This window comes from Paenibacillus sp. FSL R7-0313 (assembly GCF_037969885.1).
In the GTDB taxonomy this organism is placed as follows: domain Bacteria; phylum Bacillota; class Bacilli; order Paenibacillales; family Paenibacillaceae; genus Paenibacillus.
Genome location: NZ_CP150219.1, coordinates 1266807 through 1324477, shown reverse-complemented (window position 1 = coordinate 1324477; position 57671 = coordinate 1266807). Strand labels below are relative to the sequence as shown.

47 protein-coding genes and 2 pseudogenes (2 of these 49 cut by a window edge) are annotated in these 57671 nt (G+C 45.9%); 10 read left to right on the top strand and 39 right to left on the bottom strand.

Annotated elements, in window-relative coordinates:
* From NSQ38_RS05870 to NSQ38_RS05850, 5 genes are all read right to left on the bottom strand, one after another.
* Positions 1-3616: the 5' portion of an InlB B-repeat-containing protein gene (locus NSQ38_RS05870; protein ID WP_339787703.1), read on the bottom strand. Its footprint begins 3452 nt before the window's first position; 3616 of the gene's 7068 nt are visible here — the first part of the coding sequence; the start codon lies at positions 3614-3616; its stop codon lies beyond the left edge, outside the window.
* 369 nt (positions 3617-3985) lie between these two features.
* A complete protein-coding gene (gene minD / locus NSQ38_RS05865) occupies positions 3986-4816 on the bottom strand; it encodes a septum site-determining protein MinD (RefSeq protein WP_339787700.1) in 831 nt (276 codons plus the stop codon).
* Positions 4817-5200: 384 nt separating this feature from the next.
* Positions 5201-5899 (bottom strand): response regulator transcription factor, encoded by a 699-nt coding sequence (locus NSQ38_RS05860; protein WP_076332148.1) that lies wholly within the window; start codon positions 5897-5899, stop codon positions 5201-5203.
* A gap of 4 nt (positions 5900-5903) precedes the next feature.
* On the bottom strand, positions 5904-8045 hold the full coding sequence (locus tag NSQ38_RS05855) for an ATP-binding protein (protein WP_339787697.1): 2142 nt from the start codon (positions 8043-8045) through the stop codon (positions 5904-5906).
* A 269-nt stretch (positions 8046-8314) separates the two neighbouring features.
* Complete coding sequence (locus NSQ38_RS05850) at positions 8315-8908, bottom strand: hypothetical protein (RefSeq protein WP_339787695.1); 594 nt, start codon at positions 8906-8908, stop codon at positions 8315-8317.
* 268 nt (positions 8909-9176) lie between these two features.
* Between NSQ38_RS05850 and NSQ38_RS05845 the strand changes: the two genes are divergently transcribed.
* Positions 9177-10037, top strand: coding sequence for a GNAT family N-acetyltransferase (locus tag NSQ38_RS05845; RefSeq protein WP_339787693.1), 861 nt, complete (start codon positions 9177-9179; stop codon positions 10035-10037).
* 47 nt (positions 10038-10084) lie between these two features.
* Here the strand turns inward: NSQ38_RS05845 and NSQ38_RS05840 are convergent, their stop codons facing one another.
* The 4 genes from NSQ38_RS05840 to NSQ38_RS05825 all read right to left on the bottom strand — a co-directional run bounded on the left by NSQ38_RS05840 (position 10085) and on the right by NSQ38_RS05825 (position 13260).
* A complete protein-coding gene (locus NSQ38_RS05840) occupies positions 10085-10630 on the bottom strand; it encodes a hypothetical protein (RefSeq protein ID WP_339787690.1) in 546 nt (181 codons plus the stop codon).
* A gap of 194 nt (positions 10631-10824) precedes the next feature.
* Positions 10825-11094, bottom strand: coding sequence for a CD3324 family protein (locus NSQ38_RS05835; RefSeq protein WP_339787687.1), 270 nt, complete (start codon positions 11092-11094; stop codon positions 10825-10827).
* A 270-nt stretch (positions 11095-11364) separates the two neighbouring features.
* The gene (locus tag NSQ38_RS05830) at positions 11365-12291 is read right to left on the bottom strand and encodes an oxidoreductase (protein ID WP_339787686.1); all 927 of its coding nucleotides are present in this window, start codon (positions 12289-12291) and stop codon (positions 11365-11367) included.
* A 60-nt stretch (positions 12292-12351) separates the two neighbouring features.
* Positions 12352-13260, bottom strand: coding sequence for a YafY family protein (locus NSQ38_RS05825; RefSeq protein ID WP_339787685.1), 909 nt, complete (start codon positions 13258-13260; stop codon positions 12352-12354).
* A 69-nt stretch (positions 13261-13329) separates the two neighbouring features.
* On the opposite strand from NSQ38_RS05825, the pseudogene NSQ38_RS05820 reads away from it, so the two are divergent.
* Positions 13330-13440, top strand: a pseudogene (locus tag NSQ38_RS05820) (dihydrofolate reductase); the annotation flags it as partial.
* A 311-nt stretch (positions 13441-13751) separates the two neighbouring features.
* Here the strand turns inward: NSQ38_RS05820 and NSQ38_RS05815 are convergent.
* Positions 13752-14396: a hypothetical protein gene (locus NSQ38_RS05815; protein ID WP_339787682.1), complete on the bottom strand. Its 645-nt coding sequence runs from the start codon at positions 14394-14396 to the stop codon at positions 13752-13754.
* 117 nt (positions 14397-14513) lie between these two features.
* Here NSQ38_RS05815 and NSQ38_RS05810 point away from each other — a divergent pair, with 117 nt between their 5' ends.
* Positions 14514-14717 carry a hypothetical protein gene (locus NSQ38_RS05810; protein ID WP_339190557.1) on the top strand — a complete coding sequence of 68 codons (204 nt, stop codon included), beginning with the start codon at positions 14514-14516 and terminating at the stop codon, positions 14715-14717.
* 525 nt (positions 14718-15242) lie between these two features.
* On the opposite strand, the pseudogene NSQ38_RS05805 reads toward NSQ38_RS05810, so the two are convergent.
* Positions 15243-15413, bottom strand: a pseudogene (locus NSQ38_RS05805) (HTH domain-containing protein); the annotation flags it as partial.
* 69 nt (positions 15414-15482) lie between these two features.
* On the opposite strand from NSQ38_RS05805, the gene NSQ38_RS05800 reads away from it, so the two are divergent.
* Complete coding sequence (locus NSQ38_RS05800; RefSeq protein ID WP_339787679.1) at positions 15483-16049, top strand: dihydrofolate reductase family protein; 567 nt, start codon at positions 15483-15485, stop codon at positions 16047-16049.
* A 119-nt stretch (positions 16050-16168) separates the two neighbouring features.
* Here the strand turns inward: NSQ38_RS05800 and NSQ38_RS05795 are convergent, their stop codons facing one another.
* The 8 genes from NSQ38_RS05795 to NSQ38_RS05760 all read right to left on the bottom strand — a co-directional run bounded on the left by NSQ38_RS05795 (position 16169) and on the right by NSQ38_RS05760 (position 26694).
* Positions 16169-17299 carry an SGNH/GDSL hydrolase family protein gene (locus NSQ38_RS05795; protein WP_339787676.1) on the bottom strand — a complete coding sequence of 377 codons (1131 nt, stop codon included), beginning with the start codon at positions 17297-17299 and terminating at the stop codon, positions 16169-16171.
* A 215-nt stretch (positions 17300-17514) separates the two neighbouring features.
* Positions 17515-18237: an amino acid ABC transporter ATP-binding protein gene (locus NSQ38_RS05790; protein ID WP_339787673.1), complete on the bottom strand. Its 723-nt coding sequence runs from the start codon at positions 18235-18237 to the stop codon at positions 17515-17517.
* Entirely contained in the window at positions 18234-18890 is a 657-nt protein-coding gene (locus tag NSQ38_RS05785; protein ID WP_074092820.1) for an amino acid ABC transporter permease, read from the bottom strand. Before NSQ38_RS05785 ends, NSQ38_RS05790 begins: the two co-directional genes overlap by 4 nt.
* Before the next feature lie 17 nt (positions 18891-18907).
* Positions 18908-19705 carry a transporter substrate-binding domain-containing protein gene (locus NSQ38_RS05780; protein ID WP_338589475.1) on the bottom strand — a complete coding sequence of 266 codons (798 nt, stop codon included), beginning with the start codon at positions 19703-19705 and terminating at the stop codon, positions 18908-18910.
* 336 nt (positions 19706-20041) lie between these two features.
* Positions 20042-20935: a response regulator gene (locus NSQ38_RS05775; RefSeq protein ID WP_339787670.1), complete on the bottom strand. Its 894-nt coding sequence runs from the start codon at positions 20933-20935 to the stop codon at positions 20042-20044.
* Positions 20907-22226 (bottom strand): ATP-binding protein, encoded by a 1320-nt coding sequence (locus NSQ38_RS05770; protein ID WP_339787667.1) that lies wholly within the window; start codon positions 22224-22226, stop codon positions 20907-20909. Before NSQ38_RS05770 ends, NSQ38_RS05775 begins: the two co-directional genes overlap by 29 nt.
* Before the next feature lie 167 nt (positions 22227-22393).
* Positions 22394-25534: an ATP-binding protein gene (locus NSQ38_RS05765; protein ID WP_339787664.1), complete on the bottom strand. Its 3141-nt coding sequence runs from the start codon at positions 25532-25534 to the stop codon at positions 22394-22396.
* Positions 25531-26694, bottom strand: a complete 1164-nt coding sequence (locus NSQ38_RS05760; RefSeq protein ID WP_339787661.1) for a response regulator — start codon at positions 26692-26694, stop codon at positions 25531-25533. Before NSQ38_RS05760 ends, NSQ38_RS05765 begins: the two co-directional genes overlap by 4 nt.
* 175 nt (positions 26695-26869) lie before the next feature.
* On the opposite strand from NSQ38_RS05760, the gene NSQ38_RS05755 reads away from it, so the two are divergent.
* Together NSQ38_RS05755 and NSQ38_RS05750 are read left to right on the top strand one after the other, a co-directional pair.
* Positions 26870-27367 (top strand): DinB family protein, encoded by a 498-nt coding sequence (locus tag NSQ38_RS05755; RefSeq protein ID WP_339787658.1) that lies wholly within the window; start codon positions 26870-26872, stop codon positions 27365-27367.
* Positions 27368-27614: 247 nt separating this feature from the next.
* Positions 27615-28685, top strand: coding sequence for an SDR family oxidoreductase (locus NSQ38_RS05750; RefSeq protein WP_339787655.1), 1071 nt, complete (start codon positions 27615-27617; stop codon positions 28683-28685).
* Positions 28686-28741: 56 nt separating this feature from the next.
* Here NSQ38_RS05750 and NSQ38_RS05745 read toward each other — a convergent pair whose 3' ends face one another.
* The 3 genes from NSQ38_RS05745 to NSQ38_RS05735 all read right to left on the bottom strand — a co-directional run bounded on the left by NSQ38_RS05745 (position 28742) and on the right by NSQ38_RS05735 (position 31959).
* Positions 28742-29119: a helix-turn-helix domain-containing protein gene (locus NSQ38_RS05745; RefSeq protein ID WP_339787652.1), complete on the bottom strand. Its 378-nt coding sequence runs from the start codon at positions 29117-29119 to the stop codon at positions 28742-28744.
* Between the two features lie 55 nt (positions 29120-29174).
* Positions 29175-30119, bottom strand: coding sequence for an SMI1/KNR4 family protein (locus tag NSQ38_RS05740; protein WP_338589491.1), 945 nt, complete (start codon positions 30117-30119; stop codon positions 29175-29177).
* Positions 30120-30333: 214 nt separating this feature from the next.
* Positions 30334-31959, bottom strand: coding sequence for a rhamnogalacturonan lyase B N-terminal domain-containing protein (locus NSQ38_RS05735; protein ID WP_339787649.1), 1626 nt, complete (start codon positions 31957-31959; stop codon positions 30334-30336).
* Between the two features lie 513 nt (positions 31960-32472).
* Between NSQ38_RS05735 and NSQ38_RS05730 the strand changes: the two genes are divergently transcribed.
* A complete protein-coding gene (locus NSQ38_RS05730) occupies positions 32473-33204 on the top strand; it encodes a glycosyltransferase (protein WP_339787647.1) in 732 nt (243 codons plus the stop codon).
* Between the two features lie 87 nt (positions 33205-33291).
* On the opposite strand, the gene NSQ38_RS05725 is transcribed toward NSQ38_RS05730, so the two are convergent.
* Together NSQ38_RS05725 and NSQ38_RS05720 are read right to left on the bottom strand one after the other, a co-directional pair.
* Positions 33292-35400, bottom strand: coding sequence for a TerD family protein (locus NSQ38_RS05725; protein ID WP_339787645.1), 2109 nt, complete (start codon positions 35398-35400; stop codon positions 33292-33294).
* Between the two features lie 269 nt (positions 35401-35669).
* Complete coding sequence (locus NSQ38_RS05720) at positions 35670-36263, bottom strand: isochorismatase family cysteine hydrolase (protein WP_339787643.1); 594 nt, start codon at positions 36261-36263, stop codon at positions 35670-35672.
* A 166-nt stretch (positions 36264-36429) separates the two neighbouring features.
* On the opposite strand from NSQ38_RS05720, the gene NSQ38_RS05715 reads away from it, so the two are divergent.
* Entirely contained in the window at positions 36430-37044 is a 615-nt protein-coding gene (locus tag NSQ38_RS05715) for a TetR/AcrR family transcriptional regulator (RefSeq protein ID WP_339787640.1), read from the top strand.
* 107 nt (positions 37045-37151) lie between these two features.
* Here NSQ38_RS05715 and NSQ38_RS05710 read toward each other — a convergent pair whose 3' ends face one another.
* Both NSQ38_RS05710 and NSQ38_RS05705 read right to left on the bottom strand, forming a co-directional pair.
* Positions 37152-41135, bottom strand: coding sequence for an S-layer homology domain-containing protein (locus tag NSQ38_RS05710; RefSeq protein ID WP_339787637.1), 3984 nt, complete (start codon positions 41133-41135; stop codon positions 37152-37154).
* Between the two features lie 154 nt (positions 41136-41289).
* Entirely contained in the window at positions 41290-42426 is a 1137-nt protein-coding gene (locus NSQ38_RS05705) for a response regulator (RefSeq protein ID WP_339787635.1), read from the bottom strand.
* A gap of 178 nt (positions 42427-42604) precedes the next feature.
* On the opposite strand from NSQ38_RS05705, the gene NSQ38_RS05700 reads away from it, so the two are divergent.
* Positions 42605-45694 (top strand): ATP-binding protein, encoded by a 3090-nt coding sequence (locus NSQ38_RS05700; protein ID WP_339787632.1) that lies wholly within the window; start codon positions 42605-42607, stop codon positions 45692-45694.
* A 254-nt stretch (positions 45695-45948) separates the two neighbouring features.
* Here the strand turns inward: NSQ38_RS05700 and NSQ38_RS05695 are convergent, their stop codons facing one another.
* The 6 genes from NSQ38_RS05695 to nikA all read right to left on the bottom strand — a co-directional run bounded on the left by NSQ38_RS05695 (position 45949) and on the right by nikA (position 52952).
* Positions 45949-47454 carry a malate:quinone oxidoreductase gene (locus NSQ38_RS05695; RefSeq protein WP_339787630.1) on the bottom strand — a complete coding sequence of 502 codons (1506 nt, stop codon included), beginning with the start codon at positions 47452-47454 and terminating at the stop codon, positions 45949-45951.
* 378 nt (positions 47455-47832) lie between these two features.
* Positions 47833-48810: a dipeptide/oligopeptide/nickel ABC transporter ATP-binding protein gene (locus NSQ38_RS05690; protein ID WP_339787629.1), complete on the bottom strand. Its 978-nt coding sequence runs from the start codon at positions 48808-48810 to the stop codon at positions 47833-47835.
* Positions 48807-49607: an ABC transporter ATP-binding protein gene (locus NSQ38_RS05685; RefSeq protein WP_036671813.1), complete on the bottom strand. Its 801-nt coding sequence runs from the start codon at positions 49605-49607 to the stop codon at positions 48807-48809. The genes NSQ38_RS05690 and NSQ38_RS05685 overlap by 4 nt, the downstream gene beginning before the upstream one ends.
* Entirely contained in the window at positions 49604-50458 is an 855-nt protein-coding gene (gene nikC, locus NSQ38_RS05680; RefSeq protein ID WP_339787628.1) for a nickel transporter permease, read from the bottom strand. Before nikC ends, NSQ38_RS05685 begins: the two co-directional genes overlap by 4 nt.
* Positions 50455-51402: a nickel ABC transporter permease gene (nikB, locus tag NSQ38_RS05675; RefSeq protein ID WP_091035368.1), complete on the bottom strand. Its 948-nt coding sequence runs from the start codon at positions 51400-51402 to the stop codon at positions 50455-50457. The genes nikC and nikB overlap by 4 nt, the downstream gene beginning before the upstream one ends.
* Positions 51402-52952, bottom strand: coding sequence for a nickel ABC transporter substrate-binding protein (nikA, locus tag NSQ38_RS05670; RefSeq protein WP_339787625.1), 1551 nt, complete (start codon positions 52950-52952; stop codon positions 51402-51404). Before nikA ends, nikB begins: the two co-directional genes overlap by 1 nt.
* A 370-nt stretch (positions 52953-53322) precedes the next feature.
* Between nikA and NSQ38_RS05665 the strand changes: the two genes are divergently transcribed.
* Entirely contained in the window at positions 53323-53748 is a 426-nt protein-coding gene (locus NSQ38_RS05665) for a hypothetical protein (RefSeq protein ID WP_339787622.1), read from the top strand.
* 95 nt (positions 53749-53843) lie between these two features.
* Here NSQ38_RS05665 and NSQ38_RS05660 read toward each other — a convergent pair whose 3' ends face one another.
* The 7 genes from NSQ38_RS05660 to NSQ38_RS05630 form a co-directional block, all read right to left on the bottom strand.
* Complete coding sequence (locus tag NSQ38_RS05660; protein ID WP_339787619.1) at positions 53844-54389, bottom strand: hypothetical protein; 546 nt, start codon at positions 54387-54389, stop codon at positions 53844-53846.
* A 38-nt stretch (positions 54390-54427) separates the two neighbouring features.
* Positions 54428-54757 (bottom strand): hypothetical protein, encoded by a 330-nt coding sequence (locus NSQ38_RS05655; protein WP_339787616.1) that lies wholly within the window; start codon positions 54755-54757, stop codon positions 54428-54430.
* Between the two features lie 33 nt (positions 54758-54790).
* Complete coding sequence (locus NSQ38_RS05650) at positions 54791-55270, bottom strand: hypothetical protein (protein ID WP_339787613.1); 480 nt, start codon at positions 55268-55270, stop codon at positions 54791-54793.
* Between the two features lie 118 nt (positions 55271-55388).
* The gene (locus NSQ38_RS05645) at positions 55389-55793 is read right to left on the bottom strand and encodes a hypothetical protein (RefSeq protein ID WP_339787610.1); all 405 of its coding nucleotides are present in this window, start codon (positions 55791-55793) and stop codon (positions 55389-55391) included.
* A 476-nt stretch (positions 55794-56269) separates the two neighbouring features.
* On the bottom strand, positions 56270-56737 hold the full coding sequence (locus NSQ38_RS05640; RefSeq protein ID WP_339787607.1) for a hypothetical protein: 468 nt from the start codon (positions 56735-56737) through the stop codon (positions 56270-56272).
* A gap of 66 nt (positions 56738-56803) precedes the next feature.
* Positions 56804-57214: a hypothetical protein gene (locus NSQ38_RS05635; protein WP_339787604.1), complete on the bottom strand. Its 411-nt coding sequence runs from the start codon at positions 57212-57214 to the stop codon at positions 56804-56806.
* A 29-nt stretch (positions 57215-57243) separates the two neighbouring features.
* Positions 57244-57671 carry the 3' end of a WXG100 family type VII secretion target gene (locus NSQ38_RS05630; RefSeq protein ID WP_339787601.1) on the bottom strand. Its footprint extends 793 nt past the window's final position, so the window shows 428 of its 1221 coding nt (coding positions 794-1221); its start codon lies beyond the right edge, outside the window — the gene reads right to left on this strand; the stop codon is at positions 57244-57246.

Genomic DNA, 57671 nt, shown 5'->3' with positions numbered 1-57671 from the left:
GCGGAGCACCCTTCCAAGTAATGACCAAGCTCCCCTTACTCACTGGACGACTGGTGTCTACCACCTCGATCTTCCCGTCAGCCTCGTTAACCTTGAAATTCGGATTGTCCACCTGGATATCGAACCTCGAAAGATCATACGCCTCAGTATCCGTGTCGCCTGTCGTCAAATCAAACGTACTCATCGTGAGCCACAACTCCGGAACAGCGATGGATGACGCAGAACCCGCTAAGGTAAATTCAAGTGATTCATCCTGCGGATAGGCGAAGTCATAGACGTTATCCGGTTCCCCAATGGTATAGAGCGGCCACTCTTTATCGACCAGCTCTTTGCCAGCCGAGAGGGCTCCATCACCCAACTGGGCACCGACTGCGACCTCTAGATAAATGCCAATCTCAACGAACAGGGCACCTAGAGACTTCGTGGTCTTCACCCCGCTCACATTTTTCAACTGATAGTAGAAGTAGCCCCACAGATTCACATACACACCAGGTTCTACAGCAAGCCCGATACTATTCAATTTGACACTGCCAAGTCCTGCTTTAACCTCCATATGAATACCGGCTCGCAATCCAAGCGTGCCCATCACATAGAAAGTGAATTGGTAATCGCCGTCTCCCGGCAGACTGACCGTATTGCTTGAGCCGCTAAAACTCAACACGCGCAAGGTCACAGAGTAACGCTTCGCCATCTTGTAGTAGAAATCTGCACCTATTGTCAAGTTAACCTGAGCACTAACTACAAACTCTGCTTCAAATTTGACTTCTACAATCCCGTAAGCCACGCGCACACTTTTTTCAAAGAGCTCTTTCTTGATTAAAGGAATCCATTCCGTGTCTTTCTCCAACATCTCTTGGTACTGTTCCTTCAATTCATCCGTATCTATGGAGGTATCTTGTACACCGTCCATAGACGCTTTGATTTGCGTGGCGATGTCCTGTACCTGACCTAACCTGCCGGCTTTTTTCTCTCCGGCCCAGTTATTCAGTGCAGCCTGCAACTTATCGTGTTCAATGAGAGCCATCTCTGCTGTAATATTAAGTCCGGTATAGCTGTAGGCATCCAGATTCGCAGTGATCACATAATCGTCGATGCTATACCAGTAAGGGATTCCCCACTTTTTCAGCCAATGCCCCTGTATATCACCATTAATGCCGAGATCCAGACTCATTTCTTGAACGAATGTACTGGTCATATGGATAACCATGTCGCTGTCTTCATTAATATTCACAACAATATCGGCGCCGACTTGCAGTGTGGCGCTGACGCCGGAACTTCGGCCGTTAATATTCTTCAGAATCGTCCCGAGTGAAGCAACGACAGTCAAATTCTCCACGCTGACCCGGCTACTTTTACCCGAGGCCAGGGAAGACTGAGCCTTGATCTGCTGGATTTCTTTCAAATCCCTGATATCCTTCGTTTCCAGGGCTAGATCAGATAGATAATCTGCGGCCTGATTGACAAATCCACTAGCAATCGCTTGCTGCTCGATCTGCTCTTCAAGCTCCGCGATCTGCTCTTCCGATAACAGATCCTCGCCGTCAATTGCTTGCTTCTGATAGATGTTGAAGACATTCTCAATATCTTCAATAGAAGCATCGGTATATGTGATAACATCCATCTCTGCTGCAGGCGTAATCGAAGTGATACGTCCATAACTGACAACTCGAGAACCTTCTTCAGCGAAGTTGCCTTCATAAAAACCGATAAAGTCGCCCACATCGACTGTGGTTAACTCATCCAAGCCGAACGGCTCATACAGGCTGTCGCTGTAGTTCATCTGGGTATGCTCAACTGTGATGGAGTTGTTATTCGGGTCTCCATCTGTGTCCGCTTGTACACTCACCGGCAGAACATCCGGCTTGAGCAACACTTGCTTGGTATCTGCATGGTCATAGGTATAAGTACTTCCGTCTACCTCTGTGATCTGGACGTAGGCCACATCGCCGTCGTCAGCGCCGGTGGTTTCTAACGTGCGCAGATCGGGACGAACCCCTTGATAAATGGCGACGGTATCGCCGACTTGAATCACGGTGTTGCCGGAATACACGAACGTTCCGCTGCTCGCATTCGCTTCAGCGAGCACATTTTCGCTACCGCCCACTGTCGTGCTAACTACCGGAATTGATGGTGAACCAACAGCTTCGCCATTCAATATCATATCCGTGACATCTGTGAATGGAAGATAGATCATATCCGGATTAAGCGGAATATCAATAACCTCTTGCTTGGCAACACTAAACACGTAAATGCTTGTCGTCTCATCTTGTCCTTGGAACGACAGCTTGTCATTCGTCAACTCCAGTTGGTATGTGTTGCCTTCGACGAACTTACCGTCTTCCGCTGCAGATGCTACGGTGAAGACTCCGTTCCCGCCAGAGACGGTAACCCCTTCGAATTCGGGATTTGCCGTATCCACGAAGGTCATCCCCTCTTTGACCTGGGATTCCGTTAGACTGCCCGATGAATCCTGCACCTTAATGGTGAAGTTCGGCGCGACATCCAATACCGAATAGCTTGGTACGCTCTGTACGGCACGATCTATGCTATCGGTATACTTCGCATACAACTTTGTATCCGCGTTCAGGGTGCTGCCGCTTGCGAAGATGAGTGAAAGATCACTATCCGCAAACCACCCTTGGAATATATATCCTTCTTTTGTTGGAGCCGGCAGGTTATTTAGCGCTTGGCCTTTCCGCACTTTCTGCGCGTCAACTGGCGTACCTCCGTTGCTCTCGAAGGTAAGTGTGTATGTAGCCTCACCGGTGTTACCGCCTCCGCTGCCTCCAGACGTTCCGCCGCCACTATTACCACCTGCTGATGGCGTTGGCGTCGGTGTCACCGTTGGTGTTGGTGTTGGTGTTGGAGTAGGCGTAACCGGCGTTTGATTCTGATTTTTCCACGCCTCTACAACCGCGTTGTTACGCATGAAGAGAACCGCTGCTTCCGCGCGAGTCGCTTGTGCACGCGGATTGAAGTTCCCCTTTTCATCCCCGGTGAACACACCGGCTTGCCACAGCTTGATGACCGCGTCAGCCGCCCAAGGCGATACATCCCCGAGATCGCCCGGCTCTGTCGTGACCGGATTCTCGGTCTGATAAGGGATCTGTTCGCTTTCGAAATACCGCAACGTCATCGTCGCCATTTGCTCCCGAGATACAGTGGCATTCGGCGAGTATTTTCCTCCGCCCGTACCGTCGGTAATTCCTTCCTTAACTGCCCATTCGACATATGGGGCATACCAACTGCCCGCTTGTACATCGGCAAAGCTAGAAGTAGAATAAGCTCCTGTATCTACCCCAGCCATCCGTCCGAGTGCCGTCACGTACATGGCACGTGTCATTGTCCCCTTAGGAGAGAAGCTATTCGCGTTCGTTCCGCTGAATATGCCCTTCTCCTGCACATGGACGACTGCATCGTGGAACCAGTCCGTTGGACTCACATCCTGGAAACCACTAGATTTGGTTACTGCTGTCTGCTGGATCGGCAGTTCAGCCGCTACTGCCGATTGCGCTGGTAATAGGGGCACGGCAGAAACTATTAAGCTGATCACCAGCATCCACATCAGGATCTGCCGGCTCACCTTCCATCCCTGTCTTACTTTCTTCACTTTCATTCATCCCTTCTATGTATAGATCAAACTAAAAAAGACCATCCAAAATTCGACTTCTTTAAGGTACGATAATGCCAACTTTACAGATTGAATTCGTCACCGACCTTCCTGCAGTCGCAGTCGAATTGTGACACCAATACATGCAAATTATGTCGTTTTTTCTTCCGTATTTTATCATGCGAGATAGGGGCGCTTGTGAATTATAAAGAAAACTTTAAGTAAGCAACTACTTGCAAGTGAGAACATCAATGACATCAAAAATAGCGGCGTAGGGAAGGTAACTCCCACACCACAATTTTTCATGAATTCCTAAGCCAGTCTGCATTCCATTCCAGATGATTCGCGTGTGAACGATTCACCTAGCAGAATCGACTATAACGAACTGCTCTTCCCCCAACGCAGTCTTTGAGGAAGTGAAAAAATACTAATATGCCTCTTGGGTTTCACTGAGATAAAAGGCTCCTGCTGATTCTTCGCCACATTGTGGGCGATATGCCTGAAGCGCAGCCCGCTTTCAAACTCGGGATTAAGCGCAATCGGGATGCCCTTATGTACGGAACGTATAATTTCTACATCGGCATGGATCACGCCAATCACACCGATATTGAGAATATCGATAATATCCTGCATCTTTACCGTTGCCGAACGGGCTTCCTGTCCGTCGGCCATATTAATGATGAGCTGTGGCGGAGCCGGAATCATATCTTCTAATAATCCGATTACGCGATCCGCATCCTGAAGCGATGTACGATGAGGCGTAGTAACGACAATAGCCTCATCTGCTGCCAAAGCTGCATTCCAGAATCCATTTTCAATGCCTGCCGGCGAATCGATCAGCACATAATCATAGTTCTGGGCTATTTGCTGCACAACCTCGCCAAAAACTTGCGGATCATCGTGATGCACCGCATCGTTACTACAGGAGATAAAGGACAAGGTACTGATTCGCTTATCTTTGACGATCACTTGATGTAAAGCACATCGACCCGTCAGAAAATCGGAAATATGATACCTTACCCTATTGCTCAAACCAAGCGGAATATCCAGATTTCTCAATCCAAAATCAGCGTCGATCAGGCAAACGCTGCTCCCCGATAAGGCAAGGGCAGTCCCGAGATTAGCTGTGACCGTTGTCTTGCCAACTCCACCTTTCCCTGATGTAATACATATAACTCGTGCCATCGAAGCCACTTCCTTCTTCAAGTACTAATGCGGGACAGCAAGACAACCATTTCTTCACGTATTATCGTTTGATCCGGCTCGAATGAACGTCCTCTTAGCTAATAATCAGTTACAATTTGATGAAATATGTCGTTATATCGACCAATGTGATTTTATCATGATGGATTATCCTACTTGAGAAACCTAAAGAAAACTTTAAATCCGTACGTATTGGATCGTTTAATTCTTCGGAGAGATGGCACATCATTTTGACGAGGATGGAAAAGCGCAGACCGGTGTTGAGGAATTCAATATTATGAGTCGATTACGAAGCTAGTGGAAAAAACAAAAATGGGCCAATAGCGTCGGGTACTGCTCCAACGCCATTTTCCCATTTATAATAGACTACCACCCTTACTGCTATATTCATGCTTGTGACGTACTGTTAGAAACCAGCATATATCCGCTCCCCCGAACCGTAATGATTCGCTCGGGGTCGGCAGGGTCAGACTCAATTTTTTTGCGTAAATTACTGATATGTACAGCGACCGTTCTCGTATCCTCCAGACTTTCCATTCCCCAGATGATTTGAAACAACGTATCGACACTAACGACACGATTCACGTTTTGTGCCATATAGGACAGCAGACTGAACTCTTTTTTCGATAAATAGATAGGTTTACTCCCCGTGTTGACGGACTGCGTGTAGAAATCCAGTGTCAAACCCGGTAACTCCAGCAGTTGTTCCCTTCTACCCGTCGACACTCTGCGAAGGTGAGCCTTGATCTTGGCCATGAGCACTCCCGGACTGAACGGCTTGGTCACATAATCGTCCCCGCCATAGGACAATGCGCTAATTTTTATTTCGTCTTCCTCTTGACTGCTCAGAAACACAATCGGCGCACTGGTGAGATTACGCGCATTCCTGCACCAGTCAATACCGTTTTCATTAGCCAGCAATATATCCAGTATAATTAAATCCGGCTCAAACGATGCAAGCAGCTCCATCGCTTCTGACCCGCTATGACTGCAGGTGGAGACAAATCCCTCCCTATCACAATACACCTGCACAATCTCGCATATATGAGGATCATCATCAACGATCATGATTTTGTGCGTGTCCATCTCATCACCCCTTTCCTTCAATCACCGTACAAGGAAACGTTACATAGAATGTCGCCCCCATCTTGCCGTCGCTCTCCGCTCGAACCATGCCTCCGTGCGCTTGTACGATTTCCCTGCAAATTGCCAGCCCCAGTCCACTGCCCTCTATGCCCATTCCCGGCCGATCATATCTGTAATTACGTTCGAAGATTTGCTCAAGCTGCTCCGGAGGAATACCCATTCCAGAATCCTGTATGCTAATGACTGCATGGGGAGCATGATTCAATTTGTCTACAGCTAGCGCAATACGTAACAGCCCTCCGCTGGAGGTGAACTTCATAGCGTTCGACACTAGATTAAACAAGGCTTGCTCTACTCTTTTGGCATCCATTTCAACAATAGGCAAGTTAAATTGTTGATCCTCTGCATCTCCGATATCCAGTATGAAATCTAATCCTGCGTCACGCACAACCAGCTCATATTGTTCAAAAAAATCACGCAAGAAGGGAATGATCTGAATCGGCTCCATTCGGTACGAGACCTGTCCGGTCTCCAAATGCGACAAGAAAGACAACTCCTCGATCATACGGTTAATCCTTATTGTGTTCTCCCGGATGTACTTCAGATATTGTTCATTGCGTTCCGGCTTGACCCTGTCCTGTATAGCTTCTACATATCCAAGCATACTGGACAACGGCATACGCAGATCATGCGTAATATAAGCAAGTAGCTTCTTCCTCCCTTGCTCGGAGTGAAGCAGTCGGTCATACGAGATTTGGAGATCATCATGCACTGTAGATAAGGCCTGTGTTCGCTCCTGAACGGTCTGTTCCAGATTCATATTCATTTCAATCAGCTTATCATTAACGTACTGTAATTCACGTGTAATTCTCTCTTCGTTCGATGCCGTCCTCGTAGATCGCGAAGACAACAGAATCAGCTGCGCGATCGTAAATATCAATAAGCCAAGCGGAGATGTATTTCCAACTAGCGACCATCCGTTAAAATACAAAAAATCGTTGACAACCGTGACCAAAGTAACCACCGACACCAGCAGGAAGATCAGCGCTCCCTCCATACGTCGCACAGCCGCCTGAACCAGCCCGATCATCAGATAAATCATATGTAGAACTACCATCACACCGATTACCAGCAAAAATTTTGTATATATAATTGCAGGGGTTACCACTACAAGGATACAGAATGCACCAGTTACGATCCGGGTGCCAAGACGAAACCATCGCGACACATAATTCGGAAAAATACAATCAAAATACATGGTGATGATATAACCGCTGAGGCAAAGAATCAGATATTCGATTTTGAACTGCAATTCCCAAGGAAAATGAGGCAACCATTGTGTAAAGATAAGCTCGCCGTTGAACAAGGATCGAATACCAAGCAGTACAGTAAACAGGCCAAAATATAACGGAGCTTTATCCTTACGTCGCAGCATGAACAACAGCAGATTATACAAACCGATCACTAGCAAACTTGCCGTGATGAACATATCCCTGGCAAGATTCAGATTGGTCTTGGTCGTTATTACGTCACTGCCACCCAGCTCGATATTCTTGGTAATACCGCCCCGATGATGTTGGAAGTTGGAGACTTGCATGACCAGCTCTAACGTGTCGCTTTCAGGCTGAAAATACACCAGCTTTGTTTCCAGTTGCGGGGTCATGCTGTGCTTGTCCTGACCAACCTCACCAACTTCTGCCAGCAGCTCGCCATTGACCCATAATTTGTACGCATTAAAAATGCTAGGCAGCCGCAGAGCAAGCATCTCATCTCGATCCTGCTCGCTTAGATGAACGACCAGGCCAAAGGTTGCATAGCCTGTACCGCTCAGCCGCTGACCTTCTAACGGGTAGCCCCGCCAGGAGCTTGGAATGTTAATCCAGTGGTCCTGATTTCCTTCCCTTGCCGAACGAACCCGCATATCCTCAGGCGACAGCAGTTCTTGCCAATAGAACGCCCACTTTCCTGTTAATTTTTGCGGATTCGTACTAAGTTGAGCCTGCGTTAAATCCAGAATACCTTCTTCACTTTGGAGCCCAGGAGAGTCTGACGAAGAGAGGACGACGTAGCCTGTAACCAAACCAATAACAGCAGCAATGATATACAACCAAACCTTACGAGAACCGACTCGGAGAATCTCCCTCATGATGAACCCAACCCCATTCTACAAGAGCGCAATAAGTAAGTTGATCATCCAAATAATATCATCAATACAGGAGAATGTACCCTGCAAATTTCTAGCAGGTGTTGATAGCTAACATCGCGATGATACCCTTTTGACGACGCGCGCTTAGCTGGGTGCGCCGCCACAAAAAAAGTACACACTTTGAAGTGCATACTGATATGAAGGATCTTATTCGCAATGAATAATCCGAGCACAATCTGTATGTGCCAGATTCACAGATGACTCATGCATTATAGTGAATCATTGATGATTTCTGTGAAGGGCTTGATGTTATAGGTATCATCCTGAATGCGCCATTCTCCCTGATCCTGCAAAAAGGTGATATCGCCCGATAGCGGAATAGACTTGAACTCCTTGCCGTTCACGTCTGTAAACTTCAGATCGAGCGTGTATTCCACAAGAATCCAGTCGCTCTTGTTATCTTTGATCTTGGTTTGTATATTTTCAGGATGCAGTTTCGCTTGTTCGATGTGTGCAACCTGAAGAGGCAAGACAATATATCGATTAGCCATGTAAGCCTCATAATTCCTGGAGGTCAGGAACGGCTTCATCGTCTCTCCTTTGGCCAATAACCCATCCATCTCTAATGTATCATCATAGTCCTTGCCATCCACAGTGAGTTCTGTTGTCTTATAATCCAGCGACATTTCGAGCGCTTGTTGCTGCTCCTCCGAAGTCGCCTTCTGGTCCCCCGTATGACTTGGCTGTTCCGTTGCTGGTGGAGTGACGGGTTCCGTGCTTTCCGCTGGTTCAGATGGTGTACATCCCATTAACATGGCGGTGGAAAGAAATAATGTCCCCATCACATATGCCAACTTGCGCATGGTTAATCCCTCCCTTTCTCGTCAGTATTACTCTCAATTATCCCTTCAATAGGATATAATGTCCAGTTATTGGGCGCATCTGAACAGACACCCACTGAATTACATCCAATGGTTGTCATCTTCATAATAGATTGTGTTATAGTCATCGGGAAGTGATTTGGAGGAGATAATAATGATGATCAAAATTACAACTGGACCAACTCTCGAAGGATAGCGCCTGCGGGTCCAATAACTGCGTGTTTCCTTCAACAATGAAGGTGTGAAAGCTATGTCAACTTATCAAGTCGTTCCTATGATTTATGATTCCAAGGAACAGATTGAAGCAATTATTTTACTCGAACAACAATGTAAACAGCTCGATTCCATTCATCTGAAAGCAGACCTTGACCATATCAGTAAAAAAGACGGAGACCATGCACTCCTCTGTTATCGCGACGGTGAATTGGCAGGACTCCTCAGTTGGTATGCTTCTGACGTCGTAACCGGAAATATTAACGCCATCGTACATCCGCATTATCGTCGCCAAGGTGTGTTCAGCAGCCTACTGAAAAGGGCCACCCTGGACATGAAACCACAGGGAATCAACCAACTCAGTTATCGCGTTCCTCAGGGTTTATCTCCGGGTGTTCTTACTGCCCAATCCCTTGGAGCCATTTATGATCGTGCCGAGTACTCGATGCAACTTGTGAATGAGGTCCTTTCGGTTGTGGAGCCACCTGAACTAACGTTGGCCGTGGCAGAAACCGAGGATATGGAGTTTATGGTCACTTGCTCCTCCCAAGCCTTTGGAGATTCGGAGGACTGGACACGCGAGTATTTTATGCAAACAAATGGACCCAGCCGAGTCACCTATATTGCGTGGCAGAATCAACTGCCTGTTGGGCTGGTACGGGTCAACTCCATTAATGCAACAACCGCATTTATTCATAACTTCTGTATCTTGCCTGCTTATCAGGGACAGAAACTGGGGCGCACTGCGCTTAGCATCCTGGTTGATCTCCTAAGGAAACAAAGTTACACAGATATCCGCCTGTCTGTGGTTACCGAGAACAAACGCGCTTTGAATCTGTACCGCAGTGTTGGTTTTGAAGTAAATTCTGAGTATCACTATTTCAACGGCAATCTATAAAAGGCAGTGGAGAGAGATCGTTTTCCTCAAAGGGAGACGGTCTCTCTTTATATATTGGAGAATTGAAAAATCAATTTATAGCCATCGGATGTATGCCCGTACATTTCCTGATAGTTACCTTCGGTATAATTAGCCACTGTTTTCCGCCAGAAAGATTGGCCAATCTTATTGTTCTCCGATGGATTGGTGAACAACTCCCAGTTTCCTCTAAACATGCCAAAGATCGTCGATCCCGCGTGTTCAGCAACGCCTACACCTCGAAATGGCTGCATCAGAAAGAAATCATGTACAAAGAAATCCGTGCCTTGTGAGCAATATGGCGGAGTAGCCACAAACGCAAAACCTGCCGGTGTACCCTCCACAGTAATCAGGAACGGATAAAGACACTCCGGTTTTTCCCACCAGATGTTCTGAACATCATACTGATCCTGTAACGTTTTATAATCAGGACTTGGTTCGAAAATGCCATGTTCGTTCGGGGTATGCTCTCCACCCAGACCATAATGTCCGGATAGATCATGAAGGTATAGCGGGTATATATTTTTAATCACATACGCCTCGTCTTTATTCGTTAATTTCACTTCTATATTCATATTATTCATATTCACCAGCCTTACCAGATGATTTAAGGAGTTAATTCATGAACTCTCACCGCATAACCTTTTACCGTCAAATGAATTGTACGCGTAATTAACAACCTCGAATATGTAAAAAAGCTTTAATAACCATTCTTTATTCTTACAGTAAAAAAGCCACATTCGATTGCTCGAACATGGCTTCTATAGTTTCATCCCTTTTTGCAATACACAATTTTCTTGATGCTATCGATGGATAAACAGTATTGGTCCACAAGCTGATCGATAGTTGTTCCCGCAGCGAAAAGCCGGCGGATCTCGTCATTCCGCTCCTGGACAACCCTTCTGCCACCCGAATTCTCTCCCCACTTCTTATGGGCATCCTTGGGCCTCGGAATATAGACCAGGCCTCCGGGGATATGACGCTGTATTTCTTTGAGTAATTCTTCCGGAAAGATTGTATCCGCATTAATATATTTCACGTTGCTCCACTCCTTAAAAGTTAAAATCTTTAAGGCAGCAGAGTCTTACGATGAACACATTGAATATGCACTACAATGGATGGCGGAAATGAATTTCAGGCTCTATGCAAACAACCGCCGTTGTTCATCACATGGACTCTGCATAGAGCGGGTCGTTAAATTTATTATGAATCGAATCATGGTAGCCCCCCATTCAGTTAATCTTATTCGTGCTGAAGAACTTTTAACTGTCCATACCATAATAAGGCTTACTTTTCTTAATGGCAAAATCTACACGTCGAATCTGTAATATACCCCTGTTAATTCTTCTGATACGCTCCATAGCTTGTTTGAAATGTTAGCGTCATATAATTTTTCGATGATCTTAGCGCTCTTGGGATAGCCCTTAGTGCCGCCCATACCACCAGGAGCAATATACTCCCCTCCCGTGATCGTCGGATCTGCTGCAGCATATAAGGTAGGTAATGCCCCCATATGTGCCGGTTGACTAATGATTTTCAAAAGACTGCGCATGAATATATTGGTCTGTTTCCCCGAACCAAAGGAAAATAGATTGGTATGCGAAATCCCTGGATGAGCGGCGATACTCATGGAATCAATATGGGCGGAATTAAATTTATTCTGCAGCTCTCTCGCAAACATCAGATTGGCTAGCTTGCTTTGACTGTAGAACTTCATGGGATTATATCCTTTGGAGCCATCTAAATTATTAAAATCAATCGCACCATTATGAGCTGCCATACTACTTACAGTGACAACTCTCGATTTCGGAGTAGAGATCAATCGAGGCAATAGTAGACCCGTAAGCGCAAAATGGCCTAGATGATTACTACCAAACTGCAATTCAAAGCCATCTTTCGTCAACTGGAATGGAGGGTTCATAATTCCTGCATTATTAACGAGAATGGACAAAGAATCGTATTGCTCAAGAAAAGCGGCTGCGAACTTACGGATACTAGCTAAATCGCTAAGGTCGAGCTGCATAACGAGTACCTCTCCAGCTACATGCACAGACGATTTTATTTTATTAGCTGCCTCTTTACCTTTTTCCAGATTACGAACTGCAAGAATAACTTTTGCGCCTTTTTCAGCTAACGCTAATGCCGTTTCATACCCTAACCCGCCGTTCGAACCTGTCACAATCACTACTTTATCGGATACAGTCGGGATGATGTCTTTAGTCCAAACTTCGCTCATTTATCTACACACCTTTCTTATCTCTTCCTTGATACCCTAATATCCAGCGTTTGAAAGCTTTTATCCCCCACCATACTGACTTAAACTCCGTTCCAGCATCCCTCTAACCTGCTGTTGCAGTTCGAGCGGAGACACCACCTTCACTTCCGGCCCATAGGAGAGTAACTTTCGCGCTGTAAAAGAGAACTCCTCGGGTGGAACAAGTCCGTGCCACTCATGGCCTTCAACCGACTTGAACAACACATCTGACGCAGCAATCCTTGCTCCAAATTCCGTGAAATGCAGCACCACTTCTACGCTTGCTCTATCTTCTTTGGTATCTAGCCATGCCTTCAGACTGGGAACAGATTCATCCACCGATTCCATAACAGCCAACTGCTGCATGCGATCCACCCGATACAACAATACGCGATCCTTATTCCGGGCTGGCATGTACCAATGTCCCTGCTCATAGTAAATACCATATGGGAAGACCTGGACTTTTTTATGCCCATTGCGGGCATGATACATAAATTCAATTTCTCTCTTTTCTACCGCTGCACCCAATATCTCGGTTGTTAAAGGCTCGGCATGCTCACCGGGATGCTGGACAAAGGTGATATGCTCCCTCATTCGCATAATCAGATCCTGTACATCTTCGGGCAAAGTAGAGAAATACTGCTCAGCCAGATGTTCACGCATTGATCCATATGGAAAATCCGGGACTTGCTGTAGATATTCCAGCATCATAAATAGCCCTAATGCCTCCTGCTGTGTCAGTTGAAGAGGTGGCAAAATCCGATTGGGCAATACCCGGTATCCACCGTTCACGCCAACTTCGGTGTACAAGGGAAAACCCAGCGCCTGCAATGCATCCAGATCTCGCTGAATGGTACGAACCGAGACGTCGAACCGTTCTGCCAGTTCCCTAGCAGTGAACTTCTGTCTGGAATCCATCAGGCGCATGATCGCCAGTTTCCGATGATTCATGAATTCAACATCCTAACTACGTCAACTTTTGTCATAGTTAAAGTGTATCATACATTGTAGAAGGGAGCGATGAACATGAAGAATAATAAAACCATTTTGTACATTGCCATGAGTTTGGATGGATATATCGCAAGACTGGATGGTTCGGTCGATTGGTTATTTGATGTGGAGGGTGATGGTAATCGGAGCAGATCGTTGATATACTGAAATGCTATCTTTAGATCTTTTGTCATTTGATAGAACTTACAACAATGCAATATTCGAAGTTGATTTCACATTCAAGTTATATTTACGGTATATCAGCCACATTATTAATCACTAATTACGATTATTAGCAAATTACAGATTTGATAATTAAATTAATTTAAAACTAATTTTATCTGCACATAAGAATGCAAAAGCCGTTACAAAAAGATCTGACTGGCCACTTTTCACATACCAAAGACTCGCCTAATATTAGGCGAGTCTTTGGTATGTGAAGTGGTAATCAGTTAGCCATTCCACTTATTTGCTGTTGATGAATAACTCCCATCACCTTTAATGTTGATAATTATCTCTCCACTAGTAGTTTGAGGTTTTATTTCCCAAATTCCAAAGCTCGTCTTAATAGATGATTTTGCACGAATACCATTGGAATCGCCAGGGGCAGGTCCTACTCCTGGTGTTTCGCCATCCAGATTCCAAAGACTCCATACTGGGCTGTAGAAGCTTGTAGTTGGGACAGAATCATGCCAAGTGATTTTTTTTCCATTGGTAATATAGGATTGCTTTAATGTATAAGTCCATAGAAGTAAATTATCTCCTGTTACGGCGCTATGTGCACTTAAAGAAACAGATGCATTCCAAATATCATTGGAGGCAGCAACGGCAGCTAGAGTTGAAACAGAGTTATTAGTCGATGTTAGCTGAATATAACTACCGTCATCAAAGGTATATGTAGCAACTGGATTGGATCCATCAACAGCCAAACCTGATTCTAGAGCTTCATCGATCTTGGCAGGATCATTAGCTTCAAGGGCAAATTGAGCTTGAACTACATTAGGTGAAACTGAACCTTCGATATCTGCGGCAAAGGCCGCTGTAGAAGAAGATAATACGAGTGTTGCGGCAAATAAGCTGATTAAATATTTTTTCATTTTCTTGCTCCCTTCGTAATACAATATGGTATAATTGGTTGCAACAATGTAATAGTACCATATTAAACCAGTTAATGTAACCCATTTTTATTAATATTTAGGAAGGAGATGAATATTATGTTAATTTCAAAGGAGCTAAGGAAGAAGGATTATATTATTTTCTTTTTCATCGCTTTTTTAGGTTTAATTGTAAATCTAACGGGAGATACAGGCAGTTCACTCATTTGGGCAATTGTCAAAATATTTATTGCCTCTCTGCTGGTATGTGTTGTGTTTGGTACATTGACAAATTTAATATTCAGAAAGAAGAGATCAAACTAAAAAAATCTTACTATATATTTATTCTGCAGCATTAAAATATATAGTGTGAGTACAAACAAAGACATAGATTTCAAAGAGTCCGTGAACAATAGTTTACGGACCTTTTCTATACGATGTGATTACAGAACTTTAACTTAATATAAAAAAATCATTGAAAACTATCTGACAAATCACTCTTACTACAATAATACTGAGGTGTAATAAAATTAATCACTTTGAGCGACAGCGTATGTATACATAATAATCAAAATTATTATATTTTATATATAGGAACAGAATATCCTTCATTCCTGACTCTACTGGGTCCAAATAAGTCCCCCGGAAACTCTCTAAGCTGCTGCTTCAAATTAGGTGTCAAGATCATCATCACTTCTGGGCCATAGTATATTATCTCTCGTACTGTGAAAGAAATTTCTTTGGTGCGGCAATCCTCGCTCCAAATCCTATGAGTTGCAGGCGCCACATCAACAATTTTTCTCGATTCTTTGGCATCTAGCCATACTTCTCAGACTCGGAATAGATTAATCCGCCGTTCACACCGACTTCTGTATACAAAGGAAAACCTAGTGCCTGCAATGCATCCAGATCGCGCTGGATCGTACGAACCGAGACGTCGAACCGTTCTGCCAGTTCCCGGGCAGTGAACTTCTGTCTGGAATCCATCAGGCGCATGATCGCCAGTTTCCGATGATTCATGAATTCAACATCCTAACTACGTCAACTTTTGTCATAGTTAAAGTGTATCATACATTGTAGAAGGGAGCGATGAACATGAAGAATAACAAAACCATTTTGTACATTGCCATGAGTTTGGATGGATATATCGCAAGACTGGATGGTTCGGTAGATTGGTTATTTGATGTGGAGGGTGACGGAGGAGATAACGGATATGCTGCCTTTTATCAAACGATCGGTAGCGTTGTTATGGGACGTTATACGTATGAAGAGGTGCTCACACTTTCCGAAGATTTCCCCTATGCGGATCGGCCAACATATGTGCTTTCTCGCTCGGAACAGCCGCCCGCTCCGAATGTACAGTTTACAACCGAGGAGGTAGATACACTCATTCCCCAGTTAAAACAAACTTCTGAAGGAGACGTGTGGATTGTGGGTGGCGGCATATTGGTTCAAGCTGTGTTAGCCAAAAAATTACTAGATGAGATTGAGGTCGCCATCATTCCCAAAATTCTTGGTGAAGGCATCCCCTTGTTCCCGGCAGGCACTGTGCCCAGTCACTTCAAAATGATCCGGACCCAGACGCTGGGACAGATCATCTCAATTCGTTATGAGGTACAGAACAGCGGCACAGCGGACACACCACCGAATGTCTAGATGAGTAGAAAAGGGAAAGACCATTCTTGTGATAAAGGGACACCATAAAGTTAGACACCATCTAACCACTGGGGGTACCCGTTCATGAAAGAGTGGTCTTTCCATTACCATATTTCAAGTTATCCTAGTATTCCTCGTACATATTCCGCTAAAACCTCTGCCGTCCTACGGTGAGATAACTCGCCTGGATGGGTGCGCGCCCCTACCGTCTCTTCGGTTGTATCGGGAAGCTGGATAATCGTAACCTTACGATCTCCTGTCCCCTTTGTATACGAATCAACCGCACGGTAGATGGCAGGCATCATGGGAAAACCAAGCATGCCATAAGCCCATACGAGATGTGCCGCCGGATTGTTTTTTCGAAGTTTGAACAGGAACTGCTCCACCGCTTTCTCAAAAGCAGCCAGATCTTCTTCATGATACGTTCCGTCCTCGTTCATACGCTGCTTGTACACCTTGCCAGTGTCGGGGTCTTTCCACTCAGGTGACTGAAAGGCACCCCCATCATTGCTGCCCAGGTTCACGACCACCACGTCTGGCTGCCACGAACCAAAATCATGCTCATCACCTGCACCTAACGCTTCGTTACGCTCACCAGTAAGCAAGCCACAGACCTGTTCGTAATACTCGGGGATGTTCCCCTTTGGATTGTTATCCCAACTTGTCAGCACACCCCAGCCACTTTGCGAGATGACCCGATATTCTGCATTCAATGCCTCTGCTGTCATAAACGTATAATTATGTATGGCGCTGAACCACATCGGAATCCAATCTTCCTCCGCTTTTGCCCCAATCGCACCTTCGCCAGATGTAATGCTGTCACCGATAAACTCGATCTTGTACGGTTTTTCCTGCACAGGCAGGAATGCTCCATCCGATTTCACCGCATGAATCTGCAAGGCACAACCCGGGTCACCACTCATCGCTTGAACATCCTTAACGATCCGAACATTCTTCATCACATCCGCGTTCATACCCCGGAATACACAGACCCAGTACCTTCCCGCCGTTAACATCTGTCTAATCACCGGAACACCGTTGATCAAAATGCTGATCCATGACTCATACATATCATACTGCGACTCTACTTCAACCCATAGTTCGGAGCCCCGTACATTGAGTTCAACTGCACTCCCCGTCCAAAATAACGTCAACGGAGCCAACTCTCCAGTTGTTCTGCCATGCACTTTGAGATAAGGCAGTTCCGTTAACTCATAGATCTTTAACCCGGTATTCGCTTGTACACTCATCCTTTATTCCCCCTCAACGATTCATAAAAGTAGTTATTAAGCGCTTTCCTATGTATCGATAACATGTTCGTCGTGATCAATCCATCTTATTATGTATTACGCACAGCACCAAAAATCCCCTGCAAGCAAGCCATGTTCAAGTCCATCATATCAGATGTTCTGGAACGATCGTTCGCCCATAGGGGATTTTTTCAGTTCTTTTTGTTCAAGTATCGTTATAAAACCTTACCCAGAAACGCCTTGGTCCGCTCATGCTGAGTATTCTGAAAGAGCTCTTCAGGCGTGCCTTCTTCTACAATATATCCGCCATCCATAAAGATCACCCGATCTGCCACCTCACGGGCAAAGCCCATCTCGTGTGTAACAACAATCATCGTAATTCCCTCATGAGCGAGGTCTTTCATGACTTGCAGCACTTCTCCAACCATCTCCGGGTCCAGTGCAGATGTAGGTTCATCGAACAACATCACACTTGGGTTCATGGCAAGTGCACGCGCAATGGCTACGCGCTGTTGTTGTCCACCTGACAACTGCTCGGGATAAGCATCCCTCTTCTGAGACAGCCCCACCTTGCCGAGCAGTTCCATTGATTTCTTCTCATTCTCGGCCTTATTTAGTTTCTTGATATGCTTCGGCGCGAGCATGATATTCTCCAGCACGGTCAGATGCGGGAAAAGGTTGAACTGTTGAAACACCATGCCCACATTGGTTCGTAACTGATCGATATCCGTCTTGGGTGAAGTGACCTCAATACCACCAATCGTCACCTTGCCAGACGTCACACCCTCTAGCAGATTGAGACAACGCAAGAAGGTACTTTTACCAGACCCGGAAGGCCCGATGACGCATACAACTTCTTTCTCCTGAATCGTTGTGGAGATGTCCTTCAATACCTCATTGGCACCAAACTGCTTTTTCAGGTTCTGTACTGTGATCATCGGATCGCATACCTCCTCTCAATGAACCGGGAAGCCCGGGACAATAGAACAATAATGATCAGATAGAATATGCCCACCACACCCCAGATTTCGAATGCCCGGAAGTTGGAGGAAATAATAATCTCCCCGCTCTGTGTTAATTCGGCGATACCGATCGCGGACAGCAGCGAGGTATCCTTAATTGTAATAATGAACTGGTTCACAAAGGTAGGAATCATGCGCCGGGTTGCTTGGGGTAACACAACCAGCCTCATCGTCTGGAAACGCGTTAAGCCCAGGGATCGCGCCGCCTCATGCTGCCCGTTGCTAATTGAATTAATCCCCGCCCGGAAAATCTCCGAGATGTACGCTCCGGCATTCAGACTAATTGCAATAATCCCTGCGGTCATCGCCGGAATACGCATATCCAGGAACACAGGCAACCCGAAGTAGATGAAATATACCTGCACCAGAAGGGGGGTACCACGGATGATATCCACGTAAAGTGTAGCTACCAGCCGCAACAATCGATTCAAAGAAGTGCTCATCAGACCTGAGATCAATCCGATCACCATCGCAATGATGAGCGAGATCACGACTAGTTTTAACGTAACGACTGTACCCTCTAACAGAAGAGGCAGTGCGTCTATTATGACTTGTAAGGAGGAGTCCATCCGTACCACATTCCCTTCTATTTAGCCGTTGTTCCCAGATACTTGCCAACAATCTCGTCGTACTTTCCACTTTCCTGCAATTTTTTCAGTCCATCATTAATCTTCTTCTGCAACTCCGCATCGCCTTTGGCAACAGCAATACCATAGAAGTCACCATTCAATCGGTCTCCAACGATTTTGAGTTTGGCGTTTGGATCGATGGCAATCTTATAGGAGATGACCGGGAAATCCTCCAGCGTAGCATCTGCGTTTTTGTTCGCGACTTCCTGATACATCGATGGGCTGTCATCAAAATATTTCACGGTTGCCCCATAGGTTTTCGCATATTCATCTGCGAGATTGGCACCTGAGGTTCCTTTTTTAATCGCAATAATCTTTCCTTTTAAATCTTCAGGACTTTGGATGTCCGCGTTATCTTCATGTACGATTAGGGACAGACCGGCCTGATAATACGGGTCCGAGAAATCCACGACTTTTTTACGTTCGTCCGTAATGCTAATGCCTGCAATGGCTCCGTCCAACTGATTCGCCGTAATGGCTGGAATGATGCCTTTGAAGTCCATCGGTTTGATCTCTACTTCAAAGCCCTCTTCTTCCGCAATTGCGTTCATGAGGTCAATATCGATCCCTACATATTTGCCGTCCTTCTGGAACTCAAAAGGGGGATACGTTGCATCGGTACCAAATGTGTATTTCTCAACAGCTGAACCATTTGCCGATTGTGCATTGCTCTCTTCACCGGACTTTGCTGCACCGCAGGCACTAAGTGTTAGAGCAAGAACGGACGCCATTACAATGGATGCTACCTTTTTCATAGAAAAACCCCTTTTCCGAATTAGATTGGGATCGACCGAATCGACCGTTTGTATTTATACACGTATTGTAGTTCGCTCCCTACGCCAACTTACATGATCCTACATAAAAAAAATCACAATTTATGATAATTAAATTAACATGTAATGTTTTTTAATAGATAAACGCGCACAAATCGCTAATAAAAGATCCGATTTTAATTATTTATGTAAGTTTATATGACAATCAAGAAAGTAATAAACAAAAAAAGCCGAGAATCCGTGAAGGTGTTACCTTCGGGAATCCGGCTTTTGGATAAGAGAAAGAATATCTCAGTTACTATTTAGTTATTCAGTTGTTTAATTATTCATCTTTTCAATCGTCTCCATATAGAACACATGCAGGAACTTTTTGATATTAACCTTGCCTTTGTCGCCTGCCTGATCTTCTTCCATCGCTCTCATCTTCATTCGAACATCCTGGAAGTCGAAGTAGAGGGGGGCATAATGTTCGAACTTGTGGTTGCTATAATCGGTGAGTCCAATCGAGGCCATGTTGGTCAGTGCGGCAATTACCGTTCTGCGAATACGTTGTTCCATCGCCTTGCACTCTTTCTCCACGTCCTTGGGCGTAGACTTGTACGTCTGGGCCACCGCTTCATACGACTCCTTCAGTGGCGGCCACTCCCCGGCACGCTTCTGATCAATCGCATACTCCATAAGGGCCACAATATCCTTGCTACCACTTTCCCCGATGATCCCGAGATCCATCAGAATGCTTCGTGCCGCCTCTCGCACCGTACGACCTTGGGCAGGGGCCGTCGCTTCCACCAGATTCAATCGGGCCATCGACTGTTTAATCTCCAGCACGTAACGTTCGTACTTCCACTGTTCATTCACTTTGCTGAGCACATGCTCCACTTCCACCCGATTAATCGGTTTATGAATGAAAAATTCAATGCCGTTCTGGTAGGCCGCCCCTACCATCTCCTTGTTCTCCACCTGAGAGATCATGATGAATTTCCCGGTATAACCGCCGTGCTTCAGCTTCGCTACCGTCTCAATCCCGTCCTGATCCGGCATCAGCAGATCAATCAGCACCACATCGGGACGCAGATCCATAATCATGCGCGCCCCTTCTATACCGCCCTCTGCCATGCCTGCAAGCTCGCCGATTCCACAGGATTCAATGATATCATGCAGCATACTCCGGCTCACCACATCATCATCCACGATCATGATAGAAAGTGTCATCGACATCGGCCCCCTTGATTAGATTCATTTTGGGAATAGTTATAGCGAATGTTGTCCCTGTCTCTCCTTGAGGCGCCGACTCTACCTTAATTTGTCCCGCCAACGACTGAACGATATCACGTACATGGGACAGGCCAATGCCCGTCGCGGCAATGCCGACTTCATTGAACTTTGTTGTATAGCCCGGTTCGAAGATAACATCCCGTTTGGCTTCAGGTACGCCTTTTCCAGTATCCATCACGACGAAATGCACGTCATCTTCCTGCTCATACACACGAATTCGGACCGTCCCTTCATGCTCAATCGCCTCTACCGCATTGGCAATCAGGTTGTTCATTACCGTTAGAAGAGGAATGTAGTACGGAGACTCACAATCATACTGTTGCTCGATGTCGATCTCGACCTGCTTATGCAGCATTTCACTATATTTTCGGTTTGCCTTACTGGCAAAGTTCAGCACTTCGGATAAGCTCATGTTAACCGCTTTTTCGTTATCATACAGCTTCAGCAGACCCGCGAGAATGCGTTGTGAATCCTTCTTCACTTCATGAATCTGCTGAGCGATGCCCAGCGTGCGCTGACTGTATTGATTCATGTCGTGCTCTCGGAGATCGCGATATAGATCATAGCTGTCTGCCGTAATGCCTTCGATCGTATTCATCGCTTTCTTGAGGTAAAAAACCTCGCCATACAGACCCGAGTTCACACTCAGCATCTGCTCCATCCGCTTCTCCTGCTCTGCATGTAAAAGCCGCATCTGCCTCACCGCAAAGCTGTTATAGAGCCCAATCACAAAGTAACTTCGCAGACCGCCTACCACAAGCAGATACAACCATTCCTTCATATAAAAGATATTGGTCCCGCTTAACATTCCGCGAAGAAGAAGCTCAACAAGATTAGAGGAGAAATCGATACATGTGATTAACCCGCCGAGCAGAAGAGGCTGCATCTCATGGAATCGATGCTTGAACTTGCTAAGCCCATAGGCAAAGACCACATAATACACGCCTGCCCCCAGGTTGTCCCGCATGCTTTCCAGAATGGACACGGTCTGTACATGATTGATGAGATCTGCCGACTGAAACAGGAAACTTGCGATGCCTGTCAGGATTCCTGTCTTCACATAAGACAAGTGTGGCATGATCATCAGCAGAAATAAAAGGATGCTAACCCCCAGCCCGATTCGGAAGTAATCTTCCCGGAACGGATTTATCTTGAATTGCGCCCCTACCGCAGTGGCAAAGGCAATGGCCGTCATCTGTACATTCTCATTTTTGACCCAATTGCGCATCGATCTTTTCACCCACTATAACAACGTTTAGCGCGCAATGCGGAACCCGCGCTTCTAATGTTAAATATACTAACATATGAAAGATGCATTAGAAATAATTAAAATTAGGGAATGAACACGCAAGCAACACAAAAAGGCCGGAAGTCTTCACTTCTGCGGCCTTTTCCTTATATCTCGTCCGGAATATCAAATGATACCATCGTACCCTCACCCGGCTCACTTACGATTGATAATCCCTGCCCATACCGTTGCAACAATCTGCGGTTTGTATTCACAATGCCTATTCCGCCTTTTCCACCTGGCGTAGCATGTAACAGCTCTGCAACCTTCTCCGGTTCCATGCCTTTGCCATTATCCTTCACTTCAATACGGGTATAACCCTCATGGCGAGTGATGGACAAACATACTGTCCCGCCCACATTTCGGCTTAATAACCCGTGTCTAACGGCATTTTCGATCAAGGGTTGAATCGATAGCGGCGGGAGCAGTAACGGAAGGTCCGGCTCTACGTTTAATACCACCGACAATCGATCTTCAAATCGTGTTTTTTCAATAAAAAGATAAGCTTCCACGAGTTCCAGCTCGTATGATAATTTCACCAGTTCTCCTGTATTGAGATAATTGAAGCTGATCCGTAAATAGGATGAAAAAGCTTCCCCAAGCTTCCGCATATGCTCTGTATCAATATCACTTAAAACCATAAGTGAATTCAGCGTATTGAACAGGAAGTGGGGCTGGATCTGAGCCTGCAAATAAGCAGCTTCCATGCGTAAGCGCTCCTGGATGGACTGATTTAACATGGTCAATGCACGTATTCGATATTTCAGCTCCAACGCATCTACAGGCTTCGTGACATAATCATTCGCCCCCGATGCAAAACCGGTATATATATCCGGTGGCTGGCTTCGCGCAGTCAACAATAACACCGGAAGCTCAGACATCGAGAATTGTTCCCTCACCTTCTGGGTTAACTCATATCCGGACATATTGGGCATCATCACATCCGTAATGAGCAGATCCCACTGGCGTGTGCCGAGCAGTTCCATCGCTTCCTGACCCGAACCTGCTGTAGTTATATCATATGGTTCCGTCGAAAGAATGCTGACCAGCACATCCAGATTCACCGGATCATCATCGACAGCCAGAATGGTGGCTTTCCCCTCTTTTAACAACGGAGCCATCTCTGCTGTCGCCAAGGCTTCCGCGTCCCCCATATCTGGGCGGGGTAACAGGAATCCGTTAGGTGCATCTTCCATCATCTCCGCGGCCTGTTCCCATATCAGGGGAAGTTGTGACTGAGCCTGATGGGTGGATTCATTCGCGAGCGGCAGATTGAAACTGAATACCGAACCCTTTCCGAGTTCCGAGTGAACCGTTAGTGCCCCGCCGTGCAATTCTACGAGCTCTTTGCAGATGTTCAATCCAAGTCCAATGCCTTGTCCATCGCTGATGCCATACGACCCTTGTTCATACGGAAGGAAAATGCGCATCCGCGTGTCCTCATCCATGCCAATACCCGTATCCGTCACATGAATCAGAGCATGTCCTTCACGAATGTCGGCACTTACGGAGATCGTTCCTTCCTCTGTATGTTTAAGCGCGTTATGCAGCAGGTTATACAAAATCTGAACGAGCCTTTCTTCATCAGCCATGACCAGTGGGAACGATTCCGGAATCTCCATATGAAGGCGGACTGGTTTTCGTTCTGCCATGAATTGCAGCATGGCGATAATGCCAGGCACAACCGACTGTATGGAAAGAGGCCCCTGACGTAACACAATGCGGTGCTCCTTCAGCCGGACTACATCCAGTAGATCACCAAGGAGATGCGACATCCGGCGACCGATCGTAATCAGCAACTCCATATCCTCCAGGCTCCGTTCATCCAGCCTGTTCTTCTCTCGGGTGACCACGTTGTGAGCGATGTTAATGATCCCGTGCAGTGGAGTCCGCAGTTCATGTGATGTATTCGCCAAGAACTGATCTTTAATTTTGTCGCCCTTCTGCAGCTCTGTATTCAGCTTCATATTCTCCTTGGCATTCCTGAAGTATTTCTTGAACCAATAGGCGGAGAAGCCGGTAATGGCAAAGATGATATCAATGGGATAATAGACGGTTGTCACATCTTTCGATGTCTCACTTGTACTCCACAACATGTTGGATATAATGCCTCCAGCGGTCAGGAGTAGGAAAACCATATCTCGATCAGCCTGTTTCCTAAAGAGCATGACACCTACAATGTACAGGAACCAGAGAGAAGAAACGAGAAAGAACACGTCGATAAAAGAATAATAAACCATGGCATAGACAACGTGAATTGGCGCCGCCAGAATAACAGCAATATAAGCTATTGTCGTGACAATGCCTAATTGAAGGATCTTTGTTCGTGTATGTATCAAGGTCAATCTCTGGAACAACAGCAGAATACAAGCATTTTGCAGCAGCAGACAGATCAGACGAAGCTTGATCCCCCATGTATAGTTAATAGGGAGCCATAACATCAGAATGTTATCATGACCTACCATAACCACAATGCCCACAGATAGGGTTAATATAGCTGCGACGAGCAAGGCCCGCTCCTGGGGGTTGAACACAAACAGAATACAGGCATACATGCCATGAAGTAATAAAACGAGAAAAATGGCCATTTGAAAACCGATGGAATACCAACGTGCGTAATCAACCGCCGCCTGGGAACCGAAGCGAACGGGTTTGCCAATCCCGCCGATATACGGGCTATCATAATTGGCTACACGAATGAGTAATTCAATCTCTGTTGCGCCTTCATCTTCATAGGATGCCGTATAAGAGGTACTTCTTGGTTCATAGGTATCCGCATCCTCCGACACCTTCCCCATTCCGCCCACGACATTGCCATTGATTTCAATTTCAGATGAACTTCGGATGTTTCTGAACCAAAAGGTGACAGGGACCTGGAGCGGATCAGTCAGCACACGCAATCGATATGTGGCATATCCAAGTGAACTCTCCTGATCTGGGTTCTCAGCCTTCCAATCTCCCGGAACCTGGACCACATCCGCCGCATGTGCTCGTCCCTCATCCACAATATCCTTCCTGGTCAGTAATTCATTCGAATATAGTTCCCATTCTCCGTTCAGATACATTACTGGCACTTGTTCCAGATCAACACCTCGCAAATCAACTACACCATTCACAGCTTGATGATTGTCCAAGGCAGGGAAGAACTGCGACCAGACCCAGCGCATGCCGACCAATGCCACTAAAATGATCGACAGGATCAGAACGTACTTGAAACGTCTTACGGGATTTGTATGTCGTACATTCATTGGTTACGTTGCCCTGACTTGATCAAACCGAGCTTCCAGTCCCTGTACCATTCGCGAACCTCTTCACTGATCGGTATCTCCAAATCTTGCTCCATTCTGGTGGTTAAGAGACGATACTGCTCCTCCACACCGAGATCGTTGTGCATTTCATCATATAACTTCATTAGAATAAAATAACTTTCTTCCTCATCCGGAAGCATATGCTGGATACGTTGTGTACTCTCGACCACTTTTTCCGCCAGCCCATGCTGCTGGTAATACAGACTTAGTTGTCTCATATGATACAGCCACAGATAGCGTAATCTTTCCCGCTCAGGTTCAGCCCACATGTATTCATAATTGCCAAGATAGGTACCCTTATATAGATGAAGCGCTTGCTCATAGGCATGAACCGTACTTGCGTCTACGACTTTCCATTGCCTGATTTCCCGTTCCCACTGCTCACTATCCAACTGAGCCTCACCCAGTTCGAGTCGATAGCCTGCCTCCAGGTGTCCACTCTGAATCGTGATCATATCCATGTTGCAAGTTTTCAGGGTTTGGCGGACATGATACATCGCAGTGTAAAGTTGGTGTGCCGTCTTCTCCTCTTCCATTCCCGGCCACAGAAGCTCCAGCAGAACACTGCGATGGATAACCTGGTTCCGGTGGTGAAGCAAGTATGCAAACAGCTCCTGCGCCTTGCTTGTACGCCATTTGGCAACCTGAATATCCTTTCCTGGAAGCTTAAACTGAATCTGATTAAAACATAAAATTAAAGGTACATTTGTATCCTTTGACCGCTGCTCCCGTTTTACGCTCAGTTTCTCCCGGACTCGGCTCACTGTCTGCTTCAATCGATCCTTTTGGATGGGCTTCATCACATAGTCCAAAGCCTGTAGTTCGAAAGCATGCACCGCATATTGATCGTAACTGGTCACAAATATAATTTCGATACCCGGTGTTGCCGCCTGAATCTGTCTTCCCAGATCCATACCATCCATCTCCGGCATATGAATATCCAGAAATACAACATCAGGACGGTGTTCCACAATACCTGCCACAGCCTCTGTTGGATTCATATATGTAGCGATAATTTCAATGCCGCTTACTTCTTTTTCTAGTGATTTTTGAAGGCCTATCAACGCTAGACGTTCGTCGTCAACCAATATCACTTTCACAGGAGCTTCCTCCTCGACCCTGAGGTCTTGAGATTTATTTTCACTATTATATCATAGGCATTTTAAGTATTTAGGGTTCTTGGTTATCCATTTTTAATTTTTAGCAATTTAATTGTATAATACTTAATAGAAGACAGGTTATCAGATCCAGTCTTGGAAGAGAGGAAGGTACCATATGTCAGATGTTAATCAAAGCTTTGGGCAAGCCCTTGTCAAATCATTAGTGGGGGAACGCGGTCATATCCGTATCGCTCGTGCTCTGCCCGATATCGATGTCACACTTGCTGCTCGTACGCACGATGCCATGCCATATACAATTTATCAGTTGGTGAAGCACATGCATTATTGGCAGAAATTCATGCTCGATCACTTGGAAGGACGCAAACCACAGCTCCCTGCTAACGTGAGTGAGAGCTGGCCTGAGGAGAAGGGTCCACAGGACGAAGCCACGTGGAAGGCAGATATTCAGGCATTCTTGGATGGAGTTGATCAAGCCGTAGCCATTGCCGAAAATGTACAATTAGATGATCCACTGCTCTATTTCCCGGGTGAAACTAAAGCAGGACTTCTGCGCAATATCGCATCCCATAACTCGTACCATCTGGGTGAGATTGTTCTGCTGCGTCGCTTCTACGGCGCATGGCCGCCTCCAGGTGGCGGATATCCGGCGTAAACCATATTTACGACAGATCTATTGAACGAATATACAGACACATCTAAGCTGTGAAAGGACGGTTGTTCCTTTTACAGCTTCTTGTGGTTATAGGCAAGTAACATCCATTGAAGTGCAATTATAACGCTCATATCCTGTACCAGGCTCATATATTACTTCAAAGTACGTATATGACTTTGAAGTGCGTACTTCTCATCCTTCTTTTTCTGACCCACAATATGAACAGAAGAAGAGAGGAGCATGTCCATTGAAACCCGAACAATCCGTTACCCGTTACACCGCACTTGTCATTGGTGCTGGAGGTGTCATTGGAAGAAACCTTATTGATTACCTGATGACACTTCCCGAGTGGAATGTGATTGGTGTATCTCGCCGCGGAGGGGAAGATGCCCCTGGATTACGTTATATATCAGCTGATTTACTGAACGAAGCAGACACACAAGACAAACTAAGTCATTTAACGACCGTTACGCATATTTTCTACGCCGCGTATCAGGATCGCCCAACCTGGGCCGAATTGGTACAGCCCAACTTGGCCATGCTCGTCAATCTGGTGAATACCATCGAACCGATCGCTCCAAATCTCCAACATATTAGCCTAATGCAAGGGTATAAAGTGTACGGCGCACATCTGGGGCCATTCAAAACACCTGCCAAAGAAACGGACGCATATCATATGCCCCCTGAATTCAATGTCGATCAGCAACAGTTTCTCGAGGATCGGCAAACCGGAAGCAGCTGGACCTGGTCAGCCCTTCGCCCTTCGGTTGTATGTGGATTCGCTCTGGGTAATCCAATGAACCTTGCCATGGTTATTGGCGTGTATGCGTCTATCTCCAAGGAGCTTAACTTGCCATTACGATTTCCTGGGAAACCAGGAGCGTATCATTCGCTTCTTGAAATGACTGATGCGACATTGCTGGCTCATGCAACCGTATGGGCAGCAACCGATCCGCGATGTGCCAATCAGGCATTTAATATCACCAATGGCGATCTGTTTCGCTGGAATGAGCTATGGCCCAGAATCGCTGCATTTTTCGAATTGGAAACCGCACCTCCACTCCCCCTCTCACTTGCAACAGTGATGGCAGATAAAGAAAATCTTTGGAATTCCATGATTGAAAAGTATGGTTTGGTAAACACCCCTTATGATGATGTCTCTTCCTGGGCATTTGGTGACTTTGTCTTCTCTTGGGATTACGATTTCTTCGCAAATGGTTCCAAAGCTCGCCGCTTCGGATTTCATGAATTCATTGACACGGAGGCCATGTTTATGGATATTTTCAGAAATCTACGTGATCGCAAGATCCTTCCGTAAAGCAAATAAAATGCATAATAAGCCGATTCCTGAATTCCAGAATCGGCTTATATAAGTCACTCAACGTCAGTAGTAGTTGGTGGCTTAAATAGAATTTTTCCTCGATCACCATACACATTCTCCACGTGTATATCGCCCCACCTACACATCAGATGAAGAATCTCTTTAAGACTACACCCATACTCTGTTAACTCATACTCCACTTTAGGCGGAACCTGGTGATGTGAAATACGGGCAATAACCCCGGCCTCCGTTAGTTCACCAAGTTGCTGAGTCAACACTTTCTGGGTGATCGCGGGGATCAGTTTCATCAGCTCACCATTACGTTTCTTACCAAAGGTAAGATGGAATAGAATAACAGGCTTCCACTTTCCCCCAATTACTTCAAGAAAAGCTTCAACTGCGGTGTTATATACTTTGAGCGGTTCCTCCATATCACCTTCTGTCTCCCTTCCACACAACAGTTTAAAGAGTCTCTGTCGAGTTTTTTTAGACTTCTGGTGTCATCAGTCCTTGGATAAACGTCTCAAAGTTCGGTGCCAGCGGAATGATATCTTTGGGATTCTCCCTCTTCACATAAACGACCTCAGGTTCTCCATCATTACCGAATGAACGATAATCGAGCATGACAACCCCCGACTCCGAAGGAGATACCGCGATGACCACACCAATCTCCGGATAACCTTCACGTTCAATCAAAGTCCAGCTGCCTTGTATACCCGCTAGCGTGCGAGGCTTCTCACGGCCAATACCCAGTATACCTTCAATTTCAACATAATCCGTAGCTCCCGTATCTGTGTTCGCCACAGGAAAATAACGATTGTACGGAATACCACCGTTATGTAGCTTCATCATCTCAATGTAGGAAGCCGGAAGTCGGAACACCAATTGCTCCTCCACAGAGTCAATGAGACCCTCACTTGGAGGATTGGACACATAGTGCTCCAGTGCCTGCTCACTATCGTTCCAGAATTCGCCGGATTCCGGTCTGGGAACCGCTTCAAAGGTCGCTACAACGTCAACGGGTACGCGGAATTCTTCAACAGTCTCTGAATCCGTTTCAACTTCAGGTTCAGACGGCTCCTCCATTTTGCTTCGAATCCATCCCAGAAACTCCAGCGTATCTTCATCCTCGGGGTCCAATTCATCCGCTCTTTCAAATGCCTGCAGCGCATGCGCATATTGCTCCAGATAATAATAAGCCAGTCCAATCCGATAATGCCAAAGCGGGTCGCCTGTGCCCTCTTTGGCAACCGTCAGGAATTGTTCAACCGCTTCTTCATACCGTTCCAGGTTATTTAGCGCTCGTCCCAAATGGTTAACCAGCTCATAATCCCTTTCTTCCACAGGAATTGCTTGAATTGCATCTACAATTTCCTGAAATTCATCTTCTTCATGCCACTCTTGCAATTGAACCAACAGATCGTCTCTCATTCTCTTTTCCTCCCCGTTCATTCACTCATGGTTACGTATTGAAAATTATACCACTATCCGGATCACCATCTCCAGCAAAGCAAGATCCTTAGGGATATCATGAATCGATATCTTTCCATTTCGGATGACAAAGCTAAAAGAGGTAACCTGAACCCGGTTAAGAAAACCAGGCAGGCTACCTCCTTTATTCCTTCCACTATATTGAATTCTTAAATCAATTCAGCAACTCAACACAATCGTAGACCCAACCTGCACTTAACCAGTTCCCCAAGTCACTGGAACCACTGATCGGCGTAATTGTGATGGTATTGGAACCATTCACGAAGTAGGATGCTGGAACATTCCAGCTAAAGGTTGTGTTGTTGCCACGATACGTACCAATGGTGAAACTACGAGAATTGGGCTGTGAAGATGCGGCAGGATTAGTTAATGCATGTCCATTAACCGTTACACTAGGTCTGCCATTATTGTAGGCTGCGGTAATACCGATGTTGAGCGTATGAGAGGATGCCGCTTGAGATGCATTCAAATTAAACGTTATTGTGGTTGGAGAATTCTGACCACGGAACTGGATTGCCGGGAATCGATTGGTCGCGCTACCGGTAGCATAGGTGACAGGTCCCCAGCTTGGATTCCGACTATCGGATGGGTGACGAATCGGAATTGTCTGTCCATTCAGGAACTCCCGTGGCGTACCATCCCAGTTACCGATTCGCCAGATGTTAGAGGCTTTACTCGGGTCATTGTTGATCGTACGCGTATTCAGTGTCGTCGTTTGGCCTGCCGTGATATTAACCGTTTCCGTATATACCGCCAGTTCCCCTTTATAGGCTGTCATGGTGTATGTCCCCGGGATCATGCTGTATTTGGCAGCTGCCCCACTAGAAGAGGTACCCACCCAATACTGGGCGTTGCTATTGGCGAACCCAATTGTATATGCATAACCCGTATCCATCCCGGAGAGGCCATTAAGCACCACGTTCCCCCGACTGGATACCCAACCCTGCAGATTCAGACCAGACATCCAACTGAAGTCGGGTACACTTGGCGTACCTCCCGTTGTGAAGATCAAAGCGTACGGCCCATGCAGACCCAGGCGCCAATTCTCCGTCTGTGCATGTCCCGAGTTCATATAATTGTATACTTCTGTCTCTGTTCCACTTTGGAACTGGATGTCGCGGAAGAATGGACCACCCGAGCTTTTTTCCCGATTGCCGTAGGCCATAAATACACCGACGCCATTCCCCGTAACTCCACGAACGGATAAGTCTTTGGCCTGATCATTACCATAATATTTGGAGGCCGACTGTCCATTTGCAAACCCGAACACATCCTGACTTTCAATCGCTCCAGTGTTGCCCCGATTATTTGAATTCGCCGGAACACCTGTCAACACACTACCATTACCGCGGAAAATGTATCGCAGCTCCCCGATCGAAGGTTGAGCCGTGATATGGGTTGCCATGTATATGATGTTCTCTCCACCGCGTGAAGCATAATAGTGAGTCAGTGTGCTTGTGGATACCGTGATTAACACGGTTGATCCTGAAGGTGAGGTATTCCACGTCACATTGGCCGAGGAGCCCAAACCTGAGCCAATATGCGACCCTCTGTTGCTGTTCAGCTCCGTACCGTTCATTTTGGCCGAGATAATATCCCCATTGGTTTTGTTCACCACATAGACTAATCCTGATCCGGTGTTTACTTCAATTCTGGAGCCGTTATCGGTCACATTAATAGTTGCCGCGTGTCCAGTAGATGCAGGGTATACAGCAGCTGTTGCGATCATAACGATGATTAAAAACAAACCAAGCGCCTTTCTCCCTATACTTTTGGTCATGAGTAAATCCCTCCTTGGAATTCATTTAATAAAGCGCTTACATTACAATGTATAATAACTGACACTTACGTCTCATATCGATATGTCTGCTATGTGAGCCTGTCCATAATCAATGGAATGTTATGTCTTCGTGCGTATAGAATAGAGTCAACACTTCATGTAAACCTGATCTCCACCCCCTTCTTAAATCACTCTTCTACATACAAGTATTCTTACAATTCCAATAAAATAATACCATTATATTACATATATTTGCAATGAAAACGGCTCGTATATCCAATAGTAAGTTCTGAAAACAAAATTTACTTCAACATGCAGAAGTCTGATTTTCATTCTCATTCTCGCACTCTCCAATGTTCGTTTAGATGCGTCGTTATAGTACCAGCATACGAGTACATTGAAAAGTTTTTGTGCCAATTCTCCATTGTGGAGTTATGCCGTTCCTCTTATTTTCCGTTTACATATTTTATAGAGAACTAGTTTTGATCTTAACGGATAAGGGGTGCAATTGAAATGGGAGCTAAGCCACATGGCGCTATCCAAAAGCAGGGGGTTTCTATTATTGCCTGCACGAAACGTCAAAGCTATATAAAAAACCTGTTCAATAACTACAGTCGACAGATCCACGCCAGGAAGGAACTTATCATTATTGTCAATAAAAATAACATTCCCCTTGCTCCATATCTGAGTCTAGCCAAAAAACTTCCAAACGTACACGTCTATCGTCTTCCAGAACGCACTTCCCTCGGCGCCTGTCTAAATTATGCTATCAAAAAGACGAAATACAACTATATTGCCAAGTTTGACGATGATGATTATTACGCTCCTTACTATTTGAAGGAAAGTATGCAGACCTTTCAAAGAACCAATGCTGATGTCATTGGCAAGAAGGCTCATTACATGTATTTACGCGGATCTAAGACGTTTATCCTTCGTTCTCCTCATGATGAACATCGACCGGTGACCCTAATCCCTGGCGCAACGCTTGTTTTTAAACGTAAGGTAGCAAACCAAGTACCGTTCCCGAATCAAAGCGTCGGTGAGGACGATCTATTTTGCATTAGAAGCAAACAAAAGGGTTATCGCGTATATTCTGCTGGAAAAAATAATTTTGTTGCGATCCGCAGGCGAAACTCATCCAACCATACTTGGATCATTAGTGATAAAGAACTCCTATCTCAAAGTCGAATAATACCTTCTGTTACGAATTACAAGAAATATGTGCAGAAGAAACCAAAAGGCTGACCCCGTTAACAACCAATAAAATCTCAAAAAGAGCAGCATTCCGCTGCTCTTATCTGTTCTCGACCCGGTATTCACATGCACTTGGACTCAAGACAGGTATTCCGCCATAATCTGTTCGATATCATACGGCGTCACACCTTCATCGACCGCATAGATGGTATCGGCCTGATCCTTCGTGTCCACCAGCTCACCTCTCGCTTTGGCATGTAGCATGAATAAGTCATACAGGTCAGGTTTACGTAATGTGGTCATTGCTTTGCCCATTAGCACAATGCCCTTCTGATTTCCCTCGACGTTATTATGGTAGTCCGGATATCTGGTCAACGCCAGGTCCGTCCAGATGATTGTTCGCTCGACCAAATCCAAAATAACAGGAATGGAAATCTGCGTATCGGCAGTGATATCAATTTTGTTCTCCACCGTGGATGGCTCATAGATTTCGCCTGAACCGGGCTTCTTACGCATCATCCAACCTGCAAAACATTCCGGCAAATTACAGTACGGATGGCTGGTGAAGGAGTGCAGTGTCGTCACCACATAACGTCCGCCATAATTCACAATTGAGGGGATATGCAGATCGATAAATTCACTTGCACCATGAGGTGCAGTCACAATATCCCCGCTATGGGCCGCTTTGTATTTGACGGATCGCAGATTGGTGTAGGAGATATGTTCAACGTAATTCCAATTCTCGTCATACATGACCGCTGACAGGTCGATATCCACACGCCCTGTAGCTGTGCCGTCCACCTCGCCCTCTTTCCACCAACTGAAGAAACGTATCGTATCTCCTTCACCCATCGGGATGCGGCTTCCACGCACAATGGTTCGTAAAGCTTTGCTCGCGGATCGTTGTGAGAAAGGAACCAGATAATGTTGGAGACGTTCATCTATATACGTCTTTCCGAGTGCCGGGAAGTCAGCGAACCGTGTTATCAGTGCACGCTCGCACAATTGCACGACTTCCTGACATGTGGCTTCGTCGATCTCTGGCAGCTCATTCGGAACAGCAAAGGCTTTGGCTACATTACCTTTTGGGAAGAAGACACGCATATCCTGCGGTTCATTACGCTGTGCAAAATGCTGTCGCACCTGCAACATTACCGGGGTAGATACCTGTGGTATAACTTCACCAAAGGCCAGCAGTACATACGCTTCATCTTCGGTCATCCGCAGCAAATGATCCAGTCTTCTCGCGAATTCACCTGGACGCTGTGACAACAGATCGATCAGACTCCAGACATTTCGATATTGAAAGGCAAGTTCCACACTTCCGTTGAAGGTCGAATACGGCTTATTATTACGCAAAATATCAAAGGCTTCTTCGCATCGCGGATACCGAAGCTTATATTCCGAAGGATGCAGAATTTCGCCAAGGCGAATCCAGCGATCCTTATATCGCAGCATATCCTCCGCGACGGACCCACATTGCTCCAATAATCCGAGCAGAAGGCGTCTCTCGCGGCGTTTGAATTTCCGGAAGGGAGAGGCCGCAGCAAGGCTGACATCACCATCCGACCAGGCAACCGCCAGACGCAGAACATCACTTGCCGTTTTGAAATATGGACCGATCTTGTCGATGTTCGCTTTTTCATGCTTCAACAGCGAGGCAACCACAAAGCCCACATTTTCTTTGAAGGGAATCTCAGCGGGTAATAGCGCATCCACGTCTTCCGGGTCTGCATGCTCCAATACCGTGTCGATATCCGCCTTGTCTGTTTCCGAGATGGAACCTTTTGCTTCAATGATCTGACGGATGAGCGTCTGGAATGCTTGCTGGTTTCCCAGTCCAATGACTTTCAAGTCCGTCTTCTCCAGCAAAGGCATTCGCTCCACAGATTGTTGAACCGGATAGACCACAGTCAGGTTAGTCAGATAATGAATAATCGCATTAAGGTATAACTCCGCTTCATCCGCTTGCATCACCTGCATCGGGAATCCTGCATACATCGGTGTGTACTTCACATGTGCGCCAACCATGACTCTCAGATCAGCCACAAGTTGAATATATACTGTTTCAAACTGTTCCTTGGACAGCTGCCGCATCGCCTGCATTAACTCATCCGAGAAGGTGTATCCGAGTGCTTCAATATTTTTGAGGGCAGTCGCGAGGTGTGTCTTCGGCAACTGATGCTTCCCTTCGTTTGATTCGATAATGAGTTTGTTCGCTCTGCGCAAATAGATTGTATTGTTCATGATAAAAGAGTCCAGGAAAGCCACATCCCTATATAACGTGAAAGGTTAGGGTTAGAAGGAAGGAATGTGATAGCCTGGACGCCTCCTCTCTGAAATGAAGTCTTCAGGAGAGCTGCGACCCTATTTTCGCCAATGAAGTTAGAAGGAAGGATCGCAATAGCCTGAAGGCCAGCGGTGCGAAGTTTGTCACCCGAACCTCTGGTGAACCCATCATCTCAGATTCCACGATCTGCCAACAGGGCGAAAGTATTACGACATGGTAAGATGACCTAATTTGTACCGGATAACGAGTCCGCCCACTCGTCTACAGATCTAACCTCTGCTTGAAGAGGGAACACTTTTTCGGTCAGCACACGATGTACCTCAGGGTCGGCATCGATGCAGGCATCCGAGAGCACGGTGAGCGCATAGTCTTTATCCGCTGCCTCCCTCAGAGTCGATAGAACAACCCCACTTGTGGCAATTCCACTAAGAATGAGTGTGTCTATCTGGTGAGACCGAAGAATAACCTCCAGATCACTTCCGGCAAATGCGCTGACCCGAACTTTGGTCACAATAGGCTCGTCCGGCTGGGGTTGTACAGATTCATCAATCTGCACCGCAGCTTCCATGGCTGCTACCGTATCTGCTCCAGCTCCAGCCCGATCAGGAATTCCGCCGAACATTTTGTTGCGTGAACTAATCTCCGGATAACCTGGGCGGAATGCTACTCTTATGTAAATCACAGGAATTGCGTGACTGCGTGCAGTCTCAATCGCTTTTTGAAATGGCAGCAGGGCCTCTCGGTCCTTAACAAATTGGGACACGACACTCTTTTGCATATCCATGATCAGTAACGCACTGTTGTTTATTAAATGTGGCATGTTATCCTTCTCCTTTGGAATTGAGTTAAGAAATTCAGGATAGATACTATATTATTCTCCTGTAATAAACGGAGGTGTAGTTCCGTTTAACATTATACGGAGGTCATCCTCCGTTTGTCAACTAACCAACAGTGGGGTATATTTATGAAAGAGGTGTGATACCATAATGTCCATAAAAAATAATCCTACTCCTGACGGTGAGGTTAAGGATACTGATTCCATCGTCACTCAGGTTCCAGAGAAGACACTGCGTGCAGATGCCAAGAAAAATCGGGACAAACTGCTCCGTGTTGCGCATGAAATTTTTAAAACAGAAGGCATTTCTGTCTCCATGGATGAGATTGCAAGGCGTGCCGGTGTTGGTATAGGCACGGTCTATCGCCATTTTCCAACGAAGGAAGATCTGTTCGGGGCCGTGATTGCTAGTCACAAGATGCGTCTCATGGAAGAGGCCGATCAATTGCTTCATCACGACGATCCAGGCGAAGCATTTTTTCAATATTTCACAACAATTATCAGTGAGGGAATTGCCAACAAAGCGATTACCGATGCTCTTGTTAGCAGTCTGACTATAGACACTGGCCGCTCAGAGATAGCGAACGAGTTCTGGCGTGGCATTACCCGACTGCTAGAGCGAGCGCAGCAACATGGCTCTGTCCGAGCGGATGCCAGCATTGAGGATATTAAAATCATGCTGATCGGTGTGCTTCAGGCCATCGGAGATCGAGGGATTTTCCCGGAACGCGTTGTGTCGATCCTATGTGATGGTCTGCGTAGATAATTGATTTGAGAACAGATCGGTGAGATTCCTTTTATACTTAAATTAAAATATGAAAAAGCCTTTGCCGACCCCCAATGTCAGCAAAGGCTTTTCATTTTAGATTGTGTTTATTGATCAATCAAGTTTGTTACTTTCAACATTCTTGCAATCAATGCAGTGACCTCAGCACGGGTCATCGTTGCCTTCGGACTCAGAACTTCTGGCCCGTTACCTTGGATGATCCCCGCTGCAATCAACTGGGCTACATCTTCTTTCGCCCAATTCGATACATTCGCTGCATCACTGTAACGTTCCAGTTCAGAGTTCATCTGATCCGGGCTGATTACCGCTTCCGGTTCGATCAGACGATACGCACGAGCAACCATTGCAAATCCCTGCTCGCGTGTAATTTCCTGATTACCGTAGAAGTTGCCATTATCGTAACCGCGAACGATACCGAATTCATTCGCAAGGGCTACCGCAGAACGGAACCATGCGGAATCGCTAACGTCAGGGAATAGATTCTGTGGTGCATCCTGACGCATTAAGCCAAGTCCAAGTACAACAATTTCGGCAAACTCAGAGCGGGTAACCTGACGGTTCGGTGAGAATGTGTTATCTCCGTTACCTTTCAGATCCAATCTCGCAGCGATGTTGTTCACATCAGTTTTCCCCCAATGGGATCTGGCATCTTCAAAATCCTGCGGGTTCCAGATGACCGAGTAACTTCCGCTGCTGCGTAAGTCATTAATGAGTGCATAGTAACGACTATCGATCTTGGTAACAACCGTTGGCACATGGAAGATGCTGCCGTCCGAGTTGATGATCACGCCTGTTGTAATTCGGTTCGGGTCGATGCCTTCCGGAAGCGCAATATACTTCGGTGCGTATCCGTTCAGTTGCCCAGATCGAACCGTCTGTCCATCTTTCGAGAAGGTGAGATCCAGATCGACCGGATTCACTAACAGCTCGTACCCTTCGATTGCAGCCTTGCTTTTAGCACTGTTGATCAAAGTGTCCGATGAGCGGGCAATGTCGACTCGTACAGCAACATCTTTCATTGCTACATTGCCTAGCTGTTTGGAGACACCATTCAGGTCCATTTTACCGCCAGGTACCGGATAGATCGCCAGCGGATTGCTAATGTTCAGTCTGGAACCTTGATCTACTAATTGTTTCAGTGTTTCGAGGGTTAAACCGTCCACCTTCATATTCCCATCATTCGGTGAATGAATGGCGAACTGCTGTCCTGTGCCTTGTGACATGGCAACATTCAGCTTGGCTGGATCAACTTGAACCAACGTTTCTTTGTTGTCAGATAGTTTGGATGTAGCAAATGGTTGATGGCTACCATCCCGAGTTGTTTCCAAATTATCCTTCACGGGTGCCGGAGTTGGCGTTGGTACTGGCGCAGGTGCTGATGTGCTTCCACCGTTACCTCCTGTATTTCCACCACCGCCATTGTTGCCTCCACTGTTGTTACCATTGTCACTGGATGCTCTGTTTACGTTGATTTTATATTCTGTAACATGGCCAAGTGAATCTGTTACTCTAACAACGATCTTATTTCCACCCACTTGGAGCTTTAGATTTTCACTTATACTACCACTTGTAACCTCATTCCATTCTCCATCTCCAACAGCTATTTCAATCTTGGCAAGTGGATCAAGTGCCGTTGGCGTGAGCTGGAATTGATATACGCTATTCGGAACAGAAATGGTGTAGGTATCTTTAGCCGGATCAAAGGCCGGAGACAAACTTCCCACCGAAGGTACCAGTGTTTGCAAGGTAGATGCATCCGTACCAATCACTTTGGTAAGTCCTGTTCTTGCATCTGTCAGATCCAAAAGTGCCTTGTCTACCTGCACTTGGGTCGCTGTCGGATCATTCAACACTCGCTCTGCTTCGTTCATCGCATCATCGAGAGTTTCCCAGCTCGCTGGTGTGTACGCTGACTCTTCCAGGCTTTCACCTGTAATTTCAGTTACTTTCGCTTGCAGAGCTGATTTATCTACAACGGGTACAGATGTTGTAGGGATTAGTCCCGTTCTTGCATCTGTCAGATCCTGAAGTGCCTGATCTACCTGCGCTTGAGTCGCAGTCAGATCATTCAACACTCGCTCTGCTTCGTTCATTGCATCATCCAGTGCTGTCCAGCTCGCTGGCGTATACGCTGACTCTTCCAGGCTTTCACCTGTAATTTCAGTTACTTTCGCTTGCAGAGCTGATTTATCTACAACGGGTACAGATGTTGTAGGGATTAGTCCCGTTCTTGCATCTGTCAGATCCAAAAGTGCCTGATCTACCTGCGCTTGAGTCGCTGTCAGATCATTCAACACTCGCTCTGCTTCATTCATCGCATCATCGAGAGTTTCCCAGCTTGCTGGCGTATACTCAGATTCCTCTAGATCCTCGCCTGTAACTTCAGTTACTTTGGCTTGCAGCAAGGACTTGTCTACTTTTGTCACAGCATTTTCGCTAAAACTTTGAGCTGGGGCGCCGTTAGTCCCTTTTAGATTACCATCTTCAATATCGTAAGAAACGATCACTGATGCATTGGAAGGGATAATCTGACTCGTTTTTAACTTCAATGTCTTGCTGTTCGCCCCTTTTTCGAAACTGTCAATCGTGATTGGTTGCCCATTGATCTCCAGCTTGAAGCCAGTTAAAATTGCTACATTCGAAAAATCCAGTTCCTTATCGAACGTTACAATAACCTCATCTTCTGTCACAGACACATTACTTACATTTGCGCTTGTGAATTTTGGTGCCCACGCACTGAACGTGAAATACTCTCCATCTTTCAATGCCGCCTTGGCTGTATAATGTGGAACTCCATTTACATCTTTGAGACTCAAATCATAGCCAGATGCTTCTGTAAAATCCTCATTGTCACTTACCAGTAATTGATAACCTGCTGGATCTGACACTGCCGGGATACCAATCTCCACTTCACCCACGTTATTCGTATTCTGCACTTTCCAAACTCTCTGCGCATGATACTGTCCCGGTTTATTAATAGGCTGATCATACGTCAATGACAGACCGTTATCCGCCCATACGAAATATTGCTGATCCGTCAAAACACTTGGATTGTCTGTATTTGTAGTAGCCAGCCTGTTAACACCTATGGCAACTTGTGGCACTCCGGCATTGATGCTTAGGCTTTGTTTTTGATTCAAGCCCTGTGCTTCATCTTTGCCGATTCCTGCAATATTGTGCTTATACTTGGAATCGACAGTCCACACTTCACTTCCGTTAGTTGAAAGATAAGAACTTGCTCCGTTGTTGAGCGTAATGCCATATTTAATGGCTAGATAAGACTCAATTTTTGAAGCATCCATAGCTGTCTGATTGTCATACAAAATAATCTCAGCAACATCAGCTACAAGACCACCCCAGTTATACGTCGCATTACCTCCGTTAGTAGCACCTATAACAGGAGTAAAGTTAATCTCTCCAAAGTTCCTTACCTGTGTAAAACTAGATACTGCACCATCTACTCGTGCCGTATGACTAGTAGTACTAACGATATCGAAATTCACAATCTGAGCCCGACTTTTGTCCACAGGATTGAAATAGTCATAAATACCATCTACGCCATTACCTGAAGCAAACCTGTTTCCATATCCACCCATAATAATGACGCCATTAGTTCCTGTAGGCGTAGTCGCTCCTACAAGAGCTCCCCCGTTGTTATACTTGTACACGGCATAGCCAGATTGGAATTTAATTGGTTTGTCACCTACCAACTTAACTGCGCTACTATAGTGGCCTCCACCTGTCGGATTGTTGAAATTTACGCTGGGGTTAAAGTTAATTCCTCCCGGATTATAACTTGGTGCTGTCTTGCCAGCAGGAATAACCAGGTCAAACCCTACATCGTTAGCTGATTGGTCCTTCCAATCGGTCAGTAAACCTTCCACCGTATCGGCATCCGAGTCTGCTTTCAGCCATAACACAGGTTCAAGACCCGTTCCTCCTGGAACAGGGCCGCTAGCTGCGCTTACTCTCTCTGAACCAATTGAAGAGATGAATGTGCTTAATAACAACATGCTAACTACGGACACTTTAAATCCTTTTTTCCACTTCTTACTGTACAAAAACGACATACTTATCCTCCCTCTTTTACATTTCGCGTAATATCGACCCTCATCGTGCTTATTCTACACAAAGCCTCTTACCAAACTCTTACCAAACCTTTCGCTAACAAATACAACAAAAAAACAGCCCTGCAAATGAAGCTGCAAGGCTGTGTATCTTCAATTACATATTTGATTGTTTCCATTGTTGGTACCATAACTCAACTTCCAGGCCAGGACGTATGCCTGCCTCTTGTTCTAAAGCGATAACCAGCTGGTTATATTGAGCGACCACAGGATCTTTATTGCCTAATCGATCGTAGGTCTTCATTAAGGCCAGTCCGACTTCCTCCAATGATGGTTCGAATTGCTGTACCCGGTGATATACCGTGAGTGCTTCCGTATTCTGTCCCAGATCAATGTAATATTGTGCGAGTTGCATGGCATGGTTACGCCAGAGTGCATGCAATCGCTCGCGCTCCAACTCAGCCCATACATAATCGTCTTCACTATAATATTTGCCCTCATATTGATCTGAGGTCTGCCGATGTTCAGCTATTGTAGACGAAGATAATACAGGCAATCGGGTAAGACGACTCTCCCATTCTTCAGCATCAATCCTGAATTCACCCGTTTCCAATAGATAACCAAACTGTTGATAGCGAATGACCATCTTGTCCTCGCCCATGAATTCGTTCATCATGCTACGTAAGCGATGGATGCCACTATGCAGATTGGATATACCTCTCCGTTCATCCAACTCTGGCCACAACAGTTCAAGTAGCGTATCCCGCTTAATCGGTTTGTTCCGATGGTGGAGCAAATAGGCGAATAACTCTCTAATCTTGGTTGTTCTGAACTTCATATGTTTTGGCGGCTCATTTGGGTGCAGTTGGACCTGGAGCATCCCCAGACAACGGATCAACATGGATGGCCCTTCTGCTATATTCAGACTTGCTGACACCGTTCGGCGTTGATACATCTTCATCGTTTTTTCCAAACGGTCACGCGTTACAGGCTTCATAATATAGTCCAGCACTTCAAGCCCATAGGCCGTCAGTGCATGTTCGTTATATGCGGTTGTGAAAATAACTTCTGTACCAGGAGAAACCTCGTGGATACGTTCGGTCGCCTCAATCCCGTTCATCCCCGGCATTTGAACGTCCATGAAGACGATTTCCGGCAGATGAAGTTTGATCTGATCTATGGCTTCCTGTGCCGTCAGAAAAGAGCCGATAACTTCGCAATCCTCTCTCTCTTGCAACAGTTTGTTCAACCTGCTCAGAGCGAGATATTCATCATCTACCAAAATCACTCTCATATGCACAACTCCTCTGGCTCACTGATCACCCTTTAATCTATAATTTTACCATAAATCCTGACGTGGGACCGCTATCATTTAAATATAGAATCTATGTTCCGGTATTCAAAAAAATGTTCATCTTTGGCAGGAGGGCATGCAGGAATTTGAAGTAAACTGTCGAAAACTAAAGTCTGCCATGAAACCAATAACCTATAAAAAGATACCCCGATATGTAGTGCTGTCGATTCTATTTCTAACTATTCTACTTGGCTTTCGCTGGATATGGTCCGAGACTTTCACTATACCCGCACATCCTGAACCCATTGAAGGCGTGTTGGACCTTCGAGGCTGGGACCTCGCCAACACTTCACCCATATCCCTGGACGGAGAATGGGAGTTTTATCCCCAAGCGTTAATCTCTAATCGTGACGCGAAAATAGCGGATAACCTATCCACACGAATTCAAGTTCCCGGTGACTGGCGTAATGCATTACCACAATCCTCATCGTCGTTCGGATACGGAACGTACCGTCTTCGTATACTTTTAGATCCATCTGTGGAGGAAGTCTCTCTCTGGGCTCAGAAAATCCAGACATCATCGATCATCGAGATGAACGGGACCATTGTTGCGGAATTCGGCCAACCTGCCACTCATGCCGAAGCCTATCGACCAGAAAGGACTGCATTTACGACTTCCTATGTGCTTGAGGGTTCTACCGAACTCAATCTTTTGGTGCAGACAGCCAATTTCGACGATCCTTATAGTGGAGGGATCACACGCTCTCTCTATTTTGGTTCTCCAGAAGCCATTGGCAGTGAGCGAGGACTATCCATTGACTTGCAAAAGATTACATTCGCCATACTGCTTTTGCACAGCCTATACGCTTTTGTCATGTTTCTGTTTATACGGAAGGAACGAGCTCTGCTGACGTTCTCGATGCTGACACTGGTAGCTGGCCTAACGGTCGTCTCCGACCATGACAGTCTGTTATTGGGTTGGATTCCACTCAACTTCACTTGGATCGTTAAGGCCAAAGCGTTGTCCTATCCGTTGTTCGCATTCTTTCTTTTACAGATGGCTAGAAGCTTCTCCCATAGTCTACAAGGGCGTAAACTGTTCCGTATCTATGCCAGCGTGCTTGGCGCTTACTGTCTATTTCTGCTTGTCGCACCAGTGACCCTGATCTATCATGTACTTGAGATTGGGCTCTCTGATTTCCTCTATCTGTTTGCCATCGGCTGGTCTGTCTACCTATTCTTCCGAATGGCAGCCGAGAAACGAAGCGACGCAAGCTTTTTGCTCTTTGCGGCTACTAGCAGCCTATCAAGCGTGTTATGGGGAATTGTGAACTCACATAGCGAAATTACCAACGTGTATTATCCGATCGATGTGATTGCGGCCATGTTTGGCTTCTCCGCCTATTGGTTCAGAAAATACTTCCGCAATTCAAGTGAGATCGAGAATTTGTACGAACAGCTCAAAGAAGAGGATCGCCAGAAGGATCAGTTTCTTGTGAATACGGCTCATGAATTGCGTACACCGCTGCACGGAATCATCAATATCGCCGAGAGCATCGCAGTTCGTGAACGTCGTAAATCAGGTGGGCAGCAGGCAGAAGACATGAAGCTGTTAGTTACCATCGGCCGACGCATGTCCCAACTGGTTGATGACCTCCTGGATGTCATTCGTTTGAAGGAAAAACGTATTACGCTCCAGAAGAAGCCTTTATCTCTTGCATCTGTCATTCCAGGCGTGATCGGTATGTTCCGATTCATGGCAGAGGGCAAGCCCATCCTTATGCAGGTGGATATTCCAGAATCACTGCCGTTGATTCAGGCCGATGAGAGAAGACTTGTTCAGGTGCTTTACAACCTGTTGCATAATGCACTGAAATTTACCGATGAGGGTAAGATTACCGTATCTGTCCGGGAACATGGAGAGAGCATTTTAATTCAAGTCTCAGATACAGGTGTTGGTATAAGTGAAGAGATACAACAGCGAATATTCGAGGCGTATGAACAGGGGACCCCAGAAGCTCGTTTAAGCGGAGGAATCGGCCTCGGTCTCAATATCAGCAGGCAGCTCACCGAACTCCATGGCGGTCAGCTCAGCGTGCAATCCATACCTGGGCAAGGATCGACCTTCCAGATCTCGCTTCCACGGTCCGATACCGCATCGCTATTGGATCAGACTGAGCAGAAATGGGACGCTCACAGCTTCGATGAAATTGCGATTGCAGAGCCACAGCAGCAGACCATCTCTCAAGATAAGACTGCTGCAAGAATTCTTGCCGTCGATGATGATGCTGTAAACCTGCGAGTACTGATCTCCATGCTTGCGAATGAACCATACCACATTCAACCTGCAGCCTCGGCGCTTGAAGCACTTGAATTGCTGGATAAGGAGCCTTGGGACTTACTGATTGCCGATGTCATGATGCCTCATATGTCCGGTTATGAATTAACCGAGAACGTACGCAAGCGTTATTCGGTATCCGAGCTTCCCATCCTGTTGTTGACGGCTCGTAACGAACCAGCTGATGTGTACGCCGGATTCATGGCCGGTGCAACGGACTATGTCACCAAGCCCGTGGATGCCGTTGAATTAAGGCATCGCATCGGGTCTCTGATCGTACTGAAACAATCCATTGATGAGCGACTGCGCATGGAGGCTGCTTACTTACAAGCACAGATTCAGCCCCATTTTCTTTTTAATACGCTCAATTCAATCATGGTTCTTAGTGAGATGGACACGGAGCGAATGCAGAAACTGGGCGATGCTTTTATCGAGTATCTTCAGACCAGCTTTCATTTTGTCAATTCGGAGAAAATGGTTGAGGTCACTCATGAGTTGGATCTCTCCCGCGCCTATCTCTACATTGAGAAAGAACGATTCATGCATCGGTTGAACGTCATCTGGGATATTCCCGATGATCTTGATCTATCCCTGCCGCCACTCACCATTCAACCGCTCATTGAGAATGCTGTTCGACATGGTATTCTCAGCAAAGTTGAGGGTGGAACCGTGCATATCCGAATCATCAACCAAACAGCGTCCACCTTGATTGAGATCGAGGATGACGGTGTTGGGATGCAGCCCGAGCAGATCGAACGGGCACTGGCGTGGCCCAAGAAAGGTTCCGGCGGAACGGGAGGTATTGGATTAACCAATACACATCGCCGGTTAACCCAGATGTACGGACAAGGTTTGACCATCGTCAGCTCGCCGGGTCAAGGCACGAAAGTTTCCTTTGTCATCCCTTTGGACCGCAGCACAAGATTCTGAGCGATAAGATCGCTCTATGACTCTACAGTGGACATACTGTACTGTACGATCCGTATCCAGATGCTTAGGTGTAAGGTCTAGGGGAACGTGATGATAGCGAACATCTTCATGTTCAATTCCAAGCTCAAGCTCAGGTTCAAGTCCAAGTTCTGATATACGAAATAAACCTAAAGAAGAGAGCTAAGCACAGGGTTCGTCCCGGCTTAGCTCTCTTTTCTATGGCTTCATTATGATCTAACACGATAAGCTAATGATTATACGTGCAGAACATGTTTTTCATCCGATAACCCCAGTGCCTTGGCTGTTGAAGAATGAACCTCTTTGAGAAGATCCAGGTTCTCCACAAGTGATATGCCATAGGATGGAATCATTTCCTTGATCTTAGGCTCCCATGCCTCCATATGCTGCGGGAAGCAACGCTGAAGAATCTCAAGCATGACCTGAACTGCCGTGGATGCACCCGGTGATGCACCTAGCAAAGCCGCAATTGTTCCATCTGCAGACGTGACCACTTCTGTACCGAATTGGAGCGTTCCTTTGCCACCTTGGACAGTATCCTTGATCACCTGCACACGCTGCCCCGCCAGAACCATATCCCAATCCTCACTCTTCGCACCCGGAACAAAGTCGCGCAATTCTGCCATACGTTGTTCTTTGGATAACATCAGTTGTTGGATCAAGTACTTGGTCAAAGAGATTTCTTTGACACCTGCTGCGAGCATCGTAAGCAGATTATGCATCTTAACAGACGTGATTAAGTCGGCATTGGAACCCGTCTTCAGGAACTTCGGCGAGAAGCCGGCAAACGGTCCGAATAACAGCGACTTCTTATTGTCGATAAATCGGGTATCCAGATGCGGAACGGACATGGGCGGAGCCCCTACCGAAGCCTTGCCGTATACCTTGGCATGATGCTGTTCCACGACTTTTTGATTTTTGCACACCATAAAGATCCCACTGACCGGGAATCCGCCGATATGTTTACCTTCCGGAATGCCCGTCTTCTGGAGTAAATGCAGACTTCCACCGCCCGCGCCGATAAAGACGAATTTTGCCTTATGGCGTTCGACTGTACCGCTCTTCAGGTTTTTCACGGTTAATTCCCATTGTCCATCGCTGGTACGTTTCATATTCTTCACGCTATGTTCGTAGTGGATACCCACGTGTTGTTCCTTCAAATGTTTGATCAGCATACGCGTTAAAGCACCAAAGTTAACGTCCGTACCGGTGTCAATTTTGGTCGCTGCAACAGGTTCATTACTTGTGCGATCTTTCATCATCAGCGGCATCCATTTCGCCAGCTCTTTCTTGTCATCCGAGAATTCCATACCTGCGAACAGCGGGTGATTCGATAAGGAGTCATAACGTCTTTTCAAAAACTGGACATTACTCTCTCCGTGCACATAACTCAAATGAGGAATCGGCATAATGAAGTCCCGCGGATTACGAATCAGACGGCTATTGACGAGATAGGACCAAAATTGCTTTGAGATCTGAAATTGTTCATTCACTTTAATTGCTTTGCTAATATCTACGGTTCCGTCTGGTCGTTCAACGGTATAGTTAAGTTCGCACAATGCAGCATGCCCGGTTCCGGCATTATTCCATTCGTTGGAGCTTTCCTCTCCTGCAGTGGCGAGCTTTTCAAAAACCTTAATATTCCAGTCTGGTGCCAATTCTTTTAGCAAAGTTCCCAAAGTTGCACTCATAATTCCGGCACCAATCAAGATAACATCTGTACTCGTTTGTCCCTGGCTCATGTCTACCGTCCTTATATCCTATATTTGCCAAAAGGATGTAAGCGTTATCGATTTGGCATTTGCAGCAAGCCCATTCTTGAACGGGGTCGCACCTTCTCTGAATGATTATAACCTTGATCTAGTGTATCAATAATATAGAGCAATTTAAATATGCAATTTCAAGATATTTGCTATTCCATCAGTATACGCTAGTTTACATCGGAACGTTAGCCCGGTTATAGGCCTGAAAGATATATTTGTTCAAAACAAAGAAAGGAGCCCGGTTTTAGGGGGACTTGGGTGATCAAATGGATGCACTAAAAGCCGCTTTCGAATCTCTTCGTAAGGCGGCTTCCTATATAAATTAACGATTACCACCCCCGGCGTCTCCGGGAGAACTCAGAAAATTGAAATCAGTTCCTTTGTATACGGATGGCGTTCTTCAGCGAACAACGCATCTGCACCAAAGCGGTCAACGATCTGACCTTCGCGCATAACGATGATGCGCTGACTCATGCGATGTACGGCAGCCAGATCATGCGAGATGAACACGTATGACAGACCCAGCGATGTCCGAAGATCGGTGAGCAACTGCAACACTGCTCCTTGCGAGATCACGTCCAGGCTGGCTGTCGGTTCATCCAGAACGACAACGTCCGGCTCAATGCCAATGGCACGTGCAATCGTGACGCGCTGACGCTGTCCACCACTTAGCTCATGGGGGTATCGTCCAGCCAAATCGCCTGGAAGCTCGACCGCTTCAAGCAGCTTTTGGACGTATGCCTCCTTCGATGTGTAGGTAAAGTGGGACAGCTCAGCGTTCCGTCCAAGTTGTTCGTACGGGTCGATTAGTGAATCGGCAATCTTGAGCTTTGGATTCAGTGCAGCCATCGGGTTCTGGAAAACAATCTGAATCTTCCGGCGATGAGGTCGCAACCGTCGGCCGCTCAGCCGAGCGATATCCTGTCCGCCCAGTGTAATTGAGCCCATATCTGCATCTTCGATCCTCAACAGACAGCGTGCGAGTGTACTCTTGCCACAGCCGCTCTCGCCAACCAGGCCAAGGCATTCACCGTGGTTCAGAGTGAAGGAAATATCTTTCACAGCCGGTCGGTCTGCACCCGCGTACGTTCGGCTCAGATGTTCCACGTGAAGCACGGGGTTGCCGGAGAGGCTGGACGATGAAGCAGTCTTTGCAGCAGCGGTATCTAAATCAGCATCTATACCTCTATCCGTAGTATCTGTATCCGCAGGATCTATGACTGCATTGTCTATGTCTACATGGTTTACGTCGTTAGCAAAATCGTGGCTTCGCACACCAGATTCTTCTTCGGACTGCACGAGTCCACGACGTTCATCATTTGCAGTTGTCTTCATTCTGTTCCTGCCTCCTTCAATCCCGACTTCAGCGATCGGCTCAGGACGGGAGCCGCATCAATCAACTGGCGCGTATATTCATGCTGGGGATGGTCAAGAATGCGATGTTTCCCGCCAGATTCGACGATCTGGCCTTCCTTCATCACAGCCAAGCGGTTGGCATAGCGACGTACATGGCGCCAATCATGCGTGATAAACAGAATAGCACATCCCGTCTCCGCTTGTTTACGTGCCAGCAGTTCCAACACGCGATGCCCAGACACGCTGTCCAGTGCCGTTGTTGCTTCGTCAGCGATCAGCAGACGAGGTGAGAGCATCAGCGAGGTGGCAATCGAGGCCCGCTGAAGCTGTCCACCGCTCAACTGGAACGGATAGCGGCGCAGTAATTCAGCGCCAAGGCCAACCGATTCCAGCGCTTCCTCCGCTCGTTTCTTGCGGATGGCAGAAGACTTTTCCCCATGAACCTTCTGGTATTCATCAAAGTGTCCGCCAATGCTACGGAATGGCGTAAACGCTCCCTGATAGTCTTGAAAAATATATGAGATGCGGCTTCCCCGCAGGGCGCGCATCTCCTTTGGCTTCCGTTCGAGCAGGTTACTGCCTTCGAACATCACTCGCCCCGACGCATGCAGGTTGGGCGGCAGCAGACGACCAATCGCTTGGGAGAGCAAGCTTTTGCCGCTACCGCTCTGTCCAACCAATGCCATGAATTCACCCTCGCGAACAGCGAGAGAGACTTGATCGACAATCGTACGATCCCGACTGGAGATGCTCAGTTCCTCAATGGAGAGAATCATGGCTGCACCTCCTTCTTCACGTCAAACCGGTCTCGCAGATAGTCACCCAGCATGTTGGCAAGCAGGACTACCGAGACAATGGCAAGGCCCGGATAGATCATCAGCTCCGGCCTAGACTGGAAGTAAGGCCGTGAGTCGTTCAGCATAGCACCCCATTCAGGTGTTGGCGGCTGTGCGCCAAGGCCAATGTAGGACAATGATGAGATGAGTAGAATGATTTTACCCAGATCGAGACTGGCTAACACGAGCACATGGCCTGCGATATGCGGAAGCAGATGTTTTCTCATGATACGACCGTCGGATAGTCCGTTGGTCCGGGCGATGCGAATGTAATCCTTTTGGGACTCAGATAGGACAGTACTTCGAACAAGACGCGCATAGCTAACCCACTTTACGATTACAATCGCCAATACCAGATTACCGATTCCCGCGCCAAGCAGTCCACTGAGCACAATTGCGACGATGGTATCAGGAAAAGCTAGAAAAGCATCAGCGATCCGCATGAACAGCTTATCGACCCAGCCACGTTTGTAACCCGCGATCAAGCCAAACGGAATGCCGATCAGCAATGCAGCACCGAGTGCCAGCAAGCTATACCCCAGTGTTTGGCCGCCGCCAAGCAGCAGACGTGTCAGTACATCGCGGCCCAGGTGGTCGGTGCCGAACGGATGGAGAGCACTTGCGCCCTGCAATCGTCCGCGCAGATCCGTTAAGGTGTGATCATGTTTCAGAACTAAAAAGGCATATACGGAGGCCGCGATGACCAGAAGTGCAAATAGCAAACCAATGATCGCCTGCCAGCTATGTTTTTTAGATTTTGTAGGTGGAATGGGCAGGGGCATGGTTTTCATCGGTGGGCCTCCTTTTCCTTCAGTTTCATTTCGGGATTCAAATAACGATAAGATAGATCAACCGCTGTATTCACGAGGAATACCACGATAGCCATGATCAGAATGTAACCCTGAATCAGTGGATAATCACGCTGGCGGATGGCGTCGACGACAAGCTTGCCAATACCCGGATAAGCGAACAACACTTCAATCACGACAACTCCGCCAATCAGGCTGCCGAGACTTACGCCAAATACCGTAATGACAGGCGGCAGACTGTGCCGAAACGCGTGAAGCATGAAGATCCGGCCTTCGGATAACCCTCTTGCCCGGGCGGACCGAACGAACTCCTGACTTAGTGAATCTAGCAGGCTGGAACGCAAAAGACGCACATAAACGCTGGAGATGGCAAGTCCCAGCGTCAGAGATGGCAGAATAAGCGAGGCGAATCCATCCCGGCCCATGGTCGGCAGATTTCCGAAGCGTACGCCGAACATGTCGATCAGGATCAGACCGAGCCAGAAGCTTGGAACCGCCGCACCCACAATGGAGAGCATTCGGCTGCCGCGGTCAATCCAACTTCCACGATGGAGTGCTGATAGCGAGCCGAGCGGGATCGCTATCACGAGCATGACCAGCAGTGCGCCAATCGTCAGTTCAGCCGTGGCTGGCAGCGCACGCATCAGGGTCTGCATGACGGGCTGGCCTGTTGAATACGATACGCCGAAGTCGAGTCGAACAAAATCGAGCAACCAGTTGCCGAACTGGACAGGAAGCGAATCGTTGAAGCCCATTTCCTCGCGTACAGCTTCGACCTGCTCCTGACTAACAGACAGTTCGTCCACGTTCAGGATCGTCAGTACCGGATCACCGGGAGCCAGACGAATGAACAGGAAACTCACAAACATAATGAACAGCAGAAAGATAAATACTTCAAGGAACTTCCGAAGCAAAATGCGAAACATTACATCACATCCAGCTTATTGGTAATCATGTAATATTCACTGCGAGTGGTAACCCAGTTCTTGATCTTCTTGCCGTTGTAGGCAACGATCGTACCTGGATGCAGCACGAATGAATTCAGTACGTTGTCATGCACATAGTTGGCTGCCTTCTCGGCAAGCTCTGCCCGCTTCTCCGGTGCAACTGTGAGATTCAATTCGTCGATGATCTTGGTCAGTTCCGGATCTTCCGATCCACTGAAGTTAAGGGCACCTTTCGGATGGTACGTTGCATTCAGGTAATAGCCTGCATCCCCACGAGGAGCCGTCAAATTACTATACGTCGCAATATCCCAGTCACGGTTGGATGCCATATAATCTTCTGGCGTGTCAATCTGGCGAATCTGCACGTCGATACCGATCTTCTTCGCATCAGATTGGAACACTTGAGCAATTAGTGGCAGATCGGCACGAGCCGAATACGTCAGCAGCGTCAACTGCAACGGTTTGCCGTCCTTGGTCATCACGCCGTTTTGCTGCGTGTACCCTGCTTCGCCAAGATATTTTACAGCGACATCAGCTCCAGATTCCGTTGCTGTATCCGTATAGGTTGGCGCAAATGGCAGCGATGGCAGGAACGGTCCGATAGCAGCTTCGCCATATCCTAGCAGGATCGTGTCCACGATGCCCTGACGGTCAATTAGCGCGTCCAGCGCCCGACGGACATTGAGGTCCTTCATACTCTCCCGCTGCATGTTCATCGTTAGCTGATGCACGCGGAACGTCGACGTGGACTCAACCTTCATGCCGTCCATCGCTTTGAGCGATTCGAGACTCTCGACCTCCGGACGGTATACGATATCTACCTGCCCAGATTTGAGCGCTAGTGTACGAGCGTTGGCATCTTCATTGAATGAGAACGTGATGGAATCCAGAGGCGATGCTCCGTCCCAGTATTCATCATAGCGATCCAGATCCAGCTTGCTGCCTGGGGTAAAAGAAGTCAGCTTGAACGGGCCCGTACCAATGGGCTTGTTCACAATGTCCGGCTCGCTCACGTCGATAATCGCCGTGTTGGGGTTCACCAGTTCCGAAGCGAACTCCGGGAACGGTTGAGTTGTGGTGATCTCCAGCTTGTCGCCCTCAGCTTCAATCGTATCGATCTTCAGCGCGTTCTGGATGGCTACATTCTCTTCCAGTGCCCGCTCAAGGGATGCCTTAACAGATTCACCTGTCATTGGCTTGCCGTTCTGGAAGGTCACATCATCTCGCAGGTCGATCGTCCAATGCTGACCGTCTTCGCTCTCCCAGCTCTCGGCGAGCCATGGAGCAACCGTCAAGTTCTCTTCATCGAGACGAACCAGCGTTTCCGTAATGCCCGCGCGCAGCGGCACATAGCTGGAATCCACATGTGGATCTAGCGAACTCGTGGAGAAGTTATATAGGAAGTGAACATTTTTATTATCAGTGGATGGTTGCGCAGCGGGACTGGACTCAGATGATCCGCAGGCGCTCAACAGTCCAGCACTCAAGGCCAAGGAGACCAGCGCTAGCAGTGGCGTCTTTTTATTCAAGGTAATGCCCCTCTCTCTTAATCGTAATCATTATGATCTAAACAATGAGTATTATCATATCGTAATGATTACGTTTTGACAAGAGTTATGTTGGTGTTGGAACGAGAAAGAAACCGACTCTCGGATGAGAGCGGATTCTTCATGTTTTTTGTTACATATGAGGGCTTTATTAGTGGGCATTTCACTTTGCGATCCGGGATTGTTTACAGGTAGAACCATGCAAGATTCCTCGAAGAGTTACAACCCAGTTTCGTAGTCTTCCAGCATATGTGACCAGTAAGCTCTATGTATTTTAAGGATTAAACAAAATAGAGTTTATAATGAACATTTTAAATACAAAATTCGTTTAGGGACTACGAGGGGGAATACGATGAGAAGATATTCACTTATCGCCTTAATGTTTGCTACAGTTATGGTCCTGATTCTTAGCGGCTGCCAAAGTTCTAATCAGCCCGATCAAGTCGGAGTAAGTAAAGTACCAAAGGAATTACACACCTTTTATCCTGGCGATATTACACAGGTTGATTCTATTGAAGTGATGAGTGGCAGTGATGGTACTAAAAGAACAACTACAGATCAAGTACTGATTCAGGAATGGATTGAAAAGGTATGCAATTTAGAAATTATACTTGATCCAGACCAAGAAGATGCAGCAGGGGTTTTGTTCCATGTCACAATGTTTGAGCAGGGAAAAGAAGTATTGTATATGACACCTACCGATATGAATCATCAGCGAATGCAGCCACAGTTGGAATTGGCTGACCGAATGTCGGAACTTTATGATGCCATAGAATAAGAGTGTCATATAGCCTGTATTCAGAATGATTACAGGCTGAAAAGTTTGATATAAATTTATCCTTCGTAATCAACATTTTTAGCAAAGTAGGTTCTCTATGAGGTCAGTCGCTTTACATCGGTTAACTTTTCCTGAAGTAGTTGAATACTCGTACTCTGCAGTATGTCAGGATTCAATTCAGTAACAAAGTCCAGAAACTGATGCGCATTTTTCATAATTTCATCTGTAAAGGAAGCCACACTTACATTAACATCCTTCCAAGTTGAGTATCTAAATTCCTCGTTTGGTTCAGTAATAAATAAGTCCAGAATAACTTCCCGATCAATATCTTCTACTAAACTAACTTGTAGTTCCACTCCCTGCTGTTTAAACTCAAGCCACAAATTAGCGCTATCAGGAATTCGATAAGCAACATATTGATGTATTCTAATCTTCTGGACTATAGTCAGTAAGTCCACAAACCATCTAATAAGTCTTTCATTACCAAATGGACAATCGTCAAAGAACATACCGTACTTACTTCCGTTAAAGTCCAATTCAATAATTCCCTCGATATCTTGTTTCGTTAGATCAAACTGCTTTGCAGACATTTGTTTAATTTCATCAAAGTTATCGATAGCCTTGAAAGATAAAGTGAACATAATCAGGGCACTCCCCCGCTCTGTAGTCGCTACTAACCTCAGAATATATACAGAATTGTAGTTTCACTAATAAATGCGCTAGGTAATATATCAAGTAAATTTTCAATTCTACCCGTCATATAATTTAACCCACTTCCGTTTAAATGTTCCTTTGCCCACTCACTTAATCGTTTTAACTCAACTACAGCAGCTTCTAATTGGTGAAAATATATTTTAGATCCATCCCGAATCAGGGCTATTCCTAATTCATGTATTGCTGCCTCCCAGTACTCATCGTAAAATTCCTGAGTAGCAATATTCTCACTGAGTGTAAGTTCACAATTCCGATCTTCTATATCCCCGTTATATCTATATAGACCTACTGACAATAGTATCCCCCCAGTTTGATCCACATGATCCTATTAGATGTCGCTAATATCTTGTACTGAAATATTTAAATGTCTCCAATAATTAAGAGGATAAGCTGAACTACCTACAACCATTTCGCCTTGTCTTATGGTGAAACTCCCACCTCGTTCAAAGAATTTTATCATCGGTTCGTAGAGGTCTATGTATTGAATTGCCTCATCCACTCCTTGATCTGCTAATTCGGAGACTTCTAAATAACCGTAGCAAATTACCTTTACATAAGGATTTCCTAGTGTGTCCAGCTTTGAACAAGCTCGATATACCTCTTCATCTATAGCTTTTCCAAGAATTTTAGCAAAACTAAGTAGGGGATATTGATTTATTGAAGTATGCATCTCGTTTAATAATTGATTAACGCGTCTAAGGTATTCTTTAATCAAAACATGAGAAGAAGATTCTAGTGAGCTATCTTCTGTGTCCTCAAATGAAATAGACGATAAACGTTCAATAGCTTTGGTTAGTAGCTGCCCCATGTGTTGCTCTCCTCTCGATTAACTATTAAACCTATTTAGAGTTACGTACACGGTAACGACTAAATAACGCAGCCCTGGCAACTGCGTTATCGTTTTAAAGTATGTTCTTTAATCTCAATCAGTCGTATTCAATATACACGCTGCAACCGTTTGCTTTTCCTAGTTCTAAAAATGTTGATATCTGATGTGCTACTTCTGGGAGAGTAGGAACAATATTTTTAACATTCTCTATTTGCTCACCAGTTACTTTACTCACATTGAAGGACTTAAATAAATGAATAGCTGAATCAAGGTCCTGTATTTCCCATGGACTCTCCTCATACCAACCTTCATGGGCATAGTATTCTTGTAGAATACCATTGTCAGTAGACTCATACTGGCACATAAGATCCAATAATGTATCAAAGTATCCATTCCACATCTTTAGAACATTCTTTTGGGTAGGGTTCTCAAATAAAATTAATATCTCCGGTTGCCCCTCGTACCCCACATAAAAAACGTCATTAACTTTTTCTTCTTTCACAGTTCATCAACTCTCCAACGCTTATAAAGAGCATTACCCTCGCTCTACCAGAATCAACTTAGGTACTCGCTTATAATACTCATCTTCCTCTTCAAACGAGATCATATCTACACCTTCAGGAATCTTGGTCCGGGAGATATGAATCCCATGAATACAAGAATAGCACCATATATCTAAAACCCCTATTCTTGACCGTATATCCCCGACATACTGAAAGTGTATATTGGAATGTCCACAATTTGGGCAGTTTAGTTCATATTTATTTTCTTCCTTACCTACTAACCTCAGCCATTTACTATGTTGTGTTTTAGCCATTAAATTACCTCGTAGTATATGACTTACTGTCAATTTCTTCCAAACTTTAAAGAACATTCTCCCTAAGAAACCGGTTTAATAAAAAATGTACTCTGACCGATTCTATACATCATCCCGTTCGAATTGTGAAGATCTCCTTTTGAAAGTGAGCTCCCAGCTTCTTAAATCAATCCTGCCATATCCTTCTCAATAAAGTTTCCATCCAGTAAATCATAAGGCCAATCATAGATATCAGGGTTCTCTCTGCAATGCGAGTTAATGACAAGTTGACCATCAGACCGCAGAAAGATCACGCCAGATTCGCTATCTGTCAATGCAATATCCTCATCTAATCTGTCTGTTAGAGTATTAATCGCTTGGAATATGACTTGTAATCCCTCTTCGGGTGAGTGTGAGAAAACGGAAATATTGATACAATAATTAATATTTAAATTCAACTCTTCTCTCGTAAAACTCACTAATTCATCATCGTCTTGTACGATAAATGAGAAGTTAGGATTGGTTATCGTGTAATAATCGTCCCTCGATTTCATATGAGTCTCCTGAGAAAAACCTTTTAGAGAACTCAACAATAATTCAGCTAATTGTTGAGTGTCTTTTTTATAAAATAGGTACAATGCTAAATCCATACTAATCCTCTCTAGAAGCATATTAAAATCAAAAAATAGGTTAGTTTTTCATTATACTCATTTCACCTATTTTAACCCCTTAAGAAAATCCTCTAGAATCTTTTTGCTGGCAGTGCCTGCTCCTGAAATTGCATTATGCACACGATCTAATATCATTGGATGATTTATAATTCGTTGCTTATGTTCAGTAGATGTGTAACTTCTTAATGTATCTATACATATTTCAAACAACTCGCTGTCTTCAACAGAAAGTAGAGAAAGCAGGATTTCAAATTCTTGTGTGTGCTGTGTACTATCTAGACAGTAAGCCAGCTTTTTCTTCCAGTACAGTGGCTTATCTAACACCTCAATTGCTAACTGATCCCAATCACTTTGTCCGAAATCCTCCAATATTTCTGCTGCTATGATACAACCGTCATCATACCAGGAATCAACTGTCGTTACAGCCGATAAAAGATTATCTAATTGTTTGTACATATTTTATAGTTACCTTTCATTTTATAAGTTTAGAAACCTGCTGGTTGGGGTGCGTTTACATCACCTGTAGGATAGGCGCTACTAACTTCATCCCCATTTTTAATTACATCAACTTCTACACCATCAATCTTCTCACGATGCCACGTAGCCCTATCTCTTATTCTTGATGATATGGCGGGCGTATCTCCAACATCTTTTATACTTCCAATAATCTTATCTTCACTCCACGAATTTGGAAACAAAGTACTATGCTTAAGTTTAGAAATATTTCCATCTTCGAATTGTTTAGTAAAAAGAACATACTTAGTTCCATCCGGATTACTTCTTACTACTTCTACAGCATAACTATTGTTGCTATTGTTTATATTGGGTGAGTGCCCACCTATCAAAATATTTTTCGGGACTTTTCGCTGCCCTTCCAATATTTTAGATTCCATTTCTGAACTGATAACAGTTT

Excerpts from the sequence above, each read along its gene's own strand:
- NSQ38_RS05800 (WP_339787679.1), top strand. The coding sequence starts at position 15,483 with ATGAACATGAAGAATAACAAAACCATTTTGTACATTGCCATGAGTTTG.
- NSQ38_RS05685 (WP_036671813.1), bottom strand. The coding sequence starts at position 49,607 with ATGATTCTCTCCATTGAGGAACTGAGCATCTCCAGTCGGGATCGTACG.
- NSQ38_RS05705 (WP_339787635.1), bottom strand. The coding sequence starts at position 42,426 with ATGAGAGTGATTTTGGTAGATGATGAATATCTCGCTCTGAGCAGGTTG.
- NSQ38_RS05855 (WP_339787697.1), bottom strand. The coding sequence starts at position 8,045 with ATGAGGGAGATTCTCCGAGTCGGTTCTCGTAAGGTTTGGTTGTATATC.
- NSQ38_RS05715 (WP_339787640.1), top strand. The coding sequence starts at position 36,430 with ATGTCCATAAAAAATAATCCTACTCCTGACGGTGAGGTTAAGGATACT.
- nikB (WP_091035368.1), bottom strand. The coding sequence starts at position 51,402 with ATGTTTCGCATTTTGCTTCGGAAGTTCCTTGAAGTATTTATCTTTCTG.
- NSQ38_RS05695 (WP_339787630.1), bottom strand. The coding sequence starts at position 47,454 with ATGAGCCAGGGACAAACGAGTACAGATGTTATCTTGATTGGTGCCGGA.
- NSQ38_RS05840 (WP_339787690.1), bottom strand. The coding sequence starts at position 10,630 with ATGAATATAGAAGTGAAATTAACGAATAAAGACGAGGCGTATGTGATT.
- NSQ38_RS05710 (WP_339787637.1), bottom strand. The coding sequence starts at position 41,135 with ATGTCGTTTTTGTACAGTAAGAAGTGGAAAAAAGGATTTAAAGTGTCC.
- NSQ38_RS05790 (WP_339787673.1), bottom strand. The coding sequence starts at position 18,237 with ATGATCACAGTACAGAACCTGAAAAAGCAGTTTGGTGCCAATGAGGTA.
- NSQ38_RS05745 (WP_339787652.1), bottom strand. The coding sequence starts at position 29,119 with ATGGAGGAACCGCTCAAAGTATATAACACCGCAGTTGAAGCTTTTCTT.
- NSQ38_RS05780 (WP_338589475.1), bottom strand. The coding sequence starts at position 19,705 with ATGAAAAAGGTAGCATCCATTGTAATGGCGTCCGTTCTTGCTCTAACA.
- NSQ38_RS05725 (WP_339787645.1), bottom strand. The coding sequence starts at position 35,400 with ATGAACAATACAATCTATTTGCGCAGAGCGAACAAACTCATTATCGAA.
- NSQ38_RS05735 (WP_339787649.1), bottom strand. The coding sequence starts at position 31,959 with ATGACCAAAAGTATAGGGAGAAAGGCGCTTGGTTTGTTTTTAATCATC.
- NSQ38_RS05665 (WP_339787622.1), top strand. The coding sequence starts at position 53,323 with ATGAGAAGATATTCACTTATCGCCTTAATGTTTGCTACAGTTATGGTC.
- NSQ38_RS05785 (WP_074092820.1), bottom strand. The coding sequence starts at position 18,890 with ATGGACTCCTCCTTACAAGTCATAATAGACGCACTGCCTCTTCTGTTA.
- NSQ38_RS05810 (WP_339190557.1), top strand. The coding sequence starts at position 14,514 with ATGTTAATTTCAAAGGAGCTAAGGAAGAAGGATTATATTATTTTCTTT.
- NSQ38_RS05815 (WP_339787682.1), bottom strand. The coding sequence starts at position 14,396 with ATGAAAAAATATTTAATCAGCTTATTTGCCGCAACACTCGTATTATCT.
- NSQ38_RS05795 (WP_339787676.1), bottom strand. The coding sequence starts at position 17,299 with ATGAGTGTACAAGCGAATACCGGGTTAAAGATCTATGAGTTAACGGAA.
- NSQ38_RS05825 (WP_339787685.1), bottom strand. The coding sequence starts at position 13,260 with ATGAATCATCGGAAACTGGCGATCATGCGCCTGATGGATTCCAGACAG.
- NSQ38_RS05740 (WP_338589491.1), bottom strand. The coding sequence starts at position 30,119 with ATGAGAGACGATCTGTTGGTTCAATTGCAAGAGTGGCATGAAGAAGAT.
- NSQ38_RS05770 (WP_339787667.1), bottom strand. The coding sequence starts at position 22,226 with ATGCGCAATTGGGTCAAAAATGAGAATGTACAGATGACGGCCATTGCC.
- NSQ38_RS05850 (WP_339787695.1), bottom strand. The coding sequence starts at position 8,908 with ATGCGCAAGTTGGCATATGTGATGGGGACATTATTTCTTTCCACCGCC.
- NSQ38_RS05860 (WP_076332148.1), bottom strand. The coding sequence starts at position 5,899 with ATGGACACGCACAAAATCATGATCGTTGATGATGATCCTCATATATGC.
- NSQ38_RS05690 (WP_339787629.1), bottom strand. The coding sequence starts at position 48,810 with ATGAAGACAACTGCAAATGATGAACGTCGTGGACTCGTGCAGTCCGAA.
- NSQ38_RS05765 (WP_339787664.1), bottom strand. The coding sequence starts at position 25,534 with ATGAATGTACGACATACAAATCCCGTAAGACGTTTCAAGTACGTTCTG.
- NSQ38_RS05650 (WP_339787613.1), bottom strand. The coding sequence starts at position 55,270 with ATGGGGCAGCTACTAACCAAAGCTATTGAACGTTTATCGTCTATTTCA.
- NSQ38_RS05720 (WP_339787643.1), bottom strand. The coding sequence starts at position 36,263 with ATGCCACATTTAATAAACAACAGTGCGTTACTGATCATGGATATGCAA.
- NSQ38_RS05635 (WP_339787604.1), bottom strand. The coding sequence starts at position 57,214 with ATGTACAAACAATTAGATAATCTTTTATCGGCTGTAACGACAGTTGAT.
- NSQ38_RS05755 (WP_339787658.1), top strand. The coding sequence starts at position 26,870 with ATGTCAGATGTTAATCAAAGCTTTGGGCAAGCCCTTGTCAAATCATTA.
- NSQ38_RS05700 (WP_339787632.1), top strand. The coding sequence starts at position 42,605 with ATGAAACCAATAACCTATAAAAAGATACCCCGATATGTAGTGCTGTCG.
- NSQ38_RS05730 (WP_339787647.1), top strand. The coding sequence starts at position 32,473 with ATGGGAGCTAAGCCACATGGCGCTATCCAAAAGCAGGGGGTTTCTATT.
- NSQ38_RS05640 (WP_339787607.1), bottom strand. The coding sequence starts at position 56,737 with ATGGATTTAGCATTGTACCTATTTTATAAAAAAGACACTCAACAATTA.
- nikC (WP_339787628.1), bottom strand. The coding sequence starts at position 50,458 with ATGAAAACCATGCCCCTGCCCATTCCACCTACAAAATCTAAAAAACAT.
- NSQ38_RS05660 (WP_339787619.1), bottom strand. The coding sequence starts at position 54,389 with ATGTTCACTTTATCTTTCAAGGCTATCGATAACTTTGATGAAATTAAA.
- NSQ38_RS05845 (WP_339787693.1), top strand. The coding sequence starts at position 9,177 with ATGTCAACTTATCAAGTCGTTCCTATGATTTATGATTCCAAGGAACAG.
- NSQ38_RS05830 (WP_339787686.1), bottom strand. The coding sequence starts at position 12,291 with ATGAGCGAAGTTTGGACTAAAGACATCATCCCGACTGTATCCGATAAA.
- NSQ38_RS05775 (WP_339787670.1), bottom strand. The coding sequence starts at position 20,935 with ATGACACTTTCTATCATGATCGTGGATGATGATGTGGTGAGCCGGAGT.